The organism is Methylomonas albis (assembly GCF_014850955.1).
GTDB lineage: Bacteria > Pseudomonadota > Gammaproteobacteria > Methylococcales > Methylomonadaceae > Methylomonas > Methylomonas albis.
This window is the reverse complement of the sequence record NZ_JACXSS010000001.1, coordinates 2,704,066-2,761,736: the sequence shown is the minus strand read 5'-3', so window position 1 is coordinate 2,761,736 and position 57,671 is coordinate 2,704,066. Positions and strand designations below refer to the sequence as shown.

The following is a 57,671-nucleotide window of genomic DNA, read 5'->3' as shown; positions in this document are numbered from 1 at the left end:
AATAGTTAATAATAGTGAGTTTATAAATGAGCACGGGATAGGGGGGTTGGTTCGCTACGATCCGATTGGCGATCATGGAATGGATCCTCAAAAGCTTATTGGTGAGGGCATACCTATAAGAATAACAACTGACTTGAAGAAATGGTTAAATGAAGCTGATAGGCCTTTGCGTTACTTTTATTCGCCAGCTAGCAAACAATTGTATGTATTAGAATATAAGGAGGATGAGAGTTCCCAATTGGCAAGTTTATTCAGTGTAAGCTCAAAATCAGTTTTTAAATCGTCTAAAACTGCAAGGTATAGTGAGCAGGAATGGGATTTTATTAGGCGAAATAAAAGCGAATTGATAAATCAGTCGCTTGCGGGGCATTTTTTTCATCATCATTTTGCATTGATTGCTTCGATAAACGACTATTTGTTGGGTAAGCCACCAGAATTGACTCATTATACATATGGGTGGGGAAATACTTTATTAATAGCTGAGGTGCTCAAGCTTACAGGAGGATTTTCTTTTGAGAGATACGTGCATGTTACTTATTTATTTTACCCCGTTTATTTTTTTATATTGGCTGGCGTAGCTTGGTTGATATTTAAAGATAAAAACTATTTACTATTGACTTCCTTGATGGCCTTAATTTTCTTTTATGCTCAAGGTTTTGAATCTGTTAGATTTGCGCCTGGTTTGAATCCAATAAGGCATTTTCTTGATTTATTTGCGCTATACATGCTTTTTTGTTTTTGGCGAAAGAATAGTTTATTTTATATTGTTTGTTTTTTTCTAATTTGTGCTGTTTCTATAGTAGCAAATAAAGAATTTGGGCTGATTTTGTATCTATCGGCATTGCTTGGATTATTTGTAAGTAATTTTATTAAACCTAGGCTCTATCATGTGGTAGTTCTGGTAATAGCAACAATTTTAGGTCCTATCCTTTGGATGGCTAATCCAACTAATTCATTTGGCACAATTTCTTATGTTATAAAAGGATTAACTGTTCCTGATACTCCTTTTGCTGTTATTTTTGTTCTTGGATTGTTTATAAGTTTTGTCGCAGCGATTTTGGTAATAACTGAAAAAAAATTATATTGGCATTTATTGCTTTTTTGGTCGTTTTATAGTTCGGGACTGCTTGTTTACTTTGTATGGAATCCAATTCCTAATCATATTTTTAGTTTAGGGTCTGTCTTTGCAATACTTCTTTCATTATTGTTAAAAGTAGTGCTAGATCACGTAAGGAACTACGTGACTGAGTCAACTGTAATCAGTTTTTTTTATAAATATTTATTAGTTAGTCTGTTTCCTTTGGTTATTTTCTTCTTTGTACATCAATTAGGCTACATAAACTATTTTAATAGCCATGTAATTCATAAGTGGAATTTTAAATCTGCTGACTTTGAGTCAACGATGGATCCGGCGTTTTTCTTTCAGGCTGTTAATTTAATTGATCAGTATTCTACTGGTCCAGAAATTTATCTTGTTTCAAAGTATTCCAATATACTTCCATGGCTATCTGGAAAGTATAACTCTGTACCGTATAATGAGATTGCGTTGGAGCTGGTGTCTGAGAAAGAAGTTAATAAGGCTGTTAAATTTATATTGGATAGGAATCCTTTATATCTATTTATAGATACTGATATCAATAGAACACATGTAGGTGACATAATTGACTCAAAAAGTTCGTTAGGTAAATATGTAGGCGTTGCAAATTTGTCAAGAGATAAAGCTTTATTGATTGATAATCTAAGATTATTGGCAACTCCTTTGTTAAATAACTATAAATTAGTGGGCTCCACTCCATTAGTATCTGTATATAAGAAAAATTGATGTTTAATTATTTCAAGAAACCTGATTTCATTATGTTATGGATTGATAAAAAATGGAATGGATGGGATAAGCCTATGAATCACGCGGCTGACCGTAAAATTTTCCAATACGGCTAGTTAAATCCGTTTGATGCTCAAAAATCTATTTTTGCTTGGTTTTACAACAAGCCTCAAGTATTGCTGCTATTTTGTTGAACCTGTATGTTCTCTATTGAGCCATGCCTACTCATACGTCGCTAGAAGTATTTGCGGGCTTGTATTTCTAATCGCCTTAACGTGAACGGAAAACCAGATTGCATGAGGGGCATATCACCCGCAATGGCGCAAGGTTCATCTCGGTTTTTAAGCCGAAACTGAGAAAATTGAGCGATGGATGTGACTTCTCTCATGACTGCGATTTTCAGGTTCTATGTGAATAACTGAGTTAAATAGACAGTGACGAACGCATCGATTCAGTTACAGGTGTCTATGATGTTAAACAGCTGTCCATAGCTATCATTTCCGGCGCAAGAAAGGAAGCCTTGTAAGGAATATGTCTTTAACTCTAAGGAGGAACGAAATACCCCGGTATGGGTGAGCTCTTTTGAGAAAATGGAGTGGTTCTCGTCGCCGTAGTACTTTGATTCAAGTTTATAGTGTGTTAAACCAGCTAGATCGGCGGAGCATATTCGGGCTGTGTTGTTAAGTTGGTTAGGTACGCTGGGTATGAGTGCAATACTCTTAACCCGTCCAGCACTAGCGTAAGGGGGAGTTTGCTTCATGATTTATGAGATGTAGCTAAGCATTAGGATGCTTCGAAAAGCCTCATATTTAAAAAATAAAGCTAGAGGTTTAGCAAATGATTAGGATCTTTCGAGGTTCCCTTTATATTTTCGCTTAGCAGGTTGGTGAAAAAATCATATTCAGGTCACTAATTCAGCCGGAAGAGGCCTATATTTAGCATCAAAGCCTATCTTGTGGTGCTAAAAATACAGGCTCGATTGGTTTTAAAAACAGTTTTTCTCCAACCTGTTAGTGGTGTGATTTTTTATGTCATAGGTTTTAAAGTTAATTGGTGGTTCGTTTAATATATGCATTTTATTGAATTAAAAAAGAATCTTAAGAAAGATTTTTCTGGGTTAAAATCGGCAAAAATTGCTTTATTGGGTGATTCCTCAACGCAACATTTCACCCATGCTATTCGTGGATATGGCTATGAAGCTGGGTTCGATTTGGAGGTTTTTGAGGCTAGTTACGACCAAATTCATCGACAAATTATGTATGGTACGTCAGAGATGTATCAATTTCATCCGGAATATATCGTTTTATTTCAATCGGTACAAAAGCTTAAAAAAAGATTTTATAAAACAGAGTTAAAAAAAAGAAGCGGTTTCGCACTGGATGAAATAACCAGGATTAGGGTATTTATTGAAGAGATAAGTAAGCACGCCCAAGGTGTTAAAGTACTTATTTGTAACTTTATGGAGTTAAACGATTCTGTTTTCGGCCAGTACGCAAATAAGACAGATACGTCATTTCTTTTTCAAATTCGGTATCTCAATTTTCAATTGATGGCGCTAGCTGTTGAGGCAAAAAATATTTTTATATGTGATTTTTCTGCTCTAACTGCCGCATTTGGACATAACTATATAATTGATAATCGCAACTATGTTAATGCCGATATGGTGTTTAGTATTGATTTTTTGCCTGAGATTGCAAAAGCGGTTGTTGAGAATATAAAAGTGCTATCTGGTTTTGCAAAAAAATGTCTTGTATTGGATTTGGATAATACAATATGGGGTGGAGTTATAGGTGATGACGGTATTGAAAATATTCAAGTGGGAGATTTAGGCTACGGAAAAGCTTTCTCGGAGCTTCAATGTTGGGCAAAAGAATTGCAGCGACGCGGCGTGTTACTAGCTATTTGTAGTAAAAATGACGAAGAGATTGCTAAAAGCCCATTCTTGAGTCACCCAGAAATGGTCTTGCGCCTGGATGATATAGCTATCTTTATGGCAAATTGGGAAAGTAAGGTTGATAACCTAAAAAAAATTAAAAAATTCTTGAATATCGGTTTCGATTCAATAGTATTTATAGATGATAATCCATATGAAAGAGGTGTTGTTAAAAGACATCTCCCAGAAATTACAGTTCCAGAATTGCCAGAAGATCCTGCTGACTATCTTTGCTTTCTTAGTGGGTTAAATTTATTCGAAACAAGTGCTTATACCTCTGAAGATGGGCAGCGTACACTTCATTTTCAACAAGAGCTGAAGAGGGAAAGTATTCAGGCATCTTTCACGGATGAGAGGGGTTTTTTAAAAAGCCTTGGGATGAAGTGCGAAATTCGATCATTTTCCGCCTTTAATCTTCCACGTGTTGCGCAGTTATTGCAGCGATCCAATCAGTTCAATTTGCGCACTATCCGCTATACAGAAGAGGACCTAAGGAGGTTGTGCACTTCAGACGTTCATTTAAACTGGACTTTCAGTTTGAATGATCAATTTGGTAGCTACGGCTTGATTAGTGTGGTTATTGGTTATCTTTATGGTGATGAGTTCTTTATAGATACATGGGTCATGAGCTGCAGAGTATTAAATAGAGGGGTACAGAATCTTGCATTGAATGAAATAGTTCAAGGCGCAAAGCGTTTGGGAGCTAAGCGTATTTGTGGGGAATATATTTCTACACCGAAAAATGGATTGGTCAAAAATCATTACCATAGTTTGGGGTTCACGGAAAATAATGGTGGGAGGTGGATATTAGATGTTGAGGTCTACCAAGAGTTTGAACATTGTATTGAGATAATTTAAGGTTTAGGTGATATTGATGTCGGAGATACTTGAAATACTAAATGAAATTTTTCATGAAGTAATAGATGATACTGAAGTAAGTCTTAAAAGAGAAACTACAGCGGCTGATGTGGAAGACTGGGATTCCCTTAACCATATTACCTTCATTGTTGCTATTGAAAAGCATTTTAAAGTGAAGTTTACGGGTGCTGAAATTAGGGGGTGGATGACTGTGGGGGAGATGTGCGACGCTATCGCACAAAAAGTAAATGGTTAAGGTTGGTGATAAGTTTGTTGAGCGTTTTCATGTATCCAAGCTCGTATACGAAGGCTTCATTTCTGTCTTTGGCGATTATCACCAATTGCATACTGATGCGGAGTATGCGGTAGCTCGTGGTTTCCAGTCAAAAGTGATGCATGGAAATATTCTTTGTGGATTTTTATCCTATTTTGTAGGAATGTGTTTGCCAATATCTGAAGTAATTATTTTATCCCAGGAAATAAAATTTCGTAGGCCTGTTTATTTGAATGATGAGTTGGTGCTTGAAGTAGTGGTGCAGGATGTGCATGACTCTGTCAATGTTGTTGAAATTGTTTGCAAATTCCGCAATTTGGTAGACAAAATGATTGTAGCTTCGGCTAAGCTAAGTCTTGGTATTACATCGGATCAGAAGGAGATTTAAAATTATTAACGTATTAGTTACTGGCGGGGCCTCTGGGCTGGGTTCGTCTATTACTAGGCGGTTAGCAGTTACAGGTGATTATCGTGTTTATTTTACTTTTAATACTTCTATGGAAGAAGCTCGTCGTATAGAGCGTGAGTTTCCGTGCACAATAGGTATTGCGTGCGATTTTACAGATCAAAATAGTGTCGATACCTTACTCGCTAAAATGTTAGAAATGGATCTTGATATTTTGATAAATAACGCTTTAACAGGTATGAAAGTAAAGCATTTCCATCAAATAGATTTCAATGACGTTTTAGAAAGCTTTTCTGAAAATGTATTGCCGACTTTACGAATCACAAAGCAGGCAATATTGCTGTTTCGTAAAAAGAAAAATGGCCGCATTATTACAATCTTAACATCATATTTGGCAAATTTCCCACCAGTTGGGCTTTCTGAATATGTTGCAAATAAAGCCTATCTTTTATCTCTTAGCCGATCTTGGGCGGGTGAGAACGCCCGCCACAACATTACGTCTAATTGTGTTTCGCCTTCGATGATGCAAACTGCATTAATCAGTAATCTTGATGAGCGCCAAATTGAAGACATTGCAAATAGTAGTCCGCTGAAGTGTTTAGTCACTACAAACGAGGTTGCTGATACGGTATTTTTTTTGGCTACTGCAAGTAGACATATAAATGGAGTCAATATTCTTATAAACGGCGGTGTAAATGTTGTTTAACTCTTGGTTGTTTTTTGTTTTCTTTCCAATAGTCACCATTCTATATTTTATTACACCATTTAAATATCGCTGGCTAGTTCTGCTTGCTTCAAGCTGTGTTTTTTATATGGCTTTCGTTCCTGTATATTTGCTAATTCTCGCTGCAACAATAATTATTGATTATTTCGCTGCAATTCAGATTGAACAATCAGAGGGGCATATACGAAACAGATGGCTTTTGATTAGTATTGTTTTTACATGTCTAATTCTTTTCTTTTTTAAGTACTATGACTTTTTTACATGGAATGTGAATAAGCTTGCTGAAATTTTCAAACTTGATTTATCCATAGCTGCATTGCATTTACTGCTACCGATCGGATTGTCATTTCATACGTTTCAAAGTTTAAGTTATGTTATTGAGGTTTATCGTGGGAATCAAAAATCGGAGCGACATTTTGGAATATATGCATTATATGTGATGTTCTATCCTCAACTAGTTGCAGGCCCTATTGAGCGCCCACAAAATTTGCTACACCAGTTTCATGATGAGCATAGGTTTAATTATAATGACGTCGTTTCAGGGCTACGTCTAATGGCTTGGGGATTGTTTAAAAAAGCAGTTATTGCAGACCGTCTTGCAAGGTTTGTTTCACCAATATACGACAATCCGGAAGGCTTTGATGGGGGCCTCCTGATGGTGGCAACCCTTTTTTTTAGTTTTCAAGTGTACTGCGATTTTTCGGGTTATTCGGATATGGCTCGTGGTGCTGCGCGCGTAATGGGTTTTAAGCTGATGCTGAATTTTGATCGCCCATATGCTTCTACATCACTATCAGAGTTTTGGCGGCGATGGCATATTTCTCTATCTACTTGGTTACGTGATTATGTCTACGAGCCTACTGCTATGGGGCTTCGAGATAGAGGGATGTATGGAATTGTAGTTGCTTTGCTTTTAACGTTTTTGATAAGCGGTTTTTGGCATGGTGCGAGTTGGACATTCGTAATTTGGGGATTGCTTCATGGCATTGGTCTTTCATTGGAAGTCGTCTTTGCAAAAAAGCGAAAGAAACTATCAAAAATAATACCGGCTTTTTTATTCAAAGCTATTATGTTGGGGCTTACATTTTCTTTTGTTAATTTCACGTATATATTCTTTAGGGCTGAAAGTTTAAGCGATGCTTTTATTATTATAAAACAAATTCTAATGTGGATTTTTTCATTAGATCATTTTTCGAGCGTTTTTAACGAGAATGACTTTGTATCGAATTGTTTGTTTATTTTGTTTCTTATTGTGGCGCAATATTTTTATGTGCGCATCAATTTGGAGGAACTGTTCCAGAAATGCGCTTGGTGGCTGCGTATGTTTATTTATCAAGTCGCTGTAGCTTGCATCGCTTTTTGGGGGGTGTGGTTACAAGGCCAAAGCTTCATTTATTTTCAATTTTGAGTGCTGAGGCGATTACTAGTATGGCAAGGTTTTTTTTTAAAAGTACATCGGTTGTTTTATTTATAGTGACTGTTGTATTGATCGTATACTCAACGGAAATTTCGTTTTGGATCAATTCTCGGTTAGCGTCTGAAAAAAGTATCGCAAACAACCGTGTAAATATTCATTTGCCCACGTATGTATATGGGAGGGACTCCCCTTTTTTATTAGGCAATATCGAGAATACCAATAACGCGTATTTTCGAATAAAGTTGCGTTTCCGAGTGGATGATACTGAAGGGTATCCAAATATATTTCAGTCAGCCCCTTATAACCGTGGTCTTAGGGTTGAGATAGCCGGTTCAACTGTCGCGATTATAGTACAAGATTTACAGGCTCCCAATGGACTTCGTGGAATGACTTTAACTAGCGCTCTTGAAAAGTCCCGTTGGTATGTTCTGGAAGTTGAGGCTATGAATGGCGCCTTTGTCAGGGCTACATTAGATGGAGTTAGTGTGGCAAACTACTCAGGAGATGGTCTCAATATAGAGATGTCTGAATTTATACTAGGTGCCGGTTTTGATGACAGTCGCGTTTTTAAAGGTGAGATCGATAGTAGTTCACTGGTAAAAGGTAATATTGCTTTTCCGCGACTAAGTTTGGCTATTATCTACTCCACTATAATTTTTGCATTTTTACTCTTTATGGTCGTTTTGTGGAAAGCATTGAGTGAATATTATGAGGTACGATTAGTTGTATTTAAGTTGGTTTTTATTTCATTACCGTTGCTATTGGTAATTGTATATATCGAATATAAAATGTCATACCTTAACACTGACTACTATACTAGAAGAGTGGCTTTGGAGCAGGAAGCAGAAAAAGTTGAGGTGCTTGTTGTGGGGTCATCTAATACTTTTTATGGAGTCACACCGGAAGTGTTTTCGCTCAAAGGGTTTAATCTAGCATTCCCAGGTAGCGGTATGTATTTTGATGCTAAACTTGCCGAAAAATATTCCGGCATTATGCCAAATTTGAAGATGGTGGTATTGACTGTAAATTATTTTACATTTGGGTTGGACTATTCGACATTTAGTCAGTCGTGGCGACAGTTCGCTTTGCGCCAGAATTTTGGTATTTCCCTGAAAACCACTGTCGGCTTGCCTTTTAATTGGCAGTTTTGGCTAGAGCCTCGTAATTTCAGCAAGATCGCATTGTATGGAAAAGCTTTAATCGGCGAAGAGCTTTTGGCGCCTGTGGATGTGGTCGCTTCATGTTTAGGATGGTTTAACGGAGGCGATGTAGCACCCGATCTGTCCAAAAACCTTGGGTTGGCTGCGGCAAAAGACCACAACTCCACCACTGATAGTGATAACTACATACATAACTTGAGTGATTGGGACACGCTAGTTTCGTTTCTTCGAGGACATAATATTAACGTTGTAATGGCGACGTTGCCAACAGATGCCAGCTACTATCAGGAATTAGATAAAGATAAGAAGAATAAAATGCATGATATTTTGTTAGATTTTTCAGCGAGAAATAATATTAAGTTTGTTGACTTTACTGGGGATGGCCGCTTTTCTAGTGATGATTTTACTTGGGAAATGCCAGACCATTTGAATGCAAAAGGCGCTACAAAATTCAGTAAAATCCTTGATGAAGAATTGATTGTGCCGCATTTTAAATAATCGGAGCCTTGAAAAAATTGTTTCGTACACTTAGCTATAGCTAACATATGGCTCTACTTGGTATTTTTTCAAATGAGATTTCCTACGGCATCAAATAACGCTTTCAATAGTATTATAGATGTCTATAACCATAGTAATTTTATCTTGGGGCTTCAGTTTATCTCGTTATATGGATCTGCTATGTTGGTATTTAAAGCTATTCACAAGTTCTGTGTGGAAAAATAAATTGCTTGATACTTAAACTGTAGTTGTTGCTTGTAAAGTTATATCGTATTGCGCTCTAAATACAGGCTGTCTGTATCGACACTAATACTGTTATCTTTTACTGCTTTGGTTATTTGATATTTTATTCCTATTTATTCAGCGAAGTGGCGTTAAGAATTACTTTAGGCCGTTATTTTCTGGATCATGAGGTGTATACGGTTTGTATCCACTATGCGAGTCGAATGTAAAAGTACCACAGTTGATTTCTTCCGCATCAAAGTCTTTTGAGTCGATTTCTTTTGGGTATGGGATGATAGGTTTTATGGCATTATTTATGTGTTTATTTACAAATATATTGATTGCTGAATATCATAAATAATTTATGCTTTTAATTGTATGAGTGATAGGTGCGCACTATTTTATGCAAATAATTTATCGGTACCCACCCTCTTAATTGATTTAGGTTAAAAAGTTAAATTCATAGTGATTGACTTTAAAGTTAAGAAGTCTTCAAGATATTAACGAAGGCGTGGTCTCTGAGTTAATGAAGTTTTTTTCGAGACAAATGGATGTGCAAGTCATTGAATTAAGTGGCGCTGACTCTCTAGGTGACGAATTAATCAAAGGGTCATCAGATGTTTTTGTTGCGTTTGTAAAAAACTGTTCTAGCAGGTTGTATAATGTCGCCAATATAATTGGTGCAACATTGTACTAATTCAGTATGGTAAATATGCTTTTATTTCAATTCTAAAAATAAGATGATTTCAATAGTTATTCCAATTTATAATGAGCGTGACAACATAACATTGCTTTACGAGAAGTTAACACGTGAACTTCCTTTATTGGAGCGTGAATTTGAAATTATCGTCATTGATGATGGCAGTACAGATAATAGCGTTGAGTTATTGAAAATGTATTCCAGTATTGATGAGCGTTTTAAAGTAGTTACGCTTCGCCGTAACTTTGGTCAAACTGCGGCGATGATGGCTGGCATCGATTTCGCTAAAGGCGAAATTATTGTTCCTATGGATGGTGATTTACAAAACGATCCAGCAGATATTCGGCGGCTAATTGAAAAGCTTGACGAGGGTTATGAAGTTGTTTCTGGTTGGCGTAAAAATCGCCAAGATGCAAATTTAAGGAGGAATCTACCAAGTAGATTAGCTAATTATCTAATTTCTTGGATTTCAGGAGTATATTTGCATGATTATGGTTGTTCTCTAAAAGCTTACCGCCGAGATGTTATTAAAGGGGTAAAGCTGTATGGCGAAATGCACCGATTTATTCCAATTTACGCGAGTTGGCAGGGAGCAAAAGTTACGGAAATAGCTGTTAGTCATTATCCTCGCATTCATGGTGTATCCAAATACGGTTTGGAACGAGTGGTCAAAGTTGTTTTGGATCTTCTGGTTGTTAAGTTTCTAGCGAAATATGCAACCAAACCTATCTATGTATTTGGTGGGTTTGGAGTAATTAATCTCGCAATGTCAGGGGTTGCAGGTATTTATGCTATCGCGCTTAAATTGTTCGAGGATGTATCCTTTATACTAACACCGTTACCATTACTATGTGTGATGTCGTTTATCACGGGAATTATGTCTATGCTAATGGGGCTTCTAGCTGAGCTTGTTATGAGGACGTATTATGAATCACAAGACAAGCCAGTTTATCTTATAAAAACTACGATCAATCTTGATGGTATTCGTCCGTGTGTGGAATAGCTGGGTTTGTTGGACAAGAGAACTCTGAGATATTACGTGGGATGGCTGATGCAATGCGGCATCGCGGGCCGGATGGAGAGGGGTATTTTTTCTGTAATAACAATAGAGTAAGTCTAGCGCATCGTAGGTTATCCATTACCGATATAGCCGGTGGTGATCAACCAATGTGGAATGAAGATGATTCTGTAGGAATAGTCTTCAATGGGGAAATCTACAACCATCTGGAGTTACGAGATGAATTGATGCGTAAAGGGCATATCTTCAAGTCGGATCATTCAGACACAGAGGTACTAATACACGGTTACGAGGAATGGGGGTCGGAATTACTGATACGACTAAACGGTATGTTTGCTTTCTGTATTTATGATAAGCGGCAAAAGCAATTGTTTTTTGCAAGGGATAGGTTCGGCAAGAAACCACTTTATTACACAATATTTGATCAGCAATTGGTATTTGCCTCCGAGCTAAAAGCTTTAATTACTCATCCGGCGGTCAAAAGAGAAATTAGTCCTATTAGCCTAAGAAAGTATTTTGGTTATGGATTTATTCCAGCACCTTACACGCTTTACAAAAATATATCAAAGTTGCCTGGCGGACACTTCATGATTTATCGCCTTGAACAAGCTAAAGCAATTGTTTCTAGTTATTGGCAGTTTCGGATTATTCCTGATAACAGTTACGCAAGAAAATCTGAGGATTCTTTGGCAGAAGAATTGCGCAATATATTAACTTCAGCAGTTAAACGTCGGATGATTGCGGATGTACCAGTAGGAATATTTCTTTCTGGAGGAATCGATTCAAGTGCTATTCTTGCTTGCGCATCAAGTGGCGAACCATCAGATCGAATTAGGACTTTCTCAATAGGTTTTCGCGAAAAAGCGTTTGATGAATCACATGTCGCTAGGGCGATGGCTAATTTTTTTGCTTCTGATCATACAGAAGAAATTTTCGGTATTGATTGTGCAAAGTTGGTCGCGGAACACGTATTAGAGATGCTGGATGAGCCGATGGGGGATAGTTCGATTCTTCCGACTTATTTGCTTTCACAATTTGCTAAGCAATCGGTAACTGTCGCGCTAGGTGGGGATGGCGGTGATGAGTTATTTGCGGGTTATGCACCGTTTCGAGCACTCAAGGCGGCGGAGCTTTACTGTTATATGCTGCCGAAAGCTTTGCGTACTTTCATTCTCGCAAGCGTGAATCGCTTGCCCGTATCAGAAGGTTATCTTAGCTTTGATTTCAAGCTTAAAAGGACATTGCAAGGACTTGAGTATCCCTCATCGGTATGGAACCCTGTATGGTTAAGCCCTCTTATGGCTGATGAAATATCAGAATTGATGAACATGCCAGTCGATTGGAGTGAAGTTTATGGCGATGCCATTCATGCTTGGCATTCTAGCGACGCTGAGGATCTGATCGGTAAGTCAATTGAGTTTTACGGGAAGTTTTATTTGCAAGATAGTGTATTAACGAAGGTAGATAGGGCTTCGATGATGGTTGGGTTGGAAGTTAGGGCTCCGTTTCTTGATAATGAAGTAGTGGAGTTCTCAACTCGTTTGCCTTCTAATCTCAAACATCATCGAGGAGTATCTAAATATCTGCTTAAAAAGGCAATGAAGGGAATACTCCCTGATGATTTGCTTGCGAGGCCGAAAAAAGGATTTGGCATACCACTCACAAATTGGTTAAAAACTTGGCCAATCACTACATCTGATCAATCTAATTTCAATCGCCAATTCGTACTAAAAATGAATAAACAGCATAGTAGTGGAAGTAGGGATAATAGATTATTTCTTTGGAATTGGATCGTGCTTAATAAATATATATCATCGATTACTTGATTAACAAGGTTTATGGATAATTCAACATATGAAATAGAAGCTCAAATTGAAGAGCAGCATTGGTGGTTTGTCGGAAGAAGAAAGTTATTTAGCTCTATTATACGTGCATTGGCAATTCCAGCTACAGCTAAAATTCTTGACTTAGGAACAAGCACAGGTACTAACCTGAGAATGCTTAGGGATCTTGGTTTTACAAATGTTAGAGGGCTAGACTTTTGTGAGGAGGCTATTCATTGGTGTAGGGAAAAGGGTTTGGGCCAAGTTGATCAGGGAGATATATGCGACATCCCATCTCAAGATAATGTGTACGACCTTGTATTGGCTACTGATGTAATTGAGCACGTTGAAGATGATAATAAGGCAATTTCGGAAGCATATAGGGTTTTAAAACCTGGGGGAGTTGCGATAGTTACCGTTCCCGCTTTCAGTTTTTTGTGGGGTATACAAGATTCTGTCTCACATCACAAAAGGAGGTATACAAGGGGGCAATTAGAGAATATTCTCACTGGTGCTGGATTTAGATTGATTGATATTTATTATTTTAACTATGTATTGTTCATTCCAATATGGTTTGTTCGTAGAGCTCTAATGTTTTTCCCTATTAGGATGAAGAGCGAAAATCAGTTAAACACATCTTTTCTTAATGCTATTTTGCGTTACGTTTTTTTTGTTGATATTTATACGGCTAAAAAAATTAATCCTCGATTTGGTGTTTCGATTTTGGCATTAGGTATTCGCGACTGAATGCTATAAATGGAATCATGTCAAAACATATTTATGGGTTGCTTACAAGGTACTGAAGGTAAATTAATATGCATTTGGTTTTGTCATTTTGCCTTTTTCTTTTTTTGTCCATTTCAGCAAATTTGTTTATGAAGACAGGCTCAGCAACATTCAACATTAGAAATTTGTTGGATCTAGATAATAGTAAGGTTTATATAGGGTTTGTACTATTTGCTATTGCATTGGTTGTGTGGATTTTTATTTTAAAAAAACTTCCACTAAATGTTGCTCAAGCTTTTAGTGTTTTACAGTTTGTTGGTGTAATTTTGGCGTCATGGTTACTTTTGTCCGAGCCAATTAGCGGTTTAAGATGGGTTGGTATAGCTTTTGTTTTTTTAGGTGTAATAATAGTGGGATGGACTGCAAAATGAACGATTATTCTGTCGGTTTTAGTGAGGTTAAAAGCATTAAAGACTCTAGAGGGGTATCTCTGAAAGATTTTCTAAGAACGCTAGACATAAATTACTTAGAGGTATGGGTAAGTATTATCGGTGCATATGCTGTTCTGTTTGCAGTATGTTACCTTATTGTTCAAATAGAGCGCGAAAGCCTCTTATTACTATCTGTAGTCGTAACCATATCAGGGTTATTAATTGGTTTTGTTGTTGCATATCTTTCGCTATTTTTTCACGAGGCTGCGCATTATAATATTGCATCTAATAAAAACTTAAATGATTTATTGGCGAATATTTTTATTGGGGTTTTGGTTGGGCAAGATGTTAAGTCTTATAGGCCAATTCATATGAGGCATCACTTGTATTTGGGCACTGTTAAAGATACAGAAAATTCATATTTCAATGCTCTGACGCCTGTGTTTATTTTAAAGTCTATAACAGGAATTTACGTTGTTGAAGTTTTGCTCGGCAGGTTGAAAAATTCGAAAGTAAAAGAAGGGAATGAAGAGGGGGGGGCTTACTTTAATGTAATAACTTTGTTAGGTCTTTTATTTCATACAAGTGTTGTTCTTTTTGCTTACCGGATTGAGTGTTATTCTTTGGCAGTATCGTGGGTATTTGGCGTGTTTTTTGTTTTTCCTTTTTTAGGTGCCGTAAGGCAGATTATTGAACACCGTGATAATAATGCTGATAATAATGTCGATTATTATACCAATAATCATGGAGCAATTACGAGAAATTTTGGGCGAGGGGTGTTCTCGCGATTGTTTGGCGGCGCGGGGTTTAACTTACATTTACTTCATCATTGGTTGCCCAGTGTGTCTTATACGTGTTTTTATGAATTGGAGGACTTTCTGTTAAATACCGAGTTGGCTGGTATACTTTATGAACGAGATAGTCGCTATTCTGAAGTCTTCAATAATTTGTTAGCTTCAAATGCTAGAGATTAACTATGGAAACTAAAAATACTTTATGCCCGATTTGCAAACAAAACCGTTATGAACATTGGGCGGTTGCTTATGATGTTGAGTATTTTACTTGTGAAAAGGCATATGAATACCTGCGATGCTTATCCTGTGGGTGCATGTACTTAAAAGAACCTCCTGTCGGAAGATTGAAAGACATCTATCCAATTAACTATTATTCGTATTCAAATAATTCTTTTAGTGTTGTCAAAGGCGTAAAAAATATTTTAGATGGAATTAGATATAAGGGAATATTGCATAAAATTAATAAAGATAATATTCGTGTTTTAGACGTTGGTGGCGGTTCTGGGTGGTGTATAAACGAGATTAAGAGAATAGATGATAGAGTGATGTATTCTCAAATTGTAGATATTGATCCAGGCGCAGAAAAAGCCGCCCGTGATGGTGGGCATGACTTTTTTCTCGGTAGAGTGGAGGATTTTAAAACAAATGGTAAATTTGATTTAATTTTGTTGCTTAATTTGATAGAGCACGTTGAAGACCCGAAACTAGTTTTGGCAAAAACTCGAGAGCTACTAAATCCTAACGGTTTTGTTTTGATTAAAACACCAAACTTTGATAGTTTAGATGCAAGATTGTTTAGAAATAGTTCCTGGGCTGGGTTTCATTGTCCCAGGCATTGGGTATTATTTACAAAACAATCTTTCTATAACTTGTGTGGTCAAGTTGGGTTATCAGTAGAGAGCTTTAGTTATACCCAAGGGGCGCCATTTTGGGCAGCGTCAATCTTGGCTGTTTTAGGACGGCTTGGTATTGTTACCATATCGGCTAATTTACCTTCAACCAAACATTATTTATTCTCGCCGTTGGTGGCGCTATTTGCGATTTTTGATATATTGCGAATGCCATTTTTTAAAACTTCTCAAATGTTTTTTGTTTTAAAAGATGAGTCATCTTCTTGATGAGACCTGCGTAGGTTTTTTTGTCATTTTTAGTATTCTTGGTATTTTTATTGCATGAGTATTGGTATATATAACAATATAATATCAGTTGTAGCTGTTTTGTTTTTTTTAGTTACATTAATTCTGCTTTACAATTTTCCCATATATCCCGATGAGGTGGCTACTCGATTTTGGTTGTCGAGATTTTTATTTGACTATCCTTATAAAATATCGAATCTTCCTACTTGTACATCTGCTTTTTCTAGTATATTTCCATTAACGTGGTATGTTCCTGGGATTGTAAATTGGTTGATTCATGCAAATATAAAAAATCTCTATGTTATGAGGGTAGTTGGTTTTTTTGCTGCTGGTGTCTGGGTTTGTGCTCTTTTTTTTCACATTAGGCGCGCAATTATTAATTCGTATTATACTGAAAATAGAGTGGATTATCGGCTAAACTTGGGGTTAATTGCCTTGTTTGTTTCTCTTTTGGCAATTGGGGTTTATCCTGTTTTTTTATTTACTAATAGGCATGAGCAACTTATGTTGCCGTCCGTCGTTTTTTTGATATGTTTATTTTCTTTTTTAAATAAACATGGTTTTTCAAAGAACTTATTAACAATATATTTATTAATTTTTGTATACTTTACTTGTGTGTCTTTGATTTTATACGCGCATCCTAAAGGTATGTTTTTAGCGCCATTCTTTTTAATAATTGGTCTTAAGTTGATTGTAGGCATAAGAAAAATATTTATATCCATGATTTTGACTGTGCTCATCACGCTTTTGATGGAGCAGAGCTACTTTTCTTGGAAAAATTTTTTTAGTTGCCCAGAAATCCCTAAGCTAAATCAGCTAATAATCAGCTTTTCATTTGATCCATTTTCTTTTTTTTATGATTTTAAGTTTTTTTTAAATAAATGTTTATATAGTTTATTGCAATTCAACAGATATTTATTTCAAATTGGCTTTCAGGAGATTACGGATGCCAATTATTTGCCTCAGCATCCTCTGGGTCCAATGGCAAAATTTGTTAATGCTTTGGTATATTCAAATATTTTTTTCTTGTTTTTTGGCTTGACGATATATCTGCCTTATTTTTATTTTAAAAATGATATTGTTCGTGGACAGTACCTGACGGTAAATGCGGTTTTGATTGTTCTTGCAGGATGTGTGTTTTTTAGTGCTTTATTTAATCTGCCAAAAAATTGGTATGATGCTGGCTATATGTATAGCTTGCTGATTATTATTTTGGTTTTTTTTGTTTCTGCTAATTTGCCTAGTGTTTTTCCAAAAAAAGTTTTTTCAGTCTGTTTTTTTTATATTGTTATTGTCGGCTTGCTATCGCAATTAATATTTGCCCATCGTTACGCAAGAGATTTACAAGCTGGATATGCGGGGCCAAGTGTTGGCTTAGTTGGTTACGTGTATGATAAAAATTACGACTCAGAGTTTTCTAACATTTCCAGTCTTTGTAAAATAGACTTAAATAATAGCAAGCATTTAATCGTTGATGATTATACATATTTTTATTTTTCTTCTACTAGAATGCCGATGCCAATTACTTACATTTATTTGGAAAATGAACCTGAAAATGTTCAAGACTTCATTCGAAAATCTGAGTCTTCTGGTATGGTAGTGCGCTGTGATTATATGCCGTTGTCCCTTGCTCCACTTTCGCAACGTAGCGGTGGTCTTTGTTGCATTTCACAAGAAAATCTTAGGAATGTTAACGTGATTAGATAGTTGTTGTCAGGGTATGGGGGCGATATGTTTCCCAAAGCCTTTTGTGCAAGTGTCTCTAAAGCAAAAAATGTCAAAAATTACGCTACTATTTTTCATCGTTCGGATTCGTGCGTGCCACCTAGTTTCATTCATTCAACGGAAGCTTTGAAAGATCCATTCTTTAATAGCTTAAAGCGGTGCTGATATGCTTTGCGAATTTTCAACGCTTGGCCAGCTAAACGTCGGTATTTAAGTTATCTATGTATTTTTTGGTGGTTTGATTCCAACGGACCTATAAAACCTACTCATACTCTCTTTTGCTGATGTAGAGGCGTTATTTGTTTGTTATATTGATATTTTGTCTAATTATATTTATTATGCCTGCGGATGTTCTTAAAATGGATTGTCTAGTAATTTAAAATATGAATATATCTAACTGGGATAACAGTATACTCGCGCCTGTTATTATTACCTATAACCGAGAGAACTGTTTAAAAGTAACTTTGCAAAAATTTGTTGAAGCCGGATTAACGGGAATAGAACTGGTTGTATTAGATAACGCTTCTAATGATAATACTATAGATGTTGTGGCAGAATATCAAAAATACTGGCCAAATTTAAAATACCATAAAAATATATACAACATCGGTGGTAGTGGCAATATACTGCGTGCCATAGAGGTAACTGATTCCGAATATTGCTGGATTATTGGTGACGACGACGACTGGCATTTGCAATTTATAGATGAATTGATAGAGGTCCTAAGTTCTCAAGATGCGGATATTATTCGCTTAGGATGGCTGGTCGATGATGGTAATAAAGGCAAATATTTACCGGCGATGGATCTGGCTCACACAGAGCCGTTGTTTTTTGCCAGTATCAGCATGATTTCCGCAACCATTATTCGCCGCAGCATTGCATCGGCCCATTTGCCATCAGCATATATGAACATAGGTGACGCCTATCCACAATTGGTATCAACGATGCTCTCGATGCAGGAGAAACCTCTCACAGTCTACAGTACTAAAAATGATTTAATGACACATACCCCAAATACAGCTCCCGGATATTATTTTGGCGATTTGGAATGGTATGCGGGCTGGTTTAGGACTAGTCGGTTTCTGCGGGATAGAAAGCTCCGTATAAAGTTTATTGGGGAAATTACCCGGTATATGACAAGGGATAGGAGTAGCAAGAACAGTAGTTTGTGGTTGGTTAAAGTCGCGTTAAATTACAAAGCCCAAGGCATCAATCAATTTAATTATTTGTTGTCTATGATGGCGTATGGCGAAGGCTGGCGTGGTCGTATGTTTATGGTATCGCTGGCTTATTGTCTAATGCCTGGTTTTTTGGCGGGAGGCTTGCGGCGATTTTACCGTAAACTGTTTAACTTACCCGAGCGAACTTTAACTATTGATCGATCCAGGCTTTGATTTTTTTGCCGAATTGAATTTATAACTAGCCAATCCATTCATTGGACGCAGGGAACCCGAGGCAAAACTATATGCAGGTCGATAAGAAAACGTTAGCAGTTTTAGCGCAACGGGGTTGGCAGGCTGGCGCAGGCCTGATTACGCTATTTTGCATTGCACGATATTTATCTCCAGCCGAACAGGGCTACTACTACACCTTTGCCAGTCTTGCCGGCTTGCAGGCGTTATTGGATATGGGTCTATCAACCATACTGGTACAGCAGGCTGCGCACGAGTTTGCCGAATTGACTTGGTTGCCTCACGGGGAGGTCGTTGGTAACAATGTCGGCCGCTATCTAGCGCTGACCAAAAAAGCATTGTATTGGTATGGTGTTTCCGGGCTGCTGTTTTTATTGGTTTATCCGGGTGGTTTATATTTCTTTAGTCATCGTCCGCAGGAATTGGATTTAGCTTGGCAACAACCTTGGTTAGTTCTGGTTGTCAGCACGGCCGTAGGTTTGGCCTTATTGCCGGTTTTGGCTATAGTGGAAGGCAGCGGTAAAGTTGTGGAGGTCTATTCGCTGCGTTTGGTGCAAGGTATTGTAGGCGCCATCGCCATTTGGTTTACCCTAATAGAGGGGGCGGCCTTTATGCGGTCGCTATGATGCCCGCGTCGGCTGCTTTGATTGCTTTGGTATGGGCGCTATTTCGCTATCCGAAATTATGGGCGTCAGCTTTGTTTGGGATTTCCGGGGACTTCGGTTGGTGGCAAGAGCTCTGGCCGATGCAATGGCGCTTGGGAATTAGTTGGCTTTGCGGGTATTTTTTAACTCAAATGCATACTCCGCTGTTGTTTCAGACTCAGAATGCCGTAGTTGCCGGGCAGATGGGAGTCACTATGACCGTTTGCAATATGTTGGGTTTGTTAAGTTTAGCTTGGATGACGAGTCGAATCCCCGTGTTAGCCAAAGCTGCCGGGCAGCAGGATTGGGATTTGCTGGACAAGGAATTCAAAAAAGGTTTTAAACGTTCACTTGCGGTATTTGTCCTGGGGGCGGTGTTTTTTGTCTTGATTCGCTATGCGGCCGATTACACTGCGTACGGCGTTAGGTTTTTACCGTTTTGGGAAACTTTTGTTCTGATCGGTGCAATTTTGTTTGCCCATATTTCCGGATTGTTAGCTATCTATCTCAGGGCGCACCGCAAGGAGCCCTTTCTTTGGTTGTCCTTGTCCGGTGCATTATTGACCGTCGGTGGTTCGGTTTGGGTGGCGCCGATTTGGGGTTCGGCGGGTATTGTGCTGGTTTTGCTTTTAGTAAATGTCGGGTTCGGTTTTCCGACATCGTTGCTGATGTGGGTAATGCTTCGTAAAAAGTGGCATGCGACAATATAATAAAAATATGAATAAAAATACTAGGCCATTACTAACTATTGCCATTCCAACCTGGAACAGGGCTGATTATTTAGTTAAGAATATAGAGCAGATTATATCTCAGCTTGGCGAATTAACTTACCCAATAGAGATTTTAGTATCAGATAATTGTTCTAGCGACGATACTAAGGCATGTGTTGAAGAGTTTTTACATAAAGATCTACCAATACGATACATAAGAAATTCTGAAAATATCGGGCCTGATCTAAATATAGCGCAATGCTTTAATCAGGCTGCCGGACAATACGTTTTGATTTTTGGCGATGACGACTTGCTGATAGATGGCTCCTTAAAGCATCTGGAAAGTTTGCTGGCTCGTAAAAGTTATGGCGTGGTTTCAGTTCGAGCATATGGTTACGACTTCGATTTTAGGGCTGAATACCCTGGTGGTGGCGAGAAGTTGTATGAGTTTGCGAATTCAAACGAGTTTATTATTAAGTTGGGCAAGTTTTCAACTTTGATTTCCGTAAATATAATATCCAAAGATTATTTGCAAGGTGTCGATGCTAATGATTACTGCGGAACTAATCTTGTACATATTGATTTAATTTATAGTGCTGCCTTAAAGGCACCTGTTAATCTATATGTAGATAGTTACTTGGTGGCGTATAAGCGTAATAATAGCGGTGGGTACTCGTTTTCCGATGTATTCGTTGATAAGTTTGGCGCTATTGTTGATAAATATATTGATAGTGGATTATCTGTCGGCACTAAGTATACGCTCGAATCGGATATGTTGATAGGATACTATCCATACTACGTGTTAAGGTTACGCTTGCGGGGAACTGAAGATTTGAGTATTGCGTATTCACGGTTCAATGCCAGATTTTCTCAGCATTGGACTTTCTATTGTTTTGTCGCGCCAATTTTTAAGCTGCCGAAAGGGTTGGCAATAATTTACGGTGCCATATCGGTTTTTATCGGGAGAGTATTAACTGGCGACCTTAGACGCGGTTGTGCTTTTGTTTGGGTACGGTTGGGCAAATTTATTAGGCATTAGTGTTTTGGTTATGAGCAATTGTCTTTATTAAAGATTGATAAAGTTTGCCCTATACGCGTACGGAGGAGTTCTGTTTGTTAGAGGTAAATGCGGCCATTAATTGTTGCAAGCCTCTTAAATATTTATTTATCTCAGGTCAATGAAAATATCAATTGTCACCGTATCTTATAATGCTGCGGAGTTTATTATCGATAACTTACAGTCAGTATCGCGGCAGGATTTTAATAACATCGAGCACATCGTAATCGATGGCGGCTCAACCGATGGCACCGTCGATATGGTGCGTAAATACGGTCAGCATCTGGCCAAGTTTATTACCGAACCTGATCACGGTATTTACGATGCGATGAATAAAGGTATTTTTCTGGCGTCCGGCGATGTGATAGGTACTTTGAATGCCGACGATGTGTATGCAGATGACACGATATTATCCCAAGTTGCCGACATATTTTCCGACCCCACTGTAGACGTCTGCTACGCAGATTTGTTGTATGTCGACAGATATGATGCCTCAAAAATTGTTCGATATTGGACATCTTGCGACTATCGTAGCGGTTTATTCGAAAAAGGTTGGATGCCGGCGCACCCAACCTTTTTCGTGCGTCGCCGCATCTATGAACAGTTAGGTGGGTTTGATTTACAATTTTCCAGACAAGCGGACTTTGAGCTGACTATGCGCTTTCTAGGCCTGAATAAGGTCAAGGCTGTCTATATTCCCAAAATCTGGATAAAGATGCGGACCGGCGGTATTTCTAACAATAGTCTGGTCGGCATTATCAAAGGAAACATAGAAGCTTATTACGCTTGCCGAAAGAATAACCTGGCCGTGCGAATGCCAATGTTTATTTTGCGTAAAGTTCTTTCCCGGATCCCGCAGTTTTTTAAAAGACCGACTGTCCCCGCGAAGTAAATCCGCATTCGTTCCGGCCGAGATTTTTACTGGTTCTTTGATCAATGCTTGCGATACCCTGAAGCCGGTGATAATTTGCTAAAATGCCTGTCAGCTCATTTTTTAGTACAGACATGAAACATATCGAACTTCTCTCTCCCGCCGGCACCATACGCAACATGCGTTACGCTTTTGCGTTTGGCGCTGACGCCGTCTACGCCGGGCAGCCGCGTTACAGCCTGCGGGTGCGCAACAACGATTTTATGGCCGACAACCTCGCCAAAGGCATTGCCGAAGCGCATAAATTAGGCAAGAAGTTCTTTCTGGCTGCCAATGTCATTCCGCATAACGCCAAAGTCAAAACCTTTATTAAAGACATTGAGCCGATCATTGCTATGGGGCCGGATGCATTGATCATGGCTGATCCAGGCTTGATTATGATGACGCGTGAGCAATGGCCGGATATGCCGATTCATTTGTCGGTGCAAGCCAACACAGTTAACTATGCCAGCGTTAGATTCTGGAAAAGCATGGGCGTAGAGCGGGTGATTCTGTCGCGGGAATTGTCGCTGGACGAGATCGCGGAGATTCGCCAGCAATGTCCTGATATGGAGCTGGAGGTCTTCGTACACGGAGCTTTGTGTATTGCTTATTCCGGTCGCTGTCTGTTGTCCGGTTATTTCAATCATCGCGATCCTAATCAAGGTACTTGCACTAACTCCTGCCGGTGGAAATACGATACCAAGCCGGCGGTGGAAAATGCCGAAGGCGATTATTTGTTGGCCGATAGTGCGGTCATTTCGATGAACGATTTGAATGCAGGGTTGAATACCGCCAGTTGCGGTGGTGCCGAGCGGCATCCGCTGGCCGACAATATCTATTTCCTGGAGGAAGAGGGCCGTCCGGGTGAGTTGTTGCCGGTGATGGAGGATGAAAACGGCACTTACATCATGAACTCCAAGGATTTGCGGGCGATCGAGCATGTGCAGCGCTTGGTGGAAATTGGTATCGATAGTTTAAAAATCGAAGGCCGCACCAAATCGCATTTTTATGTGGCGCGCACCGCGCAAACCTATCGGCAGGCGATAGACGATGCCCTGGCCGGCCGGCCGTTCCAGCCCGAGTTACTGGGTGTGTTGGATAATTTAGCTAATCGCGGCTATACCGACGGCTTTTATCAGCGCCATCATACCCAAGAGCATCAAAACTACCTGTCCGGTTACTCGAAAAGCCATCAGCAGCAATTTTGCGGTGAAATTACTCATTACGATACCGAAACCGGCTGGGCGGACATTAGCGTCAAAAACAAGTTTTCGCTAGGCGATAAGCTGGAGTTAATTCTGCCGCAGGGCAATCAGGATATAACCGTGGAAAATATGGTCGATAAATACGGTCAGCCCATGCAGGAAGCGTCCGGCGGTGGTTATGAAGTTAAGATTCCGCTGCCCGATGTCGATTGCCAGTACGGATTACTGGCACGTTATTACTAGCCTTTGGAGGCTGTATGTCATTTCTTACCGGCGCTTTATGTGACCGTTTTTCCGCCCAAGAAAACTTTCAAATTGCCGAGCCTTTGTTTCGGTATTTCGGCGGTAAAGGCCAGTTCAGCGGGCAAATCACGACTTTAAAAGTGTTCGAGGACAATACTTTGGTGCGGACCGTGCTGGAAGAGAAAGTCACTGATCGAGTGCTGGTGATCGACGGCGGTGGCTCAAAGCGTTGCGCCTTGTTGGGTGATACCTTGACTGCTTTGGCAGTCGAAAATGGCTGGCAGGGTATTGTCGTCTATGGGAGTATTCGCGGCTCTGAAGCCATTAACAAAATGCCGATTGGTGTGGCAGCTTTGAACACGCATCCGCTCTGTAGCAGTAAGCACGGGCATGGTCACCGGGATTCGATGATCACTTTCGCCGGCGTCAATTTCAAAAAAGATCACTATCTGTACGCCGATAGCGACGGAATTATCGTCTCAGAAGCAAAATTGGATTAAAATCGCTTCGTCTTAACCAAGTAAAATACTCAAGAATATGCAAATCGTACTCGCTAACCCTCGTGGATTCTGTGCCGGTGTTGACCGGGCTATTGAAATTGTCGATCAAGCGATCGATACCTTCGGCGCACCAATCTATGTGCGGCATGAAGTAGTGCATAACCGTACGGTAGTAGACGGCTTGAAAGAAAAAGGCGCGATTTTTATCGAAGAACTCAGCGATGTTCCGGTGGGTTCGTATTTGATTTTTAGTGCCCATGGTGTGTCCAAGCAGGTCCAAAAAGAAGCGGAAGAGCGCAAGTTAACGGTGTTCGATGCGACTTGTCCGTTGGTAACCAAAGTACACATGCAAGTTGCCAAACATGCCAAGCAGGATAGAGAAGTGATTCTGATCGGTCATGCCGGCCATCCTGAGGTTGAAGGCACTATGGGGCAGTACGACAAGTGCACCGAGCATGGCGATATTTATCTGGTTGAAACCCCTGATGATGTCAAAAACCTGAGAGTCAATAATCCGGATAATTTGGCTTATGTCACCCAGACCACGTTGTCTATGACCGACACCAAAATAATGGTCGACGCATTGCGTGAACAATTTCCGTCTATTAAAGAACAGAAAAAAGACGATATTTGCTATGCCACGCAAAACCGCCAGGATGCAGTGCATGATTTAGCAAAAATTTCTGATTTGATCTTGGTGGTCGGTTCGCCGAACAGTTCCAACTCCAATCGTTTGCGGGAAATTGCCGAACAGTTGGGCAAACAGGCGTTTTTGATTGATACCCATAAGGATTTAAAACGAGAATGGTTGGATGGAATCGATGTGGTTGGCGTTACTGCCGGCGCGTCGGCTCCCGAAGTGTTGGTACAGGAAGTGATCAATCAACTAAAGGAATGGGGCGGCGAAACCACCCAGGTTCGCGAAAACAAAGGGATAGAAGAAAAAGTGGTATTCTCGATTCCGAAAGAATTGAAAAAGCACATGGAAGCTTGATCCCGTTTACGATTGGAGAAAATTTATGAGCGTTACTGCCCAAGAGCTGGTCGCTGCCGCCAAACAACAGATTACTGAAATCGATGTGGCGACTGCGCAAAATCGTTTGACCAATTTATTGTTGGATGTGCGCGAGCCGGCCGAATATGCTGCCGGGCATTTGCCGGGGGCCGTCAATATTCCTCGCGGTTTGTTGGAGTTTAAGATTGACAGTCATCCGGATTTTCAAGGTCAGCAACAGTCGGCTATAGTCGTGTATTGCCAGACTGGCGGACGTTCGGCACTGGCTACTCAGGTATTGAATCAACTGGGTTACAGCGGCGCAGTCAGCATGGCGGGTGGTTTTAAAGCGTGGACGGAGAGCGGGTTACGCGTTGAGTGACTTAAACCAAGTCCGCATCGACAAATGGCTATGGGCCGCGCGTTTTTTCAAAACACGTGGTCTGGCCTCCGATGCAGTCAACGGCGGCAAGGTGCATGTCAACGGCCAGCGTTGCAAGCCGGGCAAAGAAGTGAAAGTCGGCGATTTGATTAGCGTCACCAAGGACCAATACACTTGGCAGCTTGCGGTGACCGATCTGAATAATCAGCGCCGTCCGGCTAAAGAGGCCGTGGCGCTTTACAGCGAAGACCAAGCTAGTATCGATAAGCGGCTTAAACAAATCGAATTACACAAGCAGCAACAAGCTTCGCTGCATCCGTCCGAGCGCGAGCACAAACCCAACAAGAAACAACGCCGACAAATCCATCGCTTTAAACAAGACGCGATTTAAGGTCAATGACTGCGCCGAACAAAACAATAGCCACAAAACCCGCTTCAATTTATCATTCCCAGCTAATTTGCATGGAATTAGTGCTTGATTAGCGTCTATCAAAGGCATCACTTGGCCTTACTTTAATTGTATCGATTTACGATTAAGCGACGCATAAGGTGGTTTTTGAGAAAGTTTGTACCCATTTGGCGATGCCAAGTATGTTGTTCGCTGAGCGGACTTGTGCTGAGCGAAGCCGAAGTAACCGAAGCGAGCGGTTGACTTCGGCTTCGCTCAGTCAACGGAAAAATGCTTGGTTTGGGTACATTTATTGCCATAAATCGCCTAAGAACTCGATTTTACATTTAAACGATATTGCATCGGGCGCATGCTGTACATGCGTGCCTGGGTTGCGCGACTCCATAGGATATTTAATGTCGATACGTTGTTTTTCAATCCTTAATATTGCCTTGCTCGGTAGCGGTTTGCTGGCAGGTTGTGCCACGACTCGGCAAATTGCGGTCGATTATCCCAAGTCAGAATCCATGCCGATCAAGCCGCTACGTGGCCAGGCCACGGTTAGTGGCGACGACTACTATGTGCAATTGGTGTCGGATTTCGATTTCAAAGGCGACAACGCCTTGAAAGGCGGTTGTAGCGATGTCGGCGGCCATTACGAAAACGGCGATCAATCTGCGGCGCTGGTATTTAGTGTGCATAACGATCCGTTAAAACTGAAGCGCGAAGCCAGCGGCTTTTTGTATCAAGCCACCACCGGCAAATGCAATTTCAAACTGGAAACTAAAAAATCCTATTTGACGCCTTGGTTACGGCTCGATTCCAGCAAAGACAACCTGATCGAATACAATTTTTTGACCAGTAACAGTCACGAAGCCAATCTTTCCCAAGTGATCAGCGACGTCAATGCGGCCAGCACTTTGTTCGCATTCACCGGAGTCGGTGCCGGTATGGCTGTGATGGGTAAGTTGGCCGGCAACTGGGTGGAGAGCAATCCGCAAGTGGTGACCAAAACCCCGGCTGCCAGCGCTTCCGCTAACGGCAAATATAGTTCGGAGACTCATTCATTGCCGGCCAGCGTGGTGCTAGCAGGCGACAGCAGTAGTTTCAATCAAATTCGCTTGGCGGTTTATGAGGTGGTCGAAGGCGGATTGAGCGCTTGGTCGTCCGAAAGCAAATTGCTGGGTGAACTGCGGGTATACCCGGAAATCGCGTCGTCTTTGTTGTTGAAAACCTCGGGGGATCTGACGCCCGATGCGCATGATTTGTCCCTGGATGAATTGTGGCGTGTGCCGATTCAAACTGCCAACGGCGAAGTGAGTTTGCGGCAGCTGATCGATCAGGTCGACCCTGCTGCCAAACCCAATCTGCAACCGGATTGGCAGAATTACCCGGATGTGGAAAGCCAATGCCGGCGCCTAAAATTGGCGATGAAGGATTTGGGCTTCAATAAATTCGATCGCAATGCGGTGTTATATTATTTTCTGAACAAAAACTCACCGGAGTGGAAAAATTTCAATATTTCCGCGCAGCGGGCCATGACTGACGAAATTCGGCCAAAGTTACTGGAACAATACCGTGCTAAGGATTTCTCCGGCTGTCTGGCCAGCGAAGATTATGCCGTGATGAAGAGTATGAAACTGGCGGTTAACACCGAGCAGGATTGGGATGCACTGACCAATTCCAGACAGAAAAAAGAAGGCGTGATCAACCCAATACAATCGGCGGCACGGCAATTTTTATCGGCCTTGCAAAACCCGAATAAAGACGAGGCTGCTCGGCAATTGTATCCCTTGTTGAATACCGAGAAAGGCGGAAACGGTACGGTTTTATTGCAAAACCATTTGAGTAATTTTGGCCTGGAAACTTTGCTGCAACTGCCGACGGTTGCCGACGAAGGCGTACTGATCAACGCGGGTCAGCTGGCGGGCGTGTTTAGCGGCTTGAACATAGAGGCTTATAGCTGCGCGCGTCCTGCTCAGGATCAAGGCCAGCCCTTGGCGAACATCGGCATTCTGCTGTTTGTCACCAAACCCGGCAGTCCGCGCGAAAAAGGCGGGGCTTTGGAGTTTGAATTAGTACAGGGCAAGATTGCCCGCTTGGCCTTTCAGCATCCGTCCTTTCGCGATTTTGAACAAAATCTGGCCGATTATCCGGATCTCGGCGGATGTCGGATAGAAGCCGAGTTATTGAATAAGTTGCACTAGTTTTCAGGGCGTGGGGATAGAAATGAAATTAAAAAAAGGCTTGATCGCAGCGCTGGGACTAACGGCGTTTTTGGCAATCTATGCCTTTTTGGGTTTTTACCTGCTGCCGGCGCTGGCGTTGAAAAAACTGCCGGCTTTGCTGCAGGAAAAAACCGGCCAACAAGCCCAGGTTTCAGCGATTCGTTTTAATCCATTCAACTTTACATTGGCGATGGAAGGCTTTGCCTTAGCGGCTAAGGACGGTAAAAACCTAGTCGGTTTCGAGCGTTTATTCGTCGATTTAGATGCACTGGAATCGGCAAAACTGAGGGGTGTGGTTTTAGATACCATCGAGTTGGCTAATCCGCAATTCAATGTGGAACGGCGGGCCGACGGTGCGTTCAATTTCGCGGATATACAAGGCACGCAGGCAAAGGCTGAGCCTGACACAAACAACAGCGGTGGGGAAAGTTTGGCGCTGCTGATCCATCAAATAGCGATCAAAGAGGGACGTATACACTGGCAGGACGCTGCTAGCGGGCAAACAGTGTCGGAAAACCTGTTGCCGCTCAATTTGACGTTCCACGAGCTAAGCACCCAAGCGGCAAGCAGTGCTATGGGCGATTTGAGCATAGGTTTGGAGTCGGGTGGTACTATCGAATGGCATGGCGATTTCACCATTGCGCCGTTGGCCTCCAAAGGCCATTTGAAGCTGGAGAACATTGGCCTGGCAAGAAGCTGGCAATTGTTTTTGCAGCAAATCTTGCCTGTGGAAATTGTTAACGGTCTACTTGGCTTGCAAGTCGATTATGCATTGAGCGAAGCAGCGCATGGCCTGCTGACAAAAATCAGCAACGGCAATATCGACATAAAGCAGCTGGAAATATCCGAGAAGAATCAAGGTAAGTCTTTAATCAGCGTGCCGGCCTTGCAGGTCAGCGGAATTAGTGTCGATGTCAATCAACAACAAGTCGACATTACTACGGTGTCAAGCAGCGATGCTGCGATTAGCGCGTGGTTGCAAGCGGACGGTGTAGTGAATTATCAGGCTTTGTTTGCTGGGGAGACCGCTGCTTCAACAGCGGCTCAACCAGCAGCACCGGCGGTTGTTGACAGCAGCAAGCCCTGGCTGATTAAGCTGGATGAGTTAGCGCTGAACAATTACAGCATTCATTTTTTCGATTACAGTCTGTCAAAACCGCTGGAGCTGCAATTAAGCGAATTGAATTGCAAGTTACAGAAATTCAAAACGCAGGACGCCGGCAAATTGCCTTTGCAGTTAAGCAGCAAGTTTAATAAAACCGGCAGTTTGAAAGTCGGCGGCGAGATGAGCTTGGAGCCTTTTGCGGGCTCTTGGGCCTTGGATGTTCAAGATATTAATCTTAAAGTGTTCCAGCCTTATCTGGACCCTTTCATGAAGCTGGAATTGGTGGATGGCGACTTAAGCGGGAAGGGCAGTCTGCAATTAACGGTCGCCGATCCGCTGCAACTGACGTTTCAAGGCGCAGCCATTTTAGAAGGTTTGGTGACGCGCGATCAGGTCAAAAATAAAGATTTCTTGAAATGGTCCAATCTGGAATTGACTGGCATAGAGATCGATTTGGCCAAACAGGATTTCAAGCTAGCCAAGGTGATGCTCGATCATCCTTATTTGCGTTTTAATATCAAAAAAGACGGCCAAACCAATGTCGATGACCTGATGGTTTCGCAAATTGCGACCAAGCCAGCGGCTACAGCTAAGCTTCCTGCAAAACCGGCAGTCGGTAAATCCGCCGAGCCGCGTATCAGTATCGGTAAAATTGAATTGAAAGAGGGTAAATCGGATTTCGCCGACTATTCCTTGATCTTGCCCTTCGTAGCGGCTATGAACGGTCTGGACGGTGAAGTCAGCGGTTTTTCATCGGATAAGGATGCCGAGGCCAAGTTGGCTTTAAAAGGAAAGGTTTACGACATAGCCTCGGTGGCTATCAAAGGCAAGTATCAATTCGACAACGGCGATTCGGATATTGCACTGAAATTTACCAATATGCCTTTGCCGCTGATTACGCCTTATATGGCCGAGTTTGCCGGCTATCGGATAGAGAAAGGCCAAATGGCGCTGGACTTGCAATACACGATCAAACAAGGGCAGTTGGCGGTGCAGAATAAATTGCTTATCGATCAGCTGGCTCTGGGCGAGCACGTCGAAAATCCGCATGCAGTGTCCTTGCCCTTACATTTAGCGATTGCTTTATTAAAAGATTCTAATGGCAAAATTAATCTGGATTTTCCGATCACCGGCAGTTTGGAAGATCCGAAATTCAGCATCGGTTCGTTGTTGGCGGACGTGTTGGTTAATTTAGTGACTAAAGCTGCACTGTCGCCGTTCAAGATGCTCGGTTCGCTGCTGGGTGACGATAAGGACTTTAGCACTGTGGCTTTCGCACCAGGTAGTGCCGAATTGGCAGTCGAAGAATCCGCTAAACTGGATCAACTTAACAAAGCCTTGCTGAGCAAACCCGATTTGACCCTGGAAATCAAAGGCATTGCCTACGAAACCCTGGACTGGCCGGCGATGCGCTTTGAGGCGGTAAAGGATGTGTTAAAGAAAATGAAGTCCGGTGAATTGCGCGATAAAGGCGAAAAAGTTCGGCACGAATATATCGAATTGTCCGACGAGGACTATCAGCGTTTGCTGGCCAAGTTTTTTGGCGAAGTGTTCCCGTTGGAAATGGATAGATCGCTGTTAGGCAAGCCAAGGATTAAGAGTAACCCGGATGCCGATTTTTACCCCTTGGCGCAACAGAAATTGGAAAGCGTTTTCCCACCCGATCCGCAGCGTCTTAACGACTTGGCGATTGCCAGAGCCAATCATATTGCCCAGTATGTCACCGACCCTGGCGGTATTAGCAAAGACAGGCTATATCTGTTGGCCACCGAACTCAATCATACCGAAGCAGCTGGTGGCATTAAAACGTTGTTATCGTTGGGCGCTTCGCAGTAAACGGAAGCTTACACGGTTTGTAATATAATGGCGTTTTGCGCAGTGACAGTAGCGTAGCGATTTGTGTTTAAGATTTAATAAAAATGGAGATTCTAATGACAACCCAGTTTTTTCGATTTATTCCGCTGTTGGCTATTTGCATCGGCGGCATGTTTTTCGTTTCTCCGGTCGCGGCGCAACCCCTCACGTCCTGCACGATGACTTATAAGCTCAGCGGTTGGTCATTTGTTTACAAACAATACGACGGACTTGGCAATATCAGTTGCAGTAACGGTCAACGGGCGCAAGTGGCTTTGGCCTCTAAGAGCATAGGATTTACCATCGGTAAGTCGGAGATAGAGGGAACTGGCGTGTTTTCCGAAGTTAGAAATCTGAATGAAATTTATGGCAGCTTTGTCGCCTTTGAAGGTCATGCGGGAGCTACCAAGTCTATAGACGGGCAACTATTGACGCGCGGTGAAATTTCTCTGGCGCTATCCGGCAACGGACGCGGCATAGACATTGGCGTAACGCTAGGCGCTTTGACTATCTCGGCTAGATGATCGGCTTTAGCGTCGCTAATGGTTGCAGGCGGGTTTGACACTTTGCGAAATATTGGAATTGTAGGTGGCATATGCCGTTTGTAGTCCGGGATCACGCTGGAGCGATTGTGCAGCTGCGCGACAGCGGCGACGAGTGGCTTGATGTCGATAACCCGGAAGTGGCGGCATTTTTGCAACAGCTCTCCAGCGACAAGGTTAGACAAGCCTTATCGGCCACCGATAATGATATGGTTAGGGTAATAGACGATTTGGTCGATTTGCTGGTGGCCAATCAAGTATTGATATTTACCGAACTTCCCGAACGCGTACAAACCAAGTTATTGGCAAGGAAACAACTCAGAAAGGATGTGAATGCCTTGCAAAATTTGATGGTTGATGACGAAGGGTTGTTCTAGCCGATGAGTGATAGCTTTGCAAGGCCGGACGCTCGTGGCTTTATCGCCTGTAGAGATGTTATGCCATTGGCGGTACTTTCTTCAATTGTGGATGCTTTGTGAAAAACTCTTTTTTTCTGGTCATCCCTCAGCAAAAAAACGATCCGCAATTATTGGCGTCGTTTACCGACGATGCGCTACGTCAATGGGTTGCCGAACTTCCGACTGCTAATCCGGGTTTGGCCGCACGCTTGTTTCACGAATTGCTGGGAGAGTTGATTTCGGTGGAAATGCCGGCGGCAAAACGCCTGCATGCATTGGAATTACTCAGAGACAGCTTTTACTTGATCGACGATTATTTGCGTTCGCGACTGATCAAGTTTGGTTTTCCGAAGGGTGAAGGCGAAAAAAAAATATTCGGCTTAGCTTGCGCAATCGAAAGGCAATTTACCATCGGTTATTGGAGCGTGGTGAAGGAGTTGACGCGTCGTGAAATCGGCTGGTTGCAGGGTAAATCTACGGCCTTAGCGATACAGCGCACTATTCGGGGCTTGAGTCGCATTGTGATAAGTCACTATATGATGAGCTACCCGGTGCCGGACTGGATCTGGATCGATTTGCACTCGCTGTATAAACTGGCCGTCAAGCTGGATAAGGCTAGTTCCAAAGTGGCTGATCAGGGCGGTATCTTTAGTAAACTGTCGTCGGTCGAAGACAGCTACAAACAAATTTTGTTGCTCAGTTTGGCCTATCCATCCGGCTTGATGCAGAAAGAGTTTCAACTGGTTTATGAGTTTTTGGAGAAAATCAGCGATTTTCTGCAAATCGAAACCAAGCCGGTTGCCGAGCAGGCCGTGCAATGCGCCATTTTAATGGACGAAGATTTGCCCCCGGCTTTTTTGCTGAATGCCGCGCAAACCGATCGAAGGTCCGATTCGGCGATGCTTTATCTCAACCTGACCAAGCTGGGTAAAGTCATCAAGCAAGCCGACAAGCTGTGCAGCAAAGAGGAAGCGCGTTTTAGTTCGCTTGAGGTCGATAAGAATAATCATCAAAAACTATCGGCGGAGCTGTTCGATTATCTGATGCAGCGTTGGCAGGGCAAGGAGCCGCAAGGGACGGTGTATTTTGCTGATCGGCTGGATAGATATGTGGCTATTGGTTTGGAAACGACCTATGATCTATTGGAAACCGGCAGGCCCGGCTTGGAATCCGGGCTGGAAATGCGTGCCGAGACTGACTCGGAACGCGCCTTGTCCTGCAATTTCGATAAGGAAGGTGTACTGTCCATTGGTAGCTTGGTTAGTTTTCGCAAGATGGACGCCATGCCGCAACAACGATCCCTCGGCGTGGTGTGCAAAATACTGTTGCCCAAGCAGGATTCTAAACTGATATTCGAGGTAATGGTCATCGCCGCCCAAGCCTTTCCGGTTGCTTATCAGGCGCTTGAGGTCGACACTGCCGCGGAGAGTAAAAAAGCCTTAATTTACGGCATAAGAGATAACGAAGGCGAAAAAAGCTTTATCATCATGGATTCTTTTCGCTTGAAAGATGGCGACTTATTGCGGATGTTTATGGGGCATGAGAATTTCCCCATCATTCTGAACAGCCGGAGAAATATAGGCTTGGGCTATTGGCAGTTCGAATGCCGGCGTATTCTGGACGATGTGATACCCACCCAGAACAAGAAGAAAGGCTATGATTTTATATAACAAAGACGATTGCCGGTCAGTTCCAAGATGGGATTGGCGGCAGAACCCAGCAAACAGATTCAATGACATCAAATACCGATCAGACATCTGATTTTAACGCACTCGTCGATCCGCACGCACAACGTGAGGCCGAAAAATACGAGAACCCCATACCCAGTCGCGAGCTGATCCTCCAGCTTATTCAAGAAGCCGGCAAGCCGTTACGCCGCCAACAAATCGCCCAACAATTTGCCCTGGAAACGCCCGATGCCCTGGAAGCTTTGCGCCGCCGGCTGCGCGCCATGGAGCGCGACGGCCAGCTAAGTTTTAATAGCCGGCAAAAATATAGCCTGGGTTCTGGTGATAATACCATCGCCGGTCGGGTGTTGGGGCATCCGGAAGGCTTCGGTTTCTTGAAGCCTGATGACGGTAGCGAAGACCTGTTTTTGTCGCCGCGGGAAATGAAACCGCTGATGCCCAATGATCGAGTAATCGCGCGCGTGGCTGGCATTGATAGACGTGGACGCCGCGAGGCTGCGGTGATTGAAATAAGCGAACGCAATACGCATCAAGTGGTCGGCCGGTTTTTTACCGAAGGCCGTGTGGCTTATGTGGTGCCGGATAACAAGAAAATCGCCCACGAAGTGTTGATTGCCAAGGAAGACATCGGCCATGCCAAGAAAGGTCAGATTGTGGTGGCCGAGATCATCCAGCAACCCAGTCAGCATTGCCAGCCCTTAGGCCGCATCACTGAAGTGCTGGGCGCACATATGGCACCGGGCATGGAAATCGAAATGGCGATTCGCTCGCACGAATTGCCGAATCAATGGCCGGATCAGTTATTAGAAGAAATCAAGGCATTAACCCCACAAGTGCCCGAATCCGCCAAACAGGGCAGGGAAGATATTCGTAAGTTGCCGTTGGTCACCATAGACGGCGAAGATGCTCGTGATTTCGACGATGCCGTCTACGCGCAGAAAACCCCGAAAGGCTGGAAGTTGTTGGTGGCGATTGCCGACGTATCGCACTACGTGAAAGTCGATACAGCCCTGGATGCTGAAGCCAAAAATCGCAGTACCTCGGTGTATTTCCCGGAAAAAGTGATCCCGATGCTGCCGGAGATACTTTCCAACGGCTTGTGTTCTTTGAACCCGGACGTGGACCGCTTATGCATGGTCTGCGAGTTGTTGATTAACGAGGAGGGCAATGTCCTGCGTTCGCGGTTTTTTGAAGCCGTGATGCGCTCTCATGCGCGAATGACCTATACCGACGTCGCGCGGATATTGGTGGATGGCGATCAGAAACTGGCTAAAAAATATGCCGACTTGCTGCCGCATTTACAGACCTTGTATGGTTTGTACAAAGTCATGCGCAATCAGCGCGAGTTGCGCGGGGCCATGGATTTCGATACCCAGGAGACCAAGATCGTGTTTGGCTCCGAGCGTAAAATTGCGGAAATAGTGCCTCTGCAGCGCAACGACGCTCATAAGTTGATCGAAGAATTCATGATCACCGCGAATACCGCGGCAGCGCGGTTTTTGAACAAGAAAAAAATGCCGCGCTTACTGCGGATTCACGACGGCCCCGGCACGGAAAAATTGCTGGCGCTGAAAACCTTTCTCGGCGAATTGGGCTTATTCCTCGGAGGCCAGGCTCAGCCCACGCCTCTGGACTACATGCATCTTTTGGAATCGGTAAAAGATAGGCCGGATGCGCATTTGATTCAGACCATTTTGCTGCGCTCCATGTCGCAAGCAGTCTACAGCCCGGAAACCAAAGGTCATTTCGGCTTGGCACTTGATGCCTACGCGCATTTTACGTCGCCAATCCGCCGTTATCCGGATTTGCTGGTGCATCGGGCTATTCGGCACTGTCTGGCCGGCAAATCGGTGGACAGCTTTTATTACACGCATCCTGACATGGTGTTGTTGGGCGAGCATTGTTCGGCGAACGAGCGGCGTGCCGATGACGCCACCCGCGATGTGGTGAGCTGGCTGAAATGCGAGTACATGATGGATAAGATCGGCGAAGAATTCGACGGTGTCATTTCCGCCGTGACCGGGTTTGGTTTTTTCGTCGAATTACAGTCGATTTATGTGGAAGGCTTGGTGCATATCGCCTCTTTGGTGCAGGATTATTTTGCCTTCGATGCCACCAAACATCAGTTGCACGGCGAACGCACCGGCGTGCGTTACCGTTTGGGCGATATGGTTAAGATTCGGGTGGTGCGGGTTAATCTGGACGATAAGAAGATCGATTTTGAGCTGATGCAGTTGGGTAAGAAAATTGCCAAAACCAAGTCGTCTGCCGGTCGTAAAAAGGTTGAATCGAGCGGTAAAGCCGTCAAGTCGGATAAAGATAAAAAAGCCTCAAATAAGCCAAAAGCCAAAAGACGCCGTCGCTCATGAGTTTAACCCAATTGTTCGGAATTCACGCGGTGCAGGCCGCACTGGATTATTCACCGCAGAAAATTCGCCGTGCCTGGGTCGATGGTCAACGCCAGGATGTTCGCCTGAAGCAAGTGATCGACGATCTCGCCAAGCTTGGCATCATTCCGGAAAAAGCCGAGCGCAAAAAGCTGGAAAAGATGGCCGACGGCAAAAATCATCAAGGTATCGTGGTGGCGGTGGAGTTGCCGGCGATGCGCAGCGAAGACCAGCTCAAGCAGGATGTCGAAGCGTTGACTACCACACCGTTTTATCTGGTGCTGGATCAAGTGCAAGACCCACACAATCTCGGCGCTTGTTTACGCACCGCCGATGCGGTGGGTGCGCATGGTGTGATTGTCACCAAGGACAATGCTGCCGGGATCACGCCGACGGTTTGCAAAGTAGCCAGCGGGGCGGCGGAAACGGTGCCGGTGTATCAGGTTACCAATCTGGCGCGAGTATTGCGCTGGTTGAAAGAGCAGAATATCTGGATCATGGGTGCCGCCGGCGAAGCCGAGCAAACGGTGTTTCAGATGAAACTGGATATGCCCTTAGCGCTGGTGATGGGTGCTGAAGGCACCGGTATGCGCCATTTGACCCGACAGCATTGCGATTTTCTGGTGAAAATACCTATGGCTGGGCAGGTGGAAAGCCTAAACGTGTCGGTGGCGGCGGGCGTATTGTTGTACGAAGTGTTTCGGCAGAAGCTGCTTGCTTAAGCGCTATGAGCCCGGTTTGCTATGCTGTTGTACTGGTTGCGAGCTTGTTCGTCTCTATGGCTCATGCCGATATCGATGCACGAGCGATTGCCTTTAATTGCCGAAACTGCCATGCCGAATCCTTGCATCGTGCCGATAACTCTATCCCGTCGCTAAAGAGTTTATCTGCGCAACAGATCCAGCAAGCCTTGCTGGATTTTAAATACGATAAAAAACCCGCTACGCTGATGCCGCGTCTGGCCAAAGCTTATAGCGACGAGGAACTGGAGGCGGTTGCCGAATATTTGAGTCGCAATTAATGGCAGGCTTTTCCAGAAGACGTTTTTTACAAGGCGTCGCCGGGTTAGGCGTAGGCGTCCTCGGCGGCTGTGCCGGGATGCCCTATTTAACGGGTTCCAAAGCCCATGTTGTCGTGGTGGGCGGCGGTTTTGGCGGTGCGACAGCCGCGAAATATCTGCGTTTGTTGGATGCAAATATCCACGTTACCCTAGTCGAACCCAAAGCCAACTACATCACTTGTCCCGGCAGCAATTGGCTGTTTGCCGGTTTGACAGAGCTTCCTCAATTGACGGTCGATTACCAGTCTTTTCAAGACAAATATGGAGTCAAGCTGTTAGTTGATCGCGTCAGCAGTTTAGACGCTGGGCAACGGCGATTGCGATTGGCCGGTGGGCAGAGCGTTAGCTATGACAGGTTAATCATGTCGCCCGGCATCGATTTTCGCTGGGATGCGATGGCTGATTACGATAAGGCAGCATCGGAGCAATTTCCGCATGCCTGGCAGGCCGGGCCGCAGACCTTGTTGCTGGCTCGGCAACTGCAAGCGATGCCAGATGGCGGAGTGCTATTGATGACTGTGCCGGCCGATCCTTACCGTTGTCCGCCAGGTCCATACGAGCGGGCCAGTATGATGGCTTATTGGCTGAAACAACATAAGCCTCGATCGAAAATACTCATACTCGATGCCAAGCGCAGCTTTTCCAAGCAGGCTCTGTTCGAGGCTGGCTGGGTGAAACATTATGGTTATGGCACCTCCAATAGTCTGATTGAGTGGCATAGTTTGGCTGACAATCCTTTACTCGAACTGGACCGGCAGAATAGGGTGCTGACTAGCGAATTCGGCGACCGATTCAGGGGCGATGTGTTGAACATCATTCCGCCGCAAACCGCCGCGCAAATCGCAGTGCAGAATGGTTTGACCGATAGCACCGGCTGGTGTCCGGTGCGGCCCCTTACCGGGCAATCGGTATATGACGAGTTTATCCATGTCGTTGGTGATGCCGCGCACTACTCACCTATCCCCAAATCGGCTTTTGCGGCCAATTCCGAAGCCAAGGCGTGCGCGTTGGCGGTAACGAGTTTGATTAATCAAAAGCCAGTCGCCGAACCGCATTGGCTGAACACCTGCTATAGCCTGATCGCGCCTGAGCATGGTGTTTCCGTGGCCGGGGTTTATAAGCTGGACGCAGCTAGGGCGATTGTGTCGGTGAAGGGAGCAGGTGGAGTCAGCGCTCTGGCTGACGTCGAAGCGGCCGCTTTGGAAGCTGATTATGCACGGATAGTTTACCGGAGCTTGGTTGCCGATACATTTCGCTGAAAAAATAATTAAGGGAAAAATTTTTTATTTCAATTGGTTGCGTTGGCTTTTTATAATTTTATTTGAATTGTTTTGCTTTGCAATTGAAACTGCATAAGAAAGCAATTTTTCGGCCAGGATTTACGAGTATTTACCATCGAAGGCGCGGGAATCCGAAAACTGCGTGTTACAATCGCGCCTGTTCCTTTTCCATGGCTGACCGCGTGAAGAAAAAACCGCTATTACAAATATTGTTGCTGAGTATGCTGTCCGGCAAGGCCGCTCATGCAAGTAGCTTTGTAGTTGAGGATATTCAAGTCAAAGGTCTGCAAAGAATTTCCGCCGGTACTGTCTACAATTATTTGCCGGTTAACGTCGGCGAAACCTTTTCTGAAGACAAGCAAGCTGCAGCCATTAGAGCCTTATTCAACACCGGATTTTTCAAGGATATATCGCTGGAGCGCGACGGTAGTACGCTGGTTGTCAATGTAGTCGAGCGGCCTTCGGTCGCGAAGGTGGTTATCGAAGGTAACAAGGACATCAAAAAGGAAGACTTGACTGAAGCCTTAAAAAAAATCGGCTTAGCGGAAGGCAAGGTTTACAACAAACAAATCCTGGATAAGGTCGAACAAGAGCTACGCCGGCAATATTTCAGTCACGGTAAATACGGTCTGAAAATTAAAACCGAAGTCTCGGAGTTGACCCGTAACCGGGTGGGGATTCATATCGATATTTCCGAGGGCCGGGTTGCGAAAATCAAGCAAATCAATATCGTCGGCAGCAAATCGTTTGCCAACGACGTATTGCGGAAAGAATTCGAATTAAGCACCACCAATTTCCTGTCTTTTTATTCCAAAGACGATCAGTATTCCAAGCAAAAGCTATCCGCGGATTTGGAAAAACTGCGTTCGTATTATCTGGACCGCGGATATATCAATTTCTCCATCGAATCCACTCAGGTCGATATTACGGCGGATAAAAAGGAAATTTACATCACCATCAACGTCAAGGAAGGCGACGTCTATACCTTGGAAAAGGTCAAATTGTCCGGTGAATTGATCGTGCAGCCGGAAGATTTAATCAAATTGGTTAAAGTCGGGCCGGGCGAGATTTTCTCCCGAAAAAACGCTACCGAAACGTCCAAGTCCATTTCTGATCGCCTGGGCGACGAAGGCTATACCTTTGCCAACGTGAATATGGTTCCGGAGATTAACGAGCAGCAAAAAACCGTAGCGATGACCTTTTTCGTCGATCCCGGTAAACGCGTGTATGTGCGACGGATTAACGTCAAGGGCAACACCAAGACCCGTGACGAAGTTGTTCGCCGAGAAGCTAGGCAGATGGAGTCCAGTTGGGCGGCCAGCAGTAAGATCGAGCGCACCAAGACCCGTTTGGACAGATTGGGGTACTTTGAAGAAGTAGGGGTGGAAACCCCTCCGGTGGTCGGTTCGGCCGATCAGATTGATGTCAATTACTCGATTAAGGAAAAAGCCTCCGGTAACTTGCAGGCTGGTGTCGGCTATTCGCAGGTGCAAGGTATCATTTTTAACGCCAACGTCTCGCAAGACAATATCTTCGGTACCGGTAAGCGGGTGGATTTTGCGTTCAACAACAGCAGTATTTTGACACGGTACAATCTGGGTTTTTCAGATCCGTACTACACGCTGGATGGTGTGGCGATGGGCTACAACCTTGGCTACACCTCGCGTAATGCCTACGCTGCCAACTTGGCGGCCTACAATACAACCATCACCAATGCCGGAGTCAATTTTGGTATCCCATTAAACGAGTTCGACAGAATCGGTTTTGATATCGATTTGAAGCGCACCGAGATTGAAAACACCACCTTGTCTTCTGATACGATTTTAAAATTCCTGGGCTTCAAGGCAGGCGACGATATTTCGGCTATCAGGACAAAAAGCTTTGATACGCTGTCAACTTCCGCAGGTTGGACCCATGACACGCTGGATAGAGCCACTTTTGCTCACAGCGGCGGCCAGCAGAGGCTCTCCGGATTGATTACTGTACCCGGCAGCGATTTGGAATATTTCAAAGTCGGTTATAAACACCAGCATTATTTTCCATTATCCAACGATTTTACTTTCCGCTTATTGGGTGAGGTTGCGCATGGTGGTAGCTATGGCGGCAGTTCCGGACTACCGTTTTTTGAAAACTATTTTGCCGGCGGTACCGGTGACGTTCGCGGTTTTATGCAAAACACCCTGGGTGTAATAGACAAAAATGAGATCAATACTGCCAATACCTATAACCGGCCTATTGGTGGGTCTACCAAGCTGATAGGCAAAGCCGAGTTGTTTTTCCCAGTGCCGTTTCTAAGCGACATGAAATCGGTGCGGATTGGTTCGTTCGTTGACGCTGGTACTCTGGCGCCAGGACTTAGTACGGGTGATTTGCGCAAATATTTTCGTTATTCGGTAGGCTTGTCAGGTGAATGGTTGTCTCCGTTTGGGGCGTTGGCGGTGAGTGTCGCCCAGCCACTGAATTCTGAGAGTACCGATAGAACCCAAGCCTTCCAGTTCACCTTTGGCTCGGGATTTTAGTTTAGTTTGAGCCTGTTTTGCCCTATAATGGCGCTTGCGTTCTGTCTTAAACTCAAATATTAACCGGAGATGGTTTTGACCATGAAAAATAGAATTTCTTTGTTCTTAATGCTGATGATTTGTGCTGGCGTGAGTCATGCAGAGCTGAAAATCGGCTTTGTTAATGTGGCTAAGGTGTTGGAAAAAGCGCCGCAAGCCGTTAAAGCAAAAACTCGCTTGGAAACTGAATTTTCACCAAGAGACAAAACACTGGTTTCTCAGCAAAAAGAGATCAAATCACTGGAAGAAAAGTTGGGTCGCGACACAGCTGTAATGGGCGAGGAAGAACGTCATAGAATCGAAAAAGACATTCTCGATAAAAAACGCGACGCAGCTCGTGCACAACAGGAGTTCAGCGAGGATTTCAATATGCGTAGAAACGAAGAGTTAGGCAACCTGCAAAAACGTATTGTCGAAGCAGTAAGAGCGTTAGCTAAAGAAGAGTCGTTCGATTTATTGCTGACTGACGGCGTTATTTATGCAAACGATCAAATCGACGTCACCAGCCGCGTACAGCAAAAACTGGAAACATTGTCGCAATAAACTTTCTCCGATGCTTCGCTAATCGCGGAAGCATGCAGTACTAAAGTAGGGAGGTTCCGAGTCCACGCGAACTTCCCGCTTCCCCCCTTTTCGTACAGATAACTCATGGCCGGCTCACTCGATATGTTACAAATTCAGGAACTCTTACCGCATCGCTATCCTTTTCTGCTGGTAGACAAGGTGCTTGAATCAGAGCCCGGTGTACGTTTGCTGGCGGTGAAAAACGTGACATTCAATGAGCCGTTTTTCCAAGGCCATTTTCCGCATAAACCCATTTTTCCCGGCGTGTTGATTATGGAAGCGTTAGCGCAAGCTACCGCGCTACTTACTTCGCAGAGTGACAATAAACTGGGCAAAGGTACAACGTATTTTCTTGCTGGTATCGATAATGCCCGTTTCAAAAAACAAGTCGTTCCCGGCGATCAATTGCGACTGGAAGTGACTTATATCAAACACAAACGCCACTTATGGTCGTTTGAATGCCGTGCGGAAGTGGACGGTGAGTTGGCCGCCAGTGCGCAAATCATGTGCGCGGCTGTGGCCGCAGAGGGCTAAATGATAGATCCCAGAGCGGTTGTTCATATCAATGCCGAATTGGCCGACGATGTAAAAATTGGGCCATTCTCGGTAATCGGTGCCGATGTGCAGATAGATTCGGGCACCGAGATTGGGCCGCACGTGGTGATTAAAGGCCCTACCGCTATCGGTAAAGGCAACACTATTTATCAATTCACCTCGATAGGCGAAGATCCGCAAGATAAAAAATATGCCGACGAAATCACCCGCTTGGAAATTGGCGATCGCAATGTGATTCGCGAGTTTTGCACGATGCACCGGGGGACACAGCAAGATCAGGGTCTGACCTTGGTCGGAAGCGACAACCTATTTATGGCCTACACCCATGTCGCGCACGATTGCATTATTGGCGATCACGTGATCATGGCTAACGGCGCCTCGATTGCAGGCCATGTACATCTCGGTGATCACGCCATACTCGGTGGTTTTACCTTAGTGCATCAATTTACCCAAATCGGTGAATACAGCTTTTCGGCGATGGGTAGCGCGATTACGCAGGATATTCCTCCCTATGTCATGGTCGGCGGTAGACCCACGCGGCCGCACGGTATCAATTCGGTTGGCATGGAGCGTAACGGCGTGCCAGCGGAAGTGATCAGGCAGATTCGCAAAGCCTATAAAATCCTCTACAAAAATAATTTGCGCTTGGAAGACGCTATAGAAGAAATGGAAGATATGGCCGGCGAAAGCAACGAACTTTCCAATATGGTCAGCTTTCTACGCAATGTCACACGCGGCATTCTCCGATAACACCCTACGCATAGCCGGTATCGACGAAGTTGGCCGCGGCTGCATAGTCGGACCTGTGGTCGCAGCGGCAGTCATTCTCGATCCCACCAAACCGATTGCCGGATTGACCGACTCTAAAAAACTCACAGAAAAAAAGCGTAAGCTACTAGCCGAACAGATCAAGGCCAATGCTTTGTGCTGGGCTGTTGCACGCGCGGAAGCCAGTGAAATCGACACTATCAACATTCTGCAAGCGACGATGGTGGCGATGCAGCGGGCTGTATCTCAATTGGCATATCGCCCTGACTGGGTCAAAGTGGACGGCAATCGGCTACCGGTGTTGGATATACCCGGTGAAGCTATTGTGCAAGGCGATTTATTGGTCGCGGAAATTTCCGCTGCCTCGATATTAGCCAAAGTCGCGCGCGACGAGGAAATGCAGACCCTGGATAGGCTGTTTCCCGGTTATGCCTTCGCCGTGCATAAAGGTTATCCTACCCAGCAGCATTCAGTCGCGCTGCAACAATTTGGCATAACCTCGCAACATCGAAAATCGTTTGCCCCGGTTAAAAAGTATCTTACTTAAACAGCCATGACGCCGAGTTTCGTTCATCTTCGCATCCATACCGAGTTTTCCTTGGTTGACGGTATCGTCAGAATTAAGCCCTTAGTGAAAAAACTGGCTGAGTATGCGATGCCGGCCGGCGCCATTACCGAACAGAGTAATCTGTTTTCGCTAGTTAAATTCTATAAAGCCGCGCAAGGCGCCGGTATCAAGCCCTTGATAGGCGCCGACGTGCTGATTTTCAACCCGGATGAACCCGCTGCACCGTTTCGCTTGACCATGCTCGCGCGCAATAAAAAAGGCTATGTGACCTTGACCGAGTTGATTTCCCGTGGCTATCAAGAGGGGCAGCATCAAGGGATTCCCATGTTGCAAAAGGACTGGATAGCTGAGAATCACGAAGGATTGATCGTTCTGTCGGGAGCGATGGACGGTGACGTTGGCCAAGCTTTGTTGGCGGAAAATGCCGAGCAAGCCAAACGGTGTGCCGAATTTTGGCGCGATTTGTTCGAAAACAGTTTCTACCTGGAGTTGCAGAGGGTCGGTAAAGCGGATGAGGAACGTTACATTAATTTAGTAGCCGATTTGGCTACCGAACTGGATTTACCGGTGGTCGCCACTAACGATGTACGTTTTATCAGCAAGCATGATTTCGACGCACATGAAGTCCGGGTTTGCATTAATCAAGGCCGCGTGTTGGACGATAGCCGCCGCCCGAAAAACTATACCGCTCAGCAGTATTTGCGTACGGCCGAAGAAATGGCCGAATTGTTTTCGGATATTCCGGAAGCCTTGGCCAATAGCGTGGAAATTGCCAAACGCTGTACTGTCGAGCTAACGCTAGGCGAAAACTATTTGCCCGATTTCCCGGTTCCTGAAGGGATGACGCTGGATGACTATTTCAAACAGGCTTCGCGGAAAGGTCTCGAAGAACGTTTGATCCAGTATCCACCGATAGGCAAGGCTAGCTTCGAGGAAAATCGTAAAGTCTATGACGAACGGTTGGAAATCGAGCTGAGCGTGATCACCCAAATGGGTTTTCCCGGCTATTTCATGATCGTCGCGGACTTTATTCAGTGGGCGAAGAATAATGCGATACCGGTTGGTCCGGGTCGGGGTTCGGGTGCCGGTTCCTTGGTGGCGTATGCGTTGAAGATTACCGATCTCGATCCTATCGAATTCGATTTGCTGTTCGAGCGATTTTTGAATCCGGAACGGGTATCGATGCCCGATTTTGATATCGACTTTTGCATGGAACGCCGTGACGAAGTCATCGATTATGTGGCCCGCCACTATGGGCGCGACCACGTTTCGCAGATTATTACATACGGTTCGATGGCCGCCAAAGCGGTTATTCGCGACGTGGGACGGGTGATGGGGCATGCCTACGGTTTCGTGGATAGGCTGGCAAAACTGATTCCATTTGAAATTGGTATGACTCTGGGCAAAGCCCTGCAAGACAGTGCCGAGTTGAAGGCTTTGTATGATACCGAGGAAGAGGTCAAGTCGCTAATCGATATGGCGCGTTCGCTGGAAGGTATTTCCCGTAACGCCGGCAAGCACGCTGGCGGCGTGGTGATTTCGCCGACCAAGCTCACCGATTTTAGTCCATTGTATTGCGAACAGGGTGGCGGCAACCTAGTTACCCAGTTTGATAAGGACGATGTCGAGGCGGTTGGCTTGGTCAAGTTCGACTTCTTGGGTTTGCGGACGCTGACGATTATCGATTGGGCGCTGCAGACCATCAATTGCCAGCGCGCGCAGCGTGGCGAAGAGCCGGTGGATATTACCCAGATTCCTCGCGACGACCTGCCCAGCTATGAATTATTGAAGAACGCCCAGACCACAGCCGTGTTTCAGCTGGAGTCGCGCGGCATGAAGGAGTTGATCAAAAAACTGAAACCGGATTGCTTCGACGACATTATCGCGTTGGTGGCGTTATTTCGTCCCGGGCCCTTGGAGTCGGGCATGGTCGACGACTACATCAATGTCAAGCATGGTGCCAAGGCGGAATACGCCCATCCCTTGCTAGAACCGATCCTGAAGCCGACCAACGGCGTTATCCTGTATCAGGAACAGGTGATGCAAATCGCCCGGGAATTGGCGATGTACACCTTGGGCGGCGCGGATATGTTGCGGCGGGCGATGGGTAAGAAAAAGCCTGAGGAAATGGCCAAGGAAAGGGAAAAGTTCATGTCGGGTTCGGTGGCGAACCAGATTGACGAAAAAATCGCCACCTACGTTTTCGACTTGATGGAGAAGTTTGCCGGCTACGGTTTTAACAAGTCGCATTCGGCGGCTTACGCTTTGGTTGCTTATCAGACCGCCTGGTTGAAAGCGCATTATCCGGCGGCGTTTATGGCGGCGGTGATGTCGTCGGATATGGATAATACCGATAAGGTGGTGGTGCTGATCGACGAGTGCCGGGAAATGAAGCTTGAGATCTGTCCACCGGACATTAATATTTCCGATTTCCGTTTTACCGTCAACGACAAAGGACAGATCGTTTACGGTGTCGGTGCAATCAAGGGCGTTGGCGAAAACGCGATTGATGATTTATTGAAGGAACGAAAGGCCAACGGCCCCTACGCCGGCTTGTACGATTTGTGCAAACGCGTCGATTTGCGTAAGGTCAACCGCCGGGTTCTGGAAGCGTTGATCAGGGCCGGCGCCTTGGACACCATTGATCCTAACCGTGCCGCGCATCTGGCCGAATTGACCACCGCGCTGCGAGTTGCCGAACAGCACGGAAAAATGGCGTTGGCCGGTCAAAACGATTTATTCGGCTTGGCGGTGCAGGTAGAGGTCAGTGATGGCGAAGCGGAAGCCTATTCCACGATGGTCGAGGCGTGGACCGAAAAAGAAAAGCTGGAAGCGGAGAAGCAGACTCTGGGCCTGTTCCTGACTGGTCATCCCATAGCCGAGTATCTGCCGGAATTGAAACATATTACCCACGGCTCCTTAGCTAGCCTGGAAGTCGATGCCGGTCGCTCCAGAGGTAAAATGGAAGGGCGGGTCGCCGGTTTGGTGGTGGAAATGCGCACCCGGCAGACTAAGCAAGGCAAGATGATGGGTTTCGCAACCTTGGATGACCGTACCGGTAGGTTGGAAGTAGCGGCTTTCAGCGGGATTTTCGATAAATACCGAAATTTGCTGGCGAAGGATACGTTGTTGGTCGCGGAAGGCTCGTTAGCAATGGATGATTTTACCAATAGTCTACGCATGACTGCCGAAAAACTCTACAGCATGGAGCAGGCGCGGGAAATGTTTGCCAGGGCTATTGTGTTGAATTGGGATAGCAGGCAATGGCAGATGGAGCGCAGTTTTGTTGTCGAGCTGGCGGAAACGCTGAAGCCATTTTGCGGCGGTCTTTGTCCGATCAGTATTGAGTTTGCGAAAACCGAAGCCAAAGCCAATCTTCAGCTGGGTGACGACTGGCGGGTCTATCCCAGCGATGAATTGCTAATCCGCTTAAGGCGATTGTTGTCGATCGAAGCGGTGCAAGTCAGGTATTGAACCAGCGCGAATATAAATAGAGTCTGCTCAGTAAATCAGCTCAAGGTAAGCACAAGCGAACGGCTCAGATTGCACCGAGCACGCTGATTTAGTTCGCGGTTGGCCTCGGTTTCTTGCTTGGGGTGGCCTAGTGGCTTGCCGGCAAAGCGAATACCCCGTTGCTTCAGGTAGTCGCGGTTGGCACGGGTGCCGTAGATCGGATCAGCGAGCACTCGTTCCGGACAATGGCCGTAGCGCGCCAGATAGGCTTCGACTTGCGAACCTCAGTCCAAGCCTTCGTGAAAGGCGTCCCAGCGGTGCATGGAAGTTGCTGAGGGGAGTGGGGAATCAGGAAAAGTTTTGCTGAAACTTTTAGAGGCTGTTGCCGTTTTGGGATGATAGCCTTGAAATCGAACTGAATAGCCCAAATGCTTGAGTTTTTCAATCAACCTATACTCAAGCGATGCCACGACAGTTGTTTACGGATGAATACTGGAATAAATTCAAAGCCATCATGTTGAGCCTGGGGATTTATGACAAGCCTTCGCTACGACAAACGGTAGAGGGGATTTTTTATCGCTTGCGAGTAGGCTGCCCCTGGCGAGACTTGCCTATAACGTTTGGCAAATGGAATGCCGTGTATAAACGATTCAACGCGTGGTCGCTTCAGGAAAAATTGATGGGTATCTTTCGGGGACTGGTGGTGGAACCGGATTTGGAATGGGCATTTATCGACGGCAGTATTGTGAAGGCTCATCAACATAGTAGTGGCGCGGCCCATGAGCAGGAAACAGCCATTGGAAAATCCGTCGCGGGCAACACCACCAAAATCCATATGGCCGTTGATGCTTGCGGGCTGCCCATTCATTTCTCGGTGACGGGGGGCGAGGTGCACGACTGTAAAGAAGCGCCGGAATTGGTGGCTAAACTCCCTTTGGCTGCCCACATGATTGCTGATAAAGGCTATGACAGTGAGTCTTTACGTATTCAAATTCGAGACAAAGGGAGTGTGCCTATCATTCCTAGAAAACAGAACTCAACCATTGGGAATGACGAAATGGACTGGTGCCTCTACAAGTATCGCCACCTCGTTGAAAATGTATTTGCGCGACTGAAACATTTCAGAGCCATCGCGACGCGATATGACAAATTGAAACGCAATTTTGAAAGTGTCGTCGCTTTGGCCTGCGCTTTCATTTGGTTGCCCATGTAAAACGGCAACAGCCCCTATTTTCTTTGCGGATTTGAACTTGATACTTGCCAAGTCTTTTGCGAATTGTTGCCATTTTTCGCCCTCATTGTGACGCCAGTGTGACAAAGGAGCTTTACGGCGGTATTCTGGTCCCGATCTTTCCAGCATTTCTTAATGTTGGAAAGGCCTAATGCACTGCAACTGCAAATTAAATTGTAATTACAATGAGTTGAAAGAGTTTTAGTTGAAGCCATACTCAACGAATTAAGTATGGTGCCGAGGAGAGGACTTGAACCTCCACAGGGTTACCCCTACTAGCACCTGAAGCTAGCGCGTCTACCAATTTCACCACCTCGGCTATACCTGCGTGAGCAAGTAAAGCCGATATTATACGAACGCAGTAGGTTGCTGTCAAACCTAAACGTGCGGAGCGAATTGCCTCAAATTAAATAACCCAAGGGGGGCCATAAAAACGGGTCGTTGCCTCACTGATCTTGCCCCGAATTCACAGACACCCAGCTAAGAGAGTAATCTCTAACCGTGAGGAGTCTTATGAAAATGAACAAACCAAAAAAACGAATCCAGCCAACGCAATCGCTATATCCCGCAATTTAAAGAGCGAGCCCTGGAACAGGCGACACGAGATGGCGTCCCGCAAGCGGCCAAGGATTTAGGTATTGCCCCGTCAATGTTGTATGGCTGGCAATCTAAAGGCCGGCAAACGGGCCAATCCTTCGAAGATCAAAAGCTGCACCAAGCCGAGCGTGCACAACTCAAACGTGACGATGCTCGACTCGAAGAAGAGGCCGCTATTTTAAAAAAGGCGGCGGCGTACTTTGCGAGCCAGCACCGGTAAAGTACGCCATGATTCAGCAGCACGAACAGCAGTTTTCAGTGAGTTTGATGTGCCGACTCTTGACGGTTTCACGGAGTGGTTGCTATCAATGGAAGAATCGTCGGCCTTCCGAACGCCAGCAAACGCACGCAGTATTGGTCGTTGAAGTGAAGCGTGTTTTTGAGGATGAAAAAGCCCTTATTGGTTCGCCCAGGATTGCCAAGCGACTGAATGGCGAGGGGCATCGAGCCAGTCCACACGCCATTGCCAAGATCATGAAAATACAGGGTTGGCGGGCCAAAGCCGCTCGAAAATACAAGGCTATACATTCAGACCCCGAAGTGCTCGCGACAGAAACGGCAAATTCTTTGTCAGCTTCCCACCGGCCGTCAGCCGTAAAGCGTTGAAAGCCATGAGAGCAAAACTCAAAGGACATCCGTTGATCAAAGCGGGCTACAGTCAAAGCATCGTTGATTTGGCAAAAGCAATTATTCCGATCATACAGGGATGGATCACTTATTACGGAAAGTTCAGGAAATCGGCGATGTCGGCCATTTATAGCTACATCAACGATAAACTGTTGGGTTGCGAAAGTTCAAATCGTTACAGTGCCGGAAATGGCGTGCCAGCCAATGGTTAAAAGAGCTATATCGGCAATATCCGACATTGTTTGCACATTGGCGAGTCTCGAATTGGGTGGCTGGATAACAAGAGCCGTATGAATCGAGAGGTTCACGTACGGTTCCGTGAGCAACTGAAGGGGGTGGTTCCCTTAGGTTGATTCGGCCTGCAATGGAAAGCGGGAACCACAGTTTAAAAGTGGAAGCGATCCATGGTGAGCGGTTTACAACCCGCCAAGTTGCCAAACAACATGTCTTTGCATATATCGAGGTGTACTACAATCGAAAACGGCTTCATTCAAAGTTGGGATTGAAGCTTTTGAACTTAAATTTGTCGCTTAGTGAGGTGTCTGTGAAATGCGGGCAAGACCAATGATCGTGCCCGCCTGGGAACAAAAAGATTGGAATCTGCGCGCCAATTTTAACTTGGCCGGCCCGACTTGCTCTTCATTGCAGCGTCTGATTTACTGAGCAGGCACTAAATAGTAGGCATAAAAAAGGGAGGCTTCAGCCTCCCTTTGCGCTTATCGGGCGAGTTTTAACTCACCCGATACTTTCCACAATTACTTGTCGGTACGTTTGTAGTTAACGCGACGGTTGTAAGCACGGCCTTCGTCGGTTTCGTTGGTATCAACCGGTTGAGATTCGCCATAACCTACGGTAGTCAGTCGTTTGCTATCGACACCCAGTTTAACCAGTTCACCTTTGACAGCGTTAGCTCTGCGTTGAGACAGTTTCTCATTGTACGCATCGGTACCATAGCTGTCGGTATGTCCTTGAATTTCCACGGTCAAACCAGGGTTGAGCTTCATCACCTCAACTGCGTTTTGAATCAGAGGATCGTATTTTGATTTAACTTTATCGCTGTCGAAATCAAACAATACGCCATGGAATGCCCAGCAACCCTCTCTGTCAACGACGGCACCTTTAGGCGTGTCAGGGCATTTGTCCACACAGTTGCTTACGCCATCTTTATCGTCGTCTTGTGTTGAGCAATCGGCCACTTTTGGTGTCCCCGCTTTTAGGAATACGTTTTTAACCAAATCGCTCATGCCTTTTGCGCTGGTGATGGCTTCGGCAGTGGTTGCAAATCCACAGCCGGACGCGTTGGCCAGATCTTGCAGAACTGTTTGACCGGCGACATCTTCGTCATTGCCGACCCAAACTGTATAAATACATAACTTATCCCCATACTGAGATTTTAGTGCTTCCGCCGCGGGTACTGGAGAGACTTCCTCGATACCATCGCTGAAAACGATCAAAGCAATATTGCCGGAAGCGCTGCTTAGATCTTTGCCGGACTCACTCAGCGCCGTAGCCAGTGGCGTGCCGCCGCTAGAGCATTGCAGAGACGTAATGGCGCTTTCGAAGCCAGTTACAGAGTATTTTTGCACGGCTTGGTTAAGGTAAGTCGAGCCCCAAGATAGGCAAGGCCCAAAACCAAAACTAAGTAATCCGGACGCCAATGGCATCTCTGGAATAGATTTGTTGAATTTGTTCAACAAGTTTTTTTCGACATCAAGTTTGGTGCCGCTGTAGTCGGCCGCATTGACATAGGTGCGGCTCATTGACGAAGAAGAATCGTTAACCACGAAAAAGCTGCTGGTTTTTTGTACCAATTTTCCGGATTTAACTAACGCATTCAGGTCTTCCGCTTGGAAAGCCTGGAAGTTATTGCTTGACTGTGTCGCGCAACCCGAAAGTAGTGCTCCGGCCAAAGTAGCCGAGAATAAAAGGGTTCTTTTCATGTTTTGATTCTCCTAGTTGTTTTTCTGTATCTGCAAAGCCTAGCACATCGCCTAGGTGTCTCAAGTCTAACATCAATCCCTTATTTTGAAATAGTGTATTCAACTTATTCACGAGCATGAAATAATGCCGCATTGTTTTTGCGTTGGCTTTTTTGGAGAAGGTAGTGAGCAAGATTTTTGTTTTCTGTTTAATGTTTTTTCAAGCCTATTTGGCACTGGCTGAAGGTGTTAAAGAGTTGGCTGCAGCTGGTGACGCTCAGGCCCAAGCTAAGTTGGCTTCTGCCTATTTGCTTGGCCGCGATGGGATCGAGAAAGATGAGCAAAAAGCCGCGGAATGGATGGAAAAAGCCGCTAAACAAGGTTTGCTCGATGCCCAAGTAGTTATGGGGGCGATGTATGACAGGGGGATGGGTGTTGTAAGCGATAGAGACAAAGCTACCGAGTGGTATGAAAAAGCTGCCAAGCAAGGTCATGCTACTTCTTTGGCTATTTTAGGCAGAAACGATGCGGCCAAGGGCAGTGTACAATTCAATTATCAGGCGATGCGCTTAAACGCCTCGCGTTCCATTCCCAGCGAATACGCGAAGAAATTTTTAACAACTAAATAGTTTAATGATGAGTATCAGAACCCGATTTGCTCCAAGTCCTACCGGTTATTTACATGTCGGCGGTGCTAGAACCGCTCTTTTTTCATGGCTATATGCGCGTAAACACGGCGGCCGGTTTATTTTGCGCATCGAAGACACTGACCTGGAACGTTCCAGTCAAGAGTCTGTTAATGCCATTCTGGAAGGCATGACGTGGTTGGGTCTGGAATACGATGAAGGTCCGTTTTATCAGACCCATCGCTTTGATCGATATAAAGAAGTGATTCAGCAATTGCTGGCGCAGGGAGACGCTTATTATTGCTATTGTAGCCGCGAGGAGTTGGAGGTGTTGCGCGAGCAGCAAATGGCCGCCAAAGAAAAGCCGCGTTACAACGGCAAATGTCGGCATGGCGTTGAGCATCCGCAAGGCGAGAGGGTGGTGCGCTTTAAAAATCCTGAGCAGGGAGAAGTTATCATCGACGATATAGTGAAAGGTCGCATCGTCGTGGCAAATAAGGAGTTGGATGATCTTATTATTGCCCGTTCCGACGGTACACCTACCTATAATCTGACGGTAGTGGTCGATGACATGGATATGGAGGTTACGCATGTGATACGCGGTGATGATCACGTCAATAATACGCCAAGGCAGATCAATATTCTAAAAGCCTTGGGTGCGCAATTGCCGGTTTATGCACATGTGCCGATGATTTTAGGTTCGGACGGCGCGCGCTTGTCCAAACGTCACGGTGCGGTCAGCGTGATGCAGTATCGTAATGAAGGGTATTTACCCGAGGCTTTGTTGAACTATCTGGTACGCTTGGGTTGGTCACACGGCGATCAGGAATTGTTTTCCTTGGAAGAGATGGTGGCGCTGTTCGAGCTGGAAAAAGTCCATGTTTCCGCATCTACTTTCAATACTGAGAAGCTGCTCTGGTTGAATCATCAATACATCATGAATAGCGATCCTGCGCACGTTGCCAGACACTTGGCTTGGCATATGGGGGAGCGGGGCATCGATCCGACAACTGGGCCGGCGTTGGCGGATGTCGTTAAAGCACAACGCGAACGGTGTAAAACTCTGGTGGATATAGCGGTCGAAAGCGAATACTTTTACAAGGAATTCGACGGCTATGAAGAAAAAGCTGCCAAGAAGAATTTCAAAGCGGGCGTCGACGATGTACTGCGGCATTTGCTGACACAATTTAGTGGCATTAGCGATTGGGATGCATCAGGCCTTCATCAAGTGGTATTGGATAGTGCTGAGCAATTACAGCTTAATCTGGGCAAGGTCGCGCAACCACTGCGTGTGGCGGTTTGCGGTAGCGGCGTGTCGCCGGCTATTGACGTGACCTTGGCGCTGTTAGGCAGAGAAAAAACCCTGAAGAGAATAGAGCAAGCGATTCAATATATAAAGAATGTAGAAAATTCCTAGACAAAGTTCTGAAAATACGTATAATACGAGGACTCAACTACGGGGCCATAGCTCAGCTGGGAGAGCGCTTGCATGGCATGCAAGAGGTCAGGAGTTCGATCCTCCTTGGCTCCACCAAAATAGTTGATTTTAGTCCTGAGTCCCCATCGTCTAGTGGCCTAGGACACCGCCCTTTCACGGCGGTAACCGGGGTTCGAACCCCCGTGGGGACGCCAACTTGGCTAAAGCCGGTTTAAGCCGGCAATTCGTATTAAAGAAGTCAATCTACAAATAGTCCTGAGTCCCCATCGTCTAGTGGCCTAGGACACCGCCCTTTCACGGCGGTAACCGGGGTTCGAACCCCCGTGGGGACGCCATCCATTCTTAAAGGTGATCGCAGCGTGAGTAATATGCTGTTGGCCTTGCATTCCATCTGGTTTTAATCCACATTTAAGGTGGCTTTCGCTACTTAGCTATTTCTGTCGGGAAGGGTTGGGCTCAGCTAAGTCAGCGGGTAAATCTAAATCGATTTACCCTTTTTATTGCTCAGAAATATTAGGTGGACGGCTGGCCTGTTTCAATCATTACTTTTAGTTTTGAGCCGGGTTTGATGTCCGCTTTGTTTTTGGGGACATTATTCCATTTGCGTAACTCGGTGACGTTGACATTAAATTTCTTCGAAATTTGTGCCAATGTGTCGCCTGTTTTCACCGTGTAGCTGATTTGTTTAATGGCAGGTGCAGTTGAGGCAACGGTTATCGAGCTGCTTGTTTTCTTGATTGTAAGTTTTTGACCGGGTTTCAGTGCGGCTTTTTTGGATAATTTATTCCAGCTCACTATGTCATCTTTATCAACAGAAAAGCGCTGCGAGACATCCCATAAGGTATCGCCTTTTTTAACCGTATACTGCTGTTTGCTTGATTGAGCAGGGGTTGGTGTGTTTTGCTGAGATGTTGAGATAGCTGAAGCAACGGCCGCTGCGGGTTCGCCTTTTTGCGAATGAAACGAGACAGGAATTAAAAGGATTGTGCCCTGGGCAACGGTGTCGTCGCCAAGGTGGTTCACGTTGATAATCTCGTCGACGCTGGTGCTGTGCTTGTTAGCTATGCTCTGCAGTGTCTCTTTTTTGCCGACCGTATGGTGTTCCCATTTAATTCTTTCTTGGTGTGGCAATTCCGCCAGTTTTTCTTTAAATGAGTCGGCTTTATCGATCGGAATCAGCAGATGTTGCGCGCCGTTGGGATCGGTGCTCCAGCGGTTATAGCCAGGATTGAGTTTTAAGAAGTCATCCAGAGGGGTTTGTGCCATTTCGGCAGCTTTACCCAGGTCAAGCTGCGATTTTACATCGACCAATTCAAAGTAAGGTTGGTTGGCGAATTGATGCAGATTTACGTTATATTTTTCGGGATTGGCGAAGATTTTGGCGATTGCCAGTAATCTGGGTACATAAGCTGAGGTTTCGTTATTTAAATCCAGCGACCAAAAGTCAGTGGGCTGTCCCCGTTCGACATTTCTGTCTACGGCGTTTCTGATATTGCCTTTACCTGCATTATACGAGGCTAAAGCCAGTAACCAGTCTTTATTAAAGGTCTCGCTAAGTTCTTTCAGGAATGTGGTGGCGGCCTGGGTAGATTGCACCACGTCGCGACGAGCATCATACCAACTGTTTTGTTTTAACCCGTAAAGCCGGCCAGTTGGCGGAATGAATTGCCAAAGACCGGAAGCTTGAGCTGGAGACATCGCATCCGGCCTGAATGCGCTTTCTACTGCAGGTAATAAAGCCAGCTCGCCGGGGATGTTTTTAGCTTCGATTTCGTTAAGGATGAAATATAAATAGGGTTCTGCGCGTTGTTGAACTCTGGCGAGATATTCCGGGTTTCTAAGATACCAGTTTACTTCGCGGTCGATTCTGGCATTATCAATTTCCGGTAGTGCATACAGGGATAACATCCTGTCCCAAATAGTTGCGTGTTCTTTTGCTTCTACCTGCTTGTTGTGGGTTTTTCCGGTATTGCCATTGCGGGTAAATACGGAAAACTTGCTATTTGATGACTGGGTCAAGTGGTCTTTTTGAGCTTGTTGGCTACAGCCAGTCACTAGCAAAATAGGCAGTAGATAAGACAGATGACGGCCTGATTTTTTGGAAATTGAGCGGGGCATTGTCTGAACTCGCTAAAATAAAAAAATTAGATCCTAGCATGGCTTTCTAAAATAGCCAAAAAAACATACCCTTAGCGGCGGTTAAATGAAGAGAGAATTTTTATTTGCGTTGTACCAAACCCCGAGAGGTAAGCTACTGCAAACCATGGAAGCCAACTATTTGCGGCGATCGATAACTGTAAGTTGCAAACAGCAGCAAGTGCAGGTCGGCGGTTTAGGTTGGGAGAATGAGTTTGTCGATTTCTCCTTGTATCAGAATTATCTGATTCTGGACGGTAAGGCCATGGGCGATGCGAATGCATTGAAAGTGACTGCTAAAGCCTTCAATCTACCGATTCAAACCGAATCGATGGATTTGGTGGTGCTTCCGCATATTTTGGAGTTCGATGCGCGTCGCTTTCAAACCCTACGCGAAGTTAACCGGATATTAAAGCCGGGTGGCGAATTGGTCATGTTGAATTTCAACCCGTTTAGTCTGTCGGTACGTTTCCAATTTTTATGGGACAGGAAGCTTGCGGACTCCTGGCGGGCCCATTTCATCACTAAAGCGCGAGTTTTGGATTGGTTAAAATTGATGAATTTCGAATTGTTAACGACTGCTGAGTTTGGGCTTGACAGTTACACCATCGCTCACGGTAAATTCGAGTTTTGCTTTGCGTCGTTGTTCGCTATGGCCTATGGCGTTAAAGCAGTGAAGAGGCAATATACCTTGATCCCTTTATCCGCGACGAAGCAACGCAGAGGCAATTTGGCTGCGATCGGATTGAGTTTAAAATCAAACTTACATAGACAGGATAACCATGACTGAAGTTATTGTTTATACGGATGGCGCATGCAAGGGAAATCCCGGGCCTGGAGGTTGGGGAGTGCGATTGGAATATAAAAATAGTGAAAAAGAACTATGCGGTGGTGAAGCCGAAACGACTAACAACCGTATGGAATTGCTTGCGGCAATACAGGCTTTGGAAATATTAACCAAACCGTGCAGTGTTAAATTACACACCGACTCCAAATACGTTTTACAAGGGATTACCGAGTGGATGGTCAACTGGAAAAAGCGGGCATGGAAAACTGCGGCGAATAAACCCGTAAAAAATGAAGATTTATGGCGACGCTTGGACGCTGCGATCCAGCGTCATAATGTTGATTGGATATGGGTGAAAGGGCACGCCGGAGATGAAGGCAACGAACGCGCCGATCAGCTAGCCAATCAGGGAATCGAGCAATTGTCTCGCCCGTAATCTCTCTGAACTCAGGAAAAAGTATGTTAGGTTCAATGGCAGCCGCCTTGGTCGGTATTTGGTTTTATAACACTGCGCCACGTTCAGGTCGCTCGGCAATTTCATGGGCGTTGTCGGGCGCGTTGATTTATTTCTTGGCGGCGCTGTTCTGGACACTGGCGGTTACGCCCGGTATCAAAGATGCTGCAAGTCACAGCCAGAGCACCGCACTGATCTTCGTCGTTCGTTATGCCTATGTCGGTTTTGGAGTATTAGTTGCGGTTTTGCTGAACGGCTGGTTGAATAAATCAGCCGATTCCTAATAAAAGGCCTATGTCAACTTGGTCAGTCTATATTATCCAATGTGACGACGACAGCTTATACACCGGCATTAGTACTGATGTGGAGCGGCGTTTTCGTCAACATCTGATGCAGAAGGGGGCAAAATATTTCAGAAGCCGTCAGCCTCGCCAATTGGTTTTTGTCGAAACCGGACATGACCGGGTCTCAGCTTCCAGAAGGGAAGCGCTAATCAAAAAAATGAAGCGTACCGAAAAACTGGATTTTATCTCAGCGTCCCGCTCTAGTTAGCAAGTGCGGATTTTTTTTTGGAGATGGATTTTGTCTTAGTAATGCGGATGGTCTTGAGAATGATTTGCATTAATTGTTATAGGGGTTTTATACTCGAGTCTCAAATTCTTGGAGACCGATATGAAGCCATTAAACTCAATACTTAGCGCCGCGATCTCGACACTTGTCGTCAGTACCGGGG

52 protein-coding genes, 4 tRNA genes and 2 pseudogenes (2 of these 58 only partly in view) are annotated in these 57,671 nt (G+C 44.9%); 54 read left to right on the top strand and 4 right to left on the bottom strand.

Features of this window, described 5'->3' with window-relative positions; translation table 11 throughout:
* From EBA_RS12715 to dnaE, 39 genes are all read left to right on the top strand, one after another.
* Nucleotides 1-1,822, top strand: partial view of a glycosyltransferase family protein gene (locus tag EBA_RS12715; protein WP_192375055.1) — the 3' portion only. 623 nt of this gene lie to the left of the window's left edge; the window shows 1,822 of its 2,445 coding nt (coding positions 624-2,445); the start codon falls outside the window, past its left edge; its stop codon occupies nucleotides 1,820-1,822.
* Between the two features lie 1,069 nt (nucleotides 1,823-2,891).
* The gene (locus EBA_RS12710) at nucleotides 2,892-4,613 is read left to right on the top strand and encodes an HAD-IIIC family phosphatase (protein ID WP_192375054.1); all 1,722 of its coding nucleotides are present in this window, start codon (nucleotides 2,892-2,894) and stop codon (nucleotides 4,611-4,613) included.
* A 16-nt stretch (nucleotides 4,614-4,629) separates the two neighbouring features.
* A complete protein-coding gene (locus tag EBA_RS12705; RefSeq protein WP_192375053.1) occupies nucleotides 4,630-4,869 on the top strand; it encodes an acyl carrier protein in 240 nt (79 codons plus the stop codon).
* Nucleotides 4,862-5,275: a MaoC/PaaZ C-terminal domain-containing protein gene (locus EBA_RS12700; protein WP_192375052.1), complete on the top strand. Its 414-nt coding sequence runs from the start codon at nucleotides 4,862-4,864 to the stop codon at nucleotides 5,273-5,275. Before EBA_RS12705 ends, EBA_RS12700 begins: the two co-directional genes overlap by 8 nt.
* Nucleotides 5,244-5,999, top strand: coding sequence for an SDR family NAD(P)-dependent oxidoreductase (locus EBA_RS12695; RefSeq protein ID WP_192375051.1), 756 nt, complete (start codon nucleotides 5,244-5,246; stop codon nucleotides 5,997-5,999). The genes EBA_RS12700 and EBA_RS12695 overlap by 32 nt, the downstream gene beginning before the upstream one ends.
* Nucleotides 5,989-7,425: an MBOAT family O-acyltransferase gene (locus EBA_RS12690; RefSeq protein ID WP_192375050.1), complete on the top strand. Its 1,437-nt coding sequence runs from the start codon at nucleotides 5,989-5,991 to the stop codon at nucleotides 7,423-7,425. The genes EBA_RS12695 and EBA_RS12690 overlap by 11 nt, the downstream gene beginning before the upstream one ends.
* Nucleotides 7,422-9,092, top strand: coding sequence for a hypothetical protein (locus EBA_RS12685; RefSeq protein ID WP_192375049.1), 1,671 nt, complete (start codon nucleotides 7,422-7,424; stop codon nucleotides 9,090-9,092). Before EBA_RS12690 ends, EBA_RS12685 begins: the two co-directional genes overlap by 4 nt.
* Nucleotides 9,093-10,054: 962 nt before the next feature.
* On the top strand, nucleotides 10,055-11,017 hold the full coding sequence (locus tag EBA_RS12680) for a glycosyltransferase family 2 protein (RefSeq protein WP_192375048.1): 963 nt from the start codon (nucleotides 10,055-10,057) through the stop codon (nucleotides 11,015-11,017).
* 41 nt (nucleotides 11,018-11,058) lie between these two features.
* Nucleotides 11,059-12,858, top strand: a complete 1,800-nt coding sequence (gene asnB, locus EBA_RS12675) for an asparagine synthase (glutamine-hydrolyzing) (RefSeq protein ID WP_225616225.1) — start codon at nucleotides 11,059-11,061, stop codon at nucleotides 12,856-12,858.
* Between the two features lie 12 nt (nucleotides 12,859-12,870).
* On the top strand, nucleotides 12,871-13,602 hold the full coding sequence (locus tag EBA_RS12670) for a class I SAM-dependent methyltransferase (RefSeq protein ID WP_192375046.1): 732 nt from the start codon (nucleotides 12,871-12,873) through the stop codon (nucleotides 13,600-13,602).
* 128 nt (nucleotides 13,603-13,730) lie between these two features.
* Nucleotides 13,731-14,012, top strand: a complete 282-nt coding sequence (locus EBA_RS12665; RefSeq protein WP_192375045.1) for an EamA family transporter — start codon at nucleotides 13,731-13,733, stop codon at nucleotides 14,010-14,012.
* Nucleotides 14,009-14,986, top strand: a complete 978-nt coding sequence (locus EBA_RS12660) for a fatty acid desaturase (protein ID WP_192375044.1) — start codon at nucleotides 14,009-14,011, stop codon at nucleotides 14,984-14,986. Before EBA_RS12665 ends, EBA_RS12660 begins: the two co-directional genes overlap by 4 nt.
* 2 nt (nucleotides 14,987-14,988) lie before the next feature.
* Entirely contained in the window at nucleotides 14,989-15,924 is a 936-nt protein-coding gene (locus EBA_RS12655) for a class I SAM-dependent methyltransferase (RefSeq protein ID WP_192375043.1), read from the top strand.
* A 54-nt stretch (nucleotides 15,925-15,978) separates the two neighbouring features.
* The gene (locus EBA_RS12650) at nucleotides 15,979-17,649 is read left to right on the top strand and encodes a hypothetical protein (protein WP_192375042.1); all 1,671 of its coding nucleotides are present in this window, start codon (nucleotides 15,979-15,981) and stop codon (nucleotides 17,647-17,649) included.
* A 401-nt stretch (nucleotides 17,650-18,050) separates the two neighbouring features.
* Nucleotides 18,051-19,061, top strand: coding sequence for a glycosyltransferase family 2 protein (locus EBA_RS12645; protein WP_192375041.1), 1,011 nt, complete (start codon nucleotides 18,051-18,053; stop codon nucleotides 19,059-19,061).
* Between the two features lie 71 nt (nucleotides 19,062-19,132).
* Nucleotides 19,133-19,705, top strand: coding sequence for a polysaccharide biosynthesis protein (locus tag EBA_RS12640; protein ID WP_192375040.1), 573 nt, complete (start codon nucleotides 19,133-19,135; stop codon nucleotides 19,703-19,705).
* Entirely contained in the window at nucleotides 19,702-20,433 is a 732-nt protein-coding gene (locus EBA_RS12635; protein WP_192375039.1) for a hypothetical protein, read from the top strand. The genes EBA_RS12640 and EBA_RS12635 overlap by 4 nt, the downstream gene beginning before the upstream one ends.
* Before the next feature lie 7 nt (nucleotides 20,434-20,440).
* Nucleotides 20,441-21,472 (top strand): glycosyltransferase family 2 protein, encoded by a 1,032-nt coding sequence (locus tag EBA_RS12630; protein WP_192375038.1) that lies wholly within the window; start codon nucleotides 20,441-20,443, stop codon nucleotides 21,470-21,472.
* A 139-nt stretch (nucleotides 21,473-21,611) separates the two neighbouring features.
* Nucleotides 21,612-22,382 (top strand): glycosyltransferase family 2 protein, encoded by a 771-nt coding sequence (locus EBA_RS12625; protein ID WP_192375037.1) that lies wholly within the window; start codon nucleotides 21,612-21,614, stop codon nucleotides 22,380-22,382.
* Between the two features lie 113 nt (nucleotides 22,383-22,495).
* Entirely contained in the window at nucleotides 22,496-23,851 is a 1,356-nt protein-coding gene (gene trhP, locus EBA_RS12620) for a prephenate-dependent tRNA uridine(34) hydroxylase TrhP (RefSeq protein ID WP_192375036.1), read from the top strand.
* A 14-nt stretch (nucleotides 23,852-23,865) separates the two neighbouring features.
* Nucleotides 23,866-24,351, top strand: coding sequence for a ribonuclease E activity regulator RraA (rraA, locus tag EBA_RS12615; protein ID WP_192375035.1), 486 nt, complete (start codon nucleotides 23,866-23,868; stop codon nucleotides 24,349-24,351).
* 37 nt (nucleotides 24,352-24,388) lie between these two features.
* Nucleotides 24,389-25,345: a 4-hydroxy-3-methylbut-2-enyl diphosphate reductase gene (gene ispH / locus EBA_RS12610; RefSeq protein ID WP_192375034.1), complete on the top strand. Its 957-nt coding sequence runs from the start codon at nucleotides 24,389-24,391 to the stop codon at nucleotides 25,343-25,345.
* A 25-nt stretch (nucleotides 25,346-25,370) separates the two neighbouring features.
* Nucleotides 25,371-25,727, top strand: a complete 357-nt coding sequence (locus EBA_RS12605; protein ID WP_192375033.1) for a rhodanese-like domain-containing protein — start codon at nucleotides 25,371-25,373, stop codon at nucleotides 25,725-25,727.
* Complete coding sequence (locus EBA_RS12600; RefSeq protein ID WP_192375032.1) at nucleotides 25,720-26,118, top strand: RNA-binding S4 domain-containing protein; 399 nt, start codon at nucleotides 25,720-25,722, stop codon at nucleotides 26,116-26,118. The genes EBA_RS12605 and EBA_RS12600 overlap by 8 nt, the downstream gene beginning before the upstream one ends.
* Before the next feature lie 413 nt (nucleotides 26,119-26,531).
* Entirely contained in the window at nucleotides 26,532-28,322 is a 1,791-nt protein-coding gene (locus EBA_RS12595; protein ID WP_192375031.1) for a hypothetical protein, read from the top strand.
* A gap of 22 nt (nucleotides 28,323-28,344) precedes the next feature.
* On the top strand, nucleotides 28,345-31,284 hold the full coding sequence (locus EBA_RS12590) for a DUF748 domain-containing protein (RefSeq protein WP_225616223.1): 2,940 nt from the start codon (nucleotides 28,345-28,347) through the stop codon (nucleotides 31,282-31,284).
* 95 nt (nucleotides 31,285-31,379) lie between these two features.
* Nucleotides 31,380-31,826: a hypothetical protein gene (locus EBA_RS12585; RefSeq protein ID WP_192375029.1), complete on the top strand. Its 447-nt coding sequence runs from the start codon at nucleotides 31,380-31,382 to the stop codon at nucleotides 31,824-31,826.
* Nucleotides 31,827-31,897: 71 nt separating this feature from the next.
* Nucleotides 31,898-32,221 carry a hypothetical protein gene (locus EBA_RS12580; protein ID WP_192375028.1) on the top strand — a complete coding sequence of 108 codons (324 nt, stop codon included), beginning with the start codon at nucleotides 31,898-31,900 and terminating at the stop codon, nucleotides 32,219-32,221.
* Nucleotides 32,222-32,319: 98 nt separating this feature from the next.
* Complete coding sequence (locus EBA_RS12575; protein WP_192375027.1) at nucleotides 32,320-33,912, top strand: hypothetical protein; 1,593 nt, start codon at nucleotides 32,320-32,322, stop codon at nucleotides 33,910-33,912.
* 62 nt (nucleotides 33,913-33,974) lie between these two features.
* Nucleotides 33,975-36,299 carry a ribonuclease R gene (gene rnr, locus EBA_RS12570; protein WP_192375026.1) on the top strand — a complete coding sequence of 775 codons (2,325 nt, stop codon included), beginning with the start codon at nucleotides 33,975-33,977 and terminating at the stop codon, nucleotides 36,297-36,299.
* Nucleotides 36,296-37,039, top strand: a complete 744-nt coding sequence (rlmB, locus tag EBA_RS12565; protein WP_192375025.1) for a 23S rRNA (guanosine(2251)-2'-O)-methyltransferase RlmB — start codon at nucleotides 36,296-36,298, stop codon at nucleotides 37,037-37,039. Before rnr ends, rlmB begins: the two co-directional genes overlap by 4 nt.
* 56 nt (nucleotides 37,040-37,095) lie before the next feature.
* Nucleotides 37,096-37,338 (top strand): c-type cytochrome, encoded by a 243-nt coding sequence (locus tag EBA_RS12560; protein ID WP_192375024.1) that lies wholly within the window; start codon nucleotides 37,096-37,098, stop codon nucleotides 37,336-37,338.
* Nucleotides 37,338-38,636, top strand: a complete 1,299-nt coding sequence (locus EBA_RS12555) for an NAD(P)/FAD-dependent oxidoreductase (protein WP_192375023.1) — start codon at nucleotides 37,338-37,340, stop codon at nucleotides 38,634-38,636. The genes EBA_RS12560 and EBA_RS12555 overlap by 1 nt, the downstream gene beginning before the upstream one ends.
* A 203-nt stretch (nucleotides 38,637-38,839) precedes the next feature.
* Nucleotides 38,840-41,176: an outer membrane protein assembly factor BamA gene (bamA, locus tag EBA_RS12550; protein ID WP_407663599.1), complete on the top strand. Its 2,337-nt coding sequence runs from the start codon at nucleotides 38,840-38,842 to the stop codon at nucleotides 41,174-41,176.
* Between the two features lie 81 nt (nucleotides 41,177-41,257).
* Nucleotides 41,258-41,758, top strand: coding sequence for an OmpH family outer membrane protein (locus EBA_RS12545; protein ID WP_192375021.1), 501 nt, complete (start codon nucleotides 41,258-41,260; stop codon nucleotides 41,756-41,758).
* Nucleotides 41,759-41,863: 105 nt separating this feature from the next.
* Complete coding sequence (fabZ, locus tag EBA_RS12540) at nucleotides 41,864-42,313, top strand: 3-hydroxyacyl-ACP dehydratase FabZ (RefSeq protein ID WP_192375020.1); 450 nt, start codon at nucleotides 41,864-41,866, stop codon at nucleotides 42,311-42,313.
* Entirely contained in the window at nucleotides 42,314-43,084 is a 771-nt protein-coding gene (lpxA, locus tag EBA_RS12535; RefSeq protein ID WP_192375019.1) for an acyl-ACP--UDP-N-acetylglucosamine O-acyltransferase, read from the top strand.
* Nucleotides 43,059-43,649, top strand: a complete 591-nt coding sequence (rnhB, locus tag EBA_RS12530) for a ribonuclease HII (protein WP_192375018.1) — start codon at nucleotides 43,059-43,061, stop codon at nucleotides 43,647-43,649. Before lpxA ends, rnhB begins: the two co-directional genes overlap by 26 nt.
* A 6-nt stretch (nucleotides 43,650-43,655) precedes the next feature.
* Nucleotides 43,656-47,144 carry a DNA polymerase III subunit alpha gene (dnaE, locus tag EBA_RS12525; RefSeq protein WP_192375017.1) on the top strand — a complete coding sequence of 1,163 codons (3,489 nt, stop codon included), beginning with the start codon at nucleotides 43,656-43,658 and terminating at the stop codon, nucleotides 47,142-47,144.
* A 35-nt stretch (nucleotides 47,145-47,179) separates the two neighbouring features.
* Here dnaE and EBA_RS12520 read toward each other — a convergent pair whose 3' ends face one another.
* Complete coding sequence (locus tag EBA_RS12520; RefSeq protein WP_192375016.1) at nucleotides 47,180-47,356, bottom strand: transposase; 177 nt, start codon at nucleotides 47,354-47,356, stop codon at nucleotides 47,180-47,182.
* A 230-nt stretch (nucleotides 47,357-47,586) separates the two neighbouring features.
* Between EBA_RS12520 and EBA_RS12515 the strand changes: the two genes are divergently transcribed.
* Complete coding sequence (locus EBA_RS12515; RefSeq protein WP_192372303.1) at nucleotides 47,587-48,336, top strand: IS5 family transposase; 750 nt, start codon at nucleotides 47,587-47,589, stop codon at nucleotides 48,334-48,336.
* Nucleotides 48,337-48,586: 250 nt separating this feature from the next.
* On the opposite strand, the gene EBA_RS12510 is transcribed toward EBA_RS12515, so the two are convergent.
* Nucleotides 48,587-48,673: transfer RNA gene (locus tag EBA_RS12510), tRNA-Leu, on the bottom strand.
* A gap of 240 nt (nucleotides 48,674-48,913) precedes the next feature.
* Between EBA_RS12510 and EBA_RS24925 the strand changes: the two are divergent.
* From EBA_RS24925 to EBA_RS12490, 4 genes and pseudogenes are all read left to right on the top strand, one after another.
* Nucleotides 48,914-49,171, top strand: a pseudogene (locus tag EBA_RS24925) (transposase); the annotation flags it as partial.
* 8 nt (nucleotides 49,172-49,179) lie between these two features.
* Nucleotides 49,180-49,557, top strand: a complete 378-nt coding sequence (locus tag EBA_RS12500) for an IS3 family transposase (RefSeq protein WP_192375015.1) — start codon at nucleotides 49,180-49,182, stop codon at nucleotides 49,555-49,557.
* Nucleotides 49,558-49,562: 5 nt separating this feature from the next.
* A complete protein-coding gene (locus EBA_RS12495; RefSeq protein ID WP_192375014.1) occupies nucleotides 49,563-49,790 on the top strand; it encodes a group II intron maturase-specific domain-containing protein in 228 nt (75 codons plus the stop codon).
* A 155-nt stretch (nucleotides 49,791-49,945) separates the two neighbouring features.
* Nucleotides 49,946-50,146: pseudogene (locus EBA_RS12490) on the top strand (IS3 family transposase); the annotation flags it as partial.
* 187 nt (nucleotides 50,147-50,333) lie between these two features.
* Here the strand turns inward: EBA_RS12490 and EBA_RS12485 are convergent.
* The gene (locus EBA_RS12485) at nucleotides 50,334-51,518 is read right to left on the bottom strand and encodes an OmpA family protein (RefSeq protein WP_192375012.1); all 1,185 of its coding nucleotides are present in this window, start codon (nucleotides 51,516-51,518) and stop codon (nucleotides 50,334-50,336) included.
* A gap of 164 nt (nucleotides 51,519-51,682) precedes the next feature.
* Here EBA_RS12485 and EBA_RS12480 point away from each other — a divergent pair, with 164 nt between their 5' ends.
* The 5 genes from EBA_RS12480 (at nucleotide 51,683) to EBA_RS12460 (ending at nucleotide 53,896) form a co-directional block, all read left to right on the top strand.
* Nucleotides 51,683-52,126 (top strand): tetratricopeptide repeat protein, encoded by a 444-nt coding sequence (locus tag EBA_RS12480; protein WP_229427841.1) that lies wholly within the window; start codon nucleotides 51,683-51,685, stop codon nucleotides 52,124-52,126.
* A gap of 7 nt (nucleotides 52,127-52,133) precedes the next feature.
* On the top strand, nucleotides 52,134-53,540 hold the full coding sequence (gene gltX, locus EBA_RS12475; protein ID WP_192375011.1) for a glutamate--tRNA ligase: 1,407 nt from the start codon (nucleotides 52,134-52,136) through the stop codon (nucleotides 53,538-53,540).
* Nucleotides 53,541-53,581: 41 nt separating this feature from the next.
* Nucleotides 53,582-53,657 (top strand) — tRNA-Ala (locus EBA_RS12470).
* Between the two features lie 22 nt (nucleotides 53,658-53,679).
* Nucleotides 53,680-53,755 (top strand) — tRNA-Glu (locus tag EBA_RS12465).
* 65 nt (nucleotides 53,756-53,820) lie between these two features.
* Nucleotides 53,821-53,896, top strand: a tRNA-Glu gene (locus EBA_RS12460).
* Nucleotides 53,897-54,074: 178 nt separating this feature from the next.
* Here the strand turns inward: EBA_RS12460 and EBA_RS12455 are convergent.
* Complete coding sequence (locus EBA_RS12455; RefSeq protein WP_192375010.1) at nucleotides 54,075-55,679, bottom strand: lytic transglycosylase; 1,605 nt, start codon at nucleotides 55,677-55,679, stop codon at nucleotides 54,075-54,077.
* Between the two features lie 85 nt (nucleotides 55,680-55,764).
* Between EBA_RS12455 and EBA_RS12450 the strand changes: the two genes are divergently transcribed.
* The 5 genes from EBA_RS12450 to EBA_RS12430 form a co-directional block, all read left to right on the top strand.
* On the top strand, nucleotides 55,765-56,487 hold the full coding sequence (locus tag EBA_RS12450; protein WP_192375009.1) for a class I SAM-dependent methyltransferase: 723 nt from the start codon (nucleotides 55,765-55,767) through the stop codon (nucleotides 56,485-56,487).
* Entirely contained in the window at nucleotides 56,480-56,920 is a 441-nt protein-coding gene (rnhA, locus tag EBA_RS12445; RefSeq protein ID WP_192375008.1) for a ribonuclease HI, read from the top strand. The genes EBA_RS12450 and rnhA overlap by 8 nt, the downstream gene beginning before the upstream one ends.
* Before the next feature lie 23 nt (nucleotides 56,921-56,943).
* Entirely contained in the window at nucleotides 56,944-57,222 is a 279-nt protein-coding gene (locus EBA_RS12440) for a hypothetical protein (RefSeq protein ID WP_192375007.1), read from the top strand.
* A 10-nt stretch (nucleotides 57,223-57,232) separates the two neighbouring features.
* Nucleotides 57,233-57,490 (top strand): GIY-YIG nuclease family protein, encoded by a 258-nt coding sequence (locus tag EBA_RS12435; RefSeq protein ID WP_192375006.1) that lies wholly within the window; start codon nucleotides 57,233-57,235, stop codon nucleotides 57,488-57,490.
* Nucleotides 57,491-57,610: 120 nt separating this feature from the next.
* Nucleotides 57,611-57,671, top strand: partial view of a hypothetical protein gene (locus EBA_RS12430; protein ID WP_192375005.1) — the start only. It continues 1,373 nt past the right edge of the window; the window shows 61 of its 1,434 coding nt (coding positions 1-61); the start codon lies at nucleotides 57,611-57,613; its stop codon lies beyond the right edge, outside the window.

Bases quoted from the DNA above. Each gene is read 5' to 3' on its own strand.
- EBA_RS12435 (WP_192375006.1), top strand. From the start codon at position 57,233: ATGTCAACTTGGTCAGTCTATATTATCCAATGTGACGACGACAGCTTA.
- EBA_RS12690 (WP_192375050.1), top strand. From the start codon at position 5,989: ATGTTGTTTAACTCTTGGTTGTTTTTTGTTTTCTTTCCAATAGTCACC.
- EBA_RS12670 (WP_192375046.1), top strand. From the start codon at position 12,871: ATGGATAATTCAACATATGAAATAGAAGCTCAAATTGAAGAGCAGCAT.
- rnhA (WP_192375008.1), top strand. From the start codon at position 56,480: ATGACTGAAGTTATTGTTTATACGGATGGCGCATGCAAGGGAAATCCC.
- rnr (WP_192375026.1), top strand. From the start codon at position 33,975: ATGACATCAAATACCGATCAGACATCTGATTTTAACGCACTCGTCGAT.
- EBA_RS12640 (WP_192375040.1), top strand. From the start codon at position 19,133: ATGCAGGTCGATAAGAAAACGTTAGCAGTTTTAGCGCAACGGGGTTGG.
- EBA_RS12515 (WP_192372303.1), top strand. From the start codon at position 47,587: ATGCCACGACAGTTGTTTACGGATGAATACTGGAATAAATTCAAAGCC.
- EBA_RS12495 (WP_192375014.1), top strand. From the start codon at position 49,563: ATGAGAGCAAAACTCAAAGGACATCCGTTGATCAAAGCGGGCTACAGT.
- EBA_RS12625 (WP_192375037.1), top strand. From the start codon at position 21,612: ATGAAAATATCAATTGTCACCGTATCTTATAATGCTGCGGAGTTTATT.
- lpxA (WP_192375019.1), top strand. From the start codon at position 42,314: ATGATAGATCCCAGAGCGGTTGTTCATATCAATGCCGAATTGGCCGAC.
- EBA_RS12595 (WP_192375031.1), top strand. From the start codon at position 26,532: ATGTCGATACGTTGTTTTTCAATCCTTAATATTGCCTTGCTCGGTAGC.
- EBA_RS12450 (WP_192375009.1), top strand. From the start codon at position 55,765: ATGAAGAGAGAATTTTTATTTGCGTTGTACCAAACCCCGAGAGGTAAG.
- rnhB (WP_192375018.1), top strand. From the start codon at position 43,059: ATGTCACACGCGGCATTCTCCGATAACACCCTACGCATAGCCGGTATC.
- EBA_RS12630 (WP_192375038.1), top strand. From the start codon at position 20,441: ATGAATAAAAATACTAGGCCATTACTAACTATTGCCATTCCAACCTGG.
- EBA_RS12560 (WP_192375024.1), top strand. From the start codon at position 37,096: ATGGCTCATGCCGATATCGATGCACGAGCGATTGCCTTTAATTGCCGA.
- EBA_RS12605 (WP_192375033.1), top strand. From the start codon at position 25,371: ATGAGCGTTACTGCCCAAGAGCTGGTCGCTGCCGCCAAACAACAGATT.
- EBA_RS12710 (WP_192375054.1), top strand. From the start codon at position 2,892: ATGCATTTTATTGAATTAAAAAAGAATCTTAAGAAAGATTTTTCTGGG.
- EBA_RS12700 (WP_192375052.1), top strand. From the start codon at position 4,862: ATGGTTAAGGTTGGTGATAAGTTTGTTGAGCGTTTTCATGTATCCAAG.
- EBA_RS12680 (WP_192375048.1), top strand. From the start codon at position 10,055: ATGATTTCAATAGTTATTCCAATTTATAATGAGCGTGACAACATAACA.
- EBA_RS12635 (WP_192375039.1), top strand. From the start codon at position 19,702: ATGATGCCCGCGTCGGCTGCTTTGATTGCTTTGGTATGGGCGCTATTT.
- EBA_RS12545 (WP_192375021.1), top strand. From the start codon at position 41,258: ATGAAAAATAGAATTTCTTTGTTCTTAATGCTGATGATTTGTGCTGGC.
- EBA_RS12580 (WP_192375028.1), top strand. From the start codon at position 31,898: ATGCCGTTTGTAGTCCGGGATCACGCTGGAGCGATTGTGCAGCTGCGC.
- EBA_RS12705 (WP_192375053.1), top strand. From the start codon at position 4,630: ATGTCGGAGATACTTGAAATACTAAATGAAATTTTTCATGAAGTAATA.
- EBA_RS12440 (WP_192375007.1), top strand. From the start codon at position 56,944: ATGTTAGGTTCAATGGCAGCCGCCTTGGTCGGTATTTGGTTTTATAAC.
- gltX (WP_192375011.1), top strand. From the start codon at position 52,134: ATGAGTATCAGAACCCGATTTGCTCCAAGTCCTACCGGTTATTTACAT.
- rraA (WP_192375035.1), top strand. From the start codon at position 23,866: ATGTCATTTCTTACCGGCGCTTTATGTGACCGTTTTTCCGCCCAAGAA.
- fabZ (WP_192375020.1), top strand. From the start codon at position 41,864: ATGGCCGGCTCACTCGATATGTTACAAATTCAGGAACTCTTACCGCAT.
- EBA_RS12645 (WP_192375041.1), top strand. From the start codon at position 18,051: ATGAATATATCTAACTGGGATAACAGTATACTCGCGCCTGTTATTATT.
- rlmB (WP_192375025.1), top strand. From the start codon at position 36,296: ATGAGTTTAACCCAATTGTTCGGAATTCACGCGGTGCAGGCCGCACTG.
- EBA_RS12650 (WP_192375042.1), top strand. From the start codon at position 15,979: ATGAGTATTGGTATATATAACAATATAATATCAGTTGTAGCTGTTTTG.
- EBA_RS12555 (WP_192375023.1), top strand. From the start codon at position 37,338: ATGGCAGGCTTTTCCAGAAGACGTTTTTTACAAGGCGTCGCCGGGTTA.
- EBA_RS12590 (WP_225616223.1), top strand. From the start codon at position 28,345: ATGAAATTAAAAAAAGGCTTGATCGCAGCGCTGGGACTAACGGCGTTT.
- EBA_RS12655 (WP_192375043.1), top strand. From the start codon at position 14,989: ATGGAAACTAAAAATACTTTATGCCCGATTTGCAAACAAAACCGTTAT.
- EBA_RS12485 (WP_192375012.1), bottom strand. From the start codon at position 51,518: ATGAAAAGAACCCTTTTATTCTCGGCTACTTTGGCCGGAGCACTACTT.
- trhP (WP_192375036.1), top strand. From the start codon at position 22,496: ATGAAACATATCGAACTTCTCTCTCCCGCCGGCACCATACGCAACATG.
- EBA_RS12585 (WP_192375029.1), top strand. From the start codon at position 31,380: ATGACAACCCAGTTTTTTCGATTTATTCCGCTGTTGGCTATTTGCATC.
- EBA_RS12500 (WP_192375015.1), top strand. From the start codon at position 49,180: ATGATTCAGCAGCACGAACAGCAGTTTTCAGTGAGTTTGATGTGCCGA.
- asnB (WP_225616225.1), top strand. From the start codon at position 11,059: ATGGCTGATGCAATGCGGCATCGCGGGCCGGATGGAGAGGGGTATTTT.
- ispH (WP_192375034.1), top strand. From the start codon at position 24,389: ATGCAAATCGTACTCGCTAACCCTCGTGGATTCTGTGCCGGTGTTGAC.
- dnaE (WP_192375017.1), top strand. From the start codon at position 43,656: ATGACGCCGAGTTTCGTTCATCTTCGCATCCATACCGAGTTTTCCTTG.
- EBA_RS12455 (WP_192375010.1), bottom strand. From the start codon at position 55,679: ATGCCCCGCTCAATTTCCAAAAAATCAGGCCGTCATCTGTCTTATCTA.
- EBA_RS12660 (WP_192375044.1), top strand. From the start codon at position 14,009: ATGAACGATTATTCTGTCGGTTTTAGTGAGGTTAAAAGCATTAAAGAC.
- EBA_RS12665 (WP_192375045.1), top strand. From the start codon at position 13,731: ATGAAGACAGGCTCAGCAACATTCAACATTAGAAATTTGTTGGATCTA.